Source organism: Catenulispora sp. GP43 (genome assembly GCF_041260665.1).
GTDB lineage: Bacteria > Actinomycetota > Actinomycetes > Streptomycetales > Catenulisporaceae > Catenulispora.
Genome location: NZ_JBGCCT010000006.1, coordinates 1 through 56,888, shown reverse-complemented (window position 1 = coordinate 56,888; position 56,888 = coordinate 1). Strand labels below are relative to the sequence as shown.

At 72.2% G+C, this 56,888-nt stretch carries 50 protein-coding genes; 28 read left to right on the top strand and 22 right to left on the bottom strand.

Translation table 11 applies throughout. The features are described 5' to 3' along the window. Window positions 1–104 precede the first annotated feature (104 nt). The 3 genes from ABH926_RS14355 to ABH926_RS14345 are packed head-to-tail and all read left to right on the top strand — an operon-like array spanning window position 105 to window position 3,354. Complete coding sequence (locus tag ABH926_RS14355) at window positions 105–548, top strand: helix-turn-helix transcriptional regulator (RefSeq protein WP_370366016.1); 444 nt, start codon at window positions 105–107, stop codon at window positions 546–548. A 10-nt stretch (window positions 549–558) separates the two neighbouring features. Next, on the top strand, window positions 559–969 hold the full coding sequence (locus tag ABH926_RS14350) for a VOC family protein (protein WP_370366015.1): 411 nt from the start codon (window positions 559–561) through the stop codon (window positions 967–969). A gap of 33 nt (window positions 970–1,002) precedes the next feature. Continuing rightward, on the top strand, window positions 1,003–3,354 hold the full coding sequence (locus tag ABH926_RS14345; protein ID WP_370366014.1) for an ATP-binding cassette domain-containing protein: 2,352 nt from the start codon (window positions 1,003–1,005) through the stop codon (window positions 3,352–3,354). A 104-nt stretch (window positions 3,355–3,458) separates the two neighbouring features. Here the strand turns inward: ABH926_RS14345 and ABH926_RS14340 are convergent, their stop codons facing one another. Further along, window positions 3,459–4,205: a hypothetical protein gene (locus ABH926_RS14340; RefSeq protein WP_370366013.1), complete on the bottom strand. Its 747-nt coding sequence runs from the start codon at window positions 4,203–4,205 to the stop codon at window positions 3,459–3,461. Window positions 4,206–4,744: 539 nt separating this feature from the next. Between ABH926_RS14340 and ABH926_RS14335 the strand changes: the two genes are divergently transcribed. The 3 genes from ABH926_RS14335 to ABH926_RS14325 all read left to right on the top strand — a co-directional run bounded on the left by ABH926_RS14335 (window position 4,745) and on the right by ABH926_RS14325 (window position 8,369). Continuing rightward, on the top strand, window positions 4,745–5,833 hold the full coding sequence (locus ABH926_RS14335) for an isopenicillin N synthase family dioxygenase (protein ID WP_370366012.1): 1,089 nt from the start codon (window positions 4,745–4,747) through the stop codon (window positions 5,831–5,833). 152 nt (window positions 5,834–5,985) lie between these two features. Beyond that, the gene (locus ABH926_RS14330; RefSeq protein ID WP_370366011.1) at window positions 5,986–6,987 is read left to right on the top strand and encodes an LLM class flavin-dependent oxidoreductase; all 1,002 of its coding nucleotides are present in this window, start codon (window positions 5,986–5,988) and stop codon (window positions 6,985–6,987) included. Between the two features lie 71 nt (window positions 6,988–7,058). Continuing rightward, window positions 7,059–8,369 carry a glycoside hydrolase family 3 N-terminal domain-containing protein gene (locus ABH926_RS14325; protein WP_370366010.1) on the top strand — a complete coding sequence of 437 codons (1,311 nt, stop codon included), beginning with the start codon at window positions 7,059–7,061 and terminating at the stop codon, window positions 8,367–8,369. A gap of 36 nt (window positions 8,370–8,405) precedes the next feature. Here ABH926_RS14325 and ABH926_RS14320 read toward each other — a convergent pair whose 3' ends face one another. Next, window positions 8,406–9,419: a sigma-70 family RNA polymerase sigma factor gene (locus ABH926_RS14320; protein WP_370366009.1), complete on the bottom strand. Its 1,014-nt coding sequence runs from the start codon at window positions 9,417–9,419 to the stop codon at window positions 8,406–8,408. 170 nt (window positions 9,420–9,589) lie between these two features. Here ABH926_RS14320 and ABH926_RS14315 point away from each other — a divergent pair, with 170 nt between their 5' ends. The 4 genes from ABH926_RS14315 to ABH926_RS14300 all read left to right on the top strand — a co-directional run bounded on the left by ABH926_RS14315 (window position 9,590) and on the right by ABH926_RS14300 (window position 13,572). Further along, on the top strand, window positions 9,590–10,168 hold the full coding sequence (locus ABH926_RS14315) for a dihydrofolate reductase family protein (protein ID WP_370366008.1): 579 nt from the start codon (window positions 9,590–9,592) through the stop codon (window positions 10,166–10,168). Window positions 10,169–10,513: 345 nt separating this feature from the next. Then, entirely contained in the window at window positions 10,514–11,803 is a 1,290-nt protein-coding gene (locus ABH926_RS14310) for an extracellular solute-binding protein (protein ID WP_370366007.1), read from the top strand. 9 nt (window positions 11,804–11,812) lie between these two features. Then, the gene (locus tag ABH926_RS14305; protein ID WP_370366006.1) at window positions 11,813–12,724 is read left to right on the top strand and encodes a carbohydrate ABC transporter permease; all 912 of its coding nucleotides are present in this window, start codon (window positions 11,813–11,815) and stop codon (window positions 12,722–12,724) included. Then, a complete protein-coding gene (locus ABH926_RS14300) occupies window positions 12,721–13,572 on the top strand; it encodes a carbohydrate ABC transporter permease (protein WP_370366005.1) in 852 nt (283 codons plus the stop codon). Before ABH926_RS14305 ends, ABH926_RS14300 begins: the two co-directional genes overlap by 4 nt. A 37-nt stretch (window positions 13,573–13,609) precedes the next feature. On the opposite strand, the gene ABH926_RS14295 is transcribed toward ABH926_RS14300, so the two are convergent. Further along, window positions 13,610–16,813 carry a LuxR C-terminal-related transcriptional regulator gene (locus ABH926_RS14295; RefSeq protein ID WP_370366004.1) on the bottom strand — a complete coding sequence of 1,068 codons (3,204 nt, stop codon included), beginning with the start codon at window positions 16,811–16,813 and terminating at the stop codon, window positions 13,610–13,612. Window positions 16,814–17,232: 419 nt separating this feature from the next. On the opposite strand from ABH926_RS14295, the gene ABH926_RS14290 reads away from it, so the two are divergent. The 3 genes from ABH926_RS14290 to ABH926_RS14280 are packed head-to-tail and all read left to right on the top strand — an operon-like array spanning window position 17,233 to window position 20,089. Then, complete coding sequence (locus tag ABH926_RS14290) at window positions 17,233–17,907, top strand: response regulator transcription factor (protein ID WP_194920442.1); 675 nt, start codon at window positions 17,233–17,235, stop codon at window positions 17,905–17,907. Further along, a complete protein-coding gene (locus ABH926_RS14285; protein WP_370366003.1) occupies window positions 17,901–19,166 on the top strand; it encodes a sensor histidine kinase in 1,266 nt (421 codons plus the stop codon). Before ABH926_RS14290 ends, ABH926_RS14285 begins: the two co-directional genes overlap by 7 nt. Before the next feature lie 44 nt (window positions 19,167–19,210). Continuing rightward, window positions 19,211–20,089, top strand: coding sequence for an acyl-CoA thioester hydrolase/BAAT C-terminal domain-containing protein (locus ABH926_RS14280; RefSeq protein WP_370366002.1), 879 nt, complete (start codon window positions 19,211–19,213; stop codon window positions 20,087–20,089). A 101-nt stretch (window positions 20,090–20,190) separates the two neighbouring features. Here the strand turns inward: ABH926_RS14280 and eccB are convergent, their stop codons facing one another. Continuing rightward, window positions 20,191–21,657: a type VII secretion protein EccB gene (gene eccB / locus ABH926_RS14275; RefSeq protein WP_370366001.1), complete on the bottom strand. Its 1,467-nt coding sequence runs from the start codon at window positions 21,655–21,657 to the stop codon at window positions 20,191–20,193. Between the two features lie 281 nt (window positions 21,658–21,938). Here eccB and ABH926_RS14270 point away from each other — a divergent pair, with 281 nt between their 5' ends. Beyond that, window positions 21,939–23,366, top strand: a complete 1,428-nt coding sequence (locus tag ABH926_RS14270; protein WP_370366000.1) for a type VII secretion protein EccE — start codon at window positions 21,939–21,941, stop codon at window positions 23,364–23,366. 116 nt (window positions 23,367–23,482) lie between these two features. Here the strand turns inward: ABH926_RS14270 and eccD are convergent, their stop codons facing one another. The 3 genes from eccD to ABH926_RS14255 are packed head-to-tail and all read right to left on the bottom strand — an operon-like array spanning window position 23,483 to window position 26,609. After that, window positions 23,483–24,931: a type VII secretion integral membrane protein EccD gene (eccD, locus tag ABH926_RS14265; RefSeq protein ID WP_370365999.1), complete on the bottom strand. Its 1,449-nt coding sequence runs from the start codon at window positions 24,929–24,931 to the stop codon at window positions 23,483–23,485. Window positions 24,932–24,933: 2 nt separating this feature from the next. Next, complete coding sequence (locus tag ABH926_RS14260; protein WP_370365997.1) at window positions 24,934–25,263, bottom strand: YbaB/EbfC family nucleoid-associated protein; 330 nt, start codon at window positions 25,261–25,263, stop codon at window positions 24,934–24,936. A 56-nt stretch (window positions 25,264–25,319) separates the two neighbouring features. Beyond that, window positions 25,320–26,609, bottom strand: coding sequence for a hypothetical protein (locus ABH926_RS14255; RefSeq protein ID WP_370365996.1), 1,290 nt, complete (start codon window positions 26,607–26,609; stop codon window positions 25,320–25,322). Between the two features lie 216 nt (window positions 26,610–26,825). On the opposite strand from ABH926_RS14255, the gene eccCa reads away from it, so the two are divergent. From eccCa to ABH926_RS14225, 6 genes are all read left to right on the top strand, one after another. Beyond that, a complete protein-coding gene (gene eccCa, locus ABH926_RS14250) occupies window positions 26,826–30,830 on the top strand; it encodes a type VII secretion protein EccCa (protein ID WP_370365995.1) in 4,005 nt (1,334 codons plus the stop codon). A 236-nt stretch (window positions 30,831–31,066) separates the two neighbouring features. After that, window positions 31,067–31,417: a WXG100 family type VII secretion target gene (locus tag ABH926_RS14245; protein ID WP_370365994.1), complete on the top strand. Its 351-nt coding sequence runs from the start codon at window positions 31,067–31,069 to the stop codon at window positions 31,415–31,417. Between the two features lie 41 nt (window positions 31,418–31,458). Next, window positions 31,459–31,761, top strand: a complete 303-nt coding sequence (locus ABH926_RS14240; protein ID WP_370365993.1) for a WXG100 family type VII secretion target — start codon at window positions 31,459–31,461, stop codon at window positions 31,759–31,761. A 143-nt stretch (window positions 31,762–31,904) separates the two neighbouring features. Further along, on the top strand, window positions 31,905–32,732 hold the full coding sequence (locus tag ABH926_RS14235) for a hypothetical protein (protein WP_370365992.1): 828 nt from the start codon (window positions 31,905–31,907) through the stop codon (window positions 32,730–32,732). Between the two features lie 2 nt (window positions 32,733–32,734). Next, the gene (locus ABH926_RS14230; RefSeq protein WP_370365991.1) at window positions 32,735–34,105 is read left to right on the top strand and encodes a WXG100 family type VII secretion target; all 1,371 of its coding nucleotides are present in this window, start codon (window positions 32,735–32,737) and stop codon (window positions 34,103–34,105) included. A 110-nt stretch (window positions 34,106–34,215) separates the two neighbouring features. Further along, window positions 34,216–35,247, top strand: a complete 1,032-nt coding sequence (locus ABH926_RS14225; RefSeq protein ID WP_370365990.1) for a hypothetical protein — start codon at window positions 34,216–34,218, stop codon at window positions 35,245–35,247. 243 nt (window positions 35,248–35,490) lie between these two features. Here ABH926_RS14225 and ABH926_RS14220 read toward each other — a convergent pair whose 3' ends face one another. Beyond that, complete coding sequence (locus tag ABH926_RS14220; protein ID WP_370365989.1) at window positions 35,491–36,903, bottom strand: MFS transporter; 1,413 nt, start codon at window positions 36,901–36,903, stop codon at window positions 35,491–35,493. Between the two features lie 160 nt (window positions 36,904–37,063). Between ABH926_RS14220 and ABH926_RS14215 the strand changes: the two genes are divergently transcribed. Both ABH926_RS14215 and ABH926_RS14210 read left to right on the top strand, forming a co-directional pair. Continuing rightward, window positions 37,064–38,134, top strand: coding sequence for a sigma-70 family RNA polymerase sigma factor (locus ABH926_RS14215; RefSeq protein WP_370365988.1), 1,071 nt, complete (start codon window positions 37,064–37,066; stop codon window positions 38,132–38,134). Next, window positions 38,134–38,766, top strand: coding sequence for a hypothetical protein (locus tag ABH926_RS14210; RefSeq protein WP_370365987.1), 633 nt, complete (start codon window positions 38,134–38,136; stop codon window positions 38,764–38,766). Before ABH926_RS14215 ends, ABH926_RS14210 begins: the two co-directional genes overlap by 1 nt. Before the next feature lie 207 nt (window positions 38,767–38,973). Here ABH926_RS14210 and ABH926_RS14205 read toward each other — a convergent pair whose 3' ends face one another. Together ABH926_RS14205 and ABH926_RS14200 are read right to left on the bottom strand one after the other, a co-directional pair. Continuing rightward, window positions 38,974–40,260, bottom strand: coding sequence for an RNA polymerase sigma factor (locus tag ABH926_RS14205; protein WP_370365986.1), 1,287 nt, complete (start codon window positions 40,258–40,260; stop codon window positions 38,974–38,976). Next, window positions 40,257–40,583, bottom strand: a complete 327-nt coding sequence (locus tag ABH926_RS14200; RefSeq protein WP_370365985.1) for a YciI family protein — start codon at window positions 40,581–40,583, stop codon at window positions 40,257–40,259. Before ABH926_RS14200 ends, ABH926_RS14205 begins: the two co-directional genes overlap by 4 nt. A 162-nt stretch (window positions 40,584–40,745) precedes the next feature. Between ABH926_RS14200 and ABH926_RS14195 the strand changes: the two genes are divergently transcribed. After that, complete coding sequence (locus ABH926_RS14195; RefSeq protein ID WP_370365984.1) at window positions 40,746–41,492, top strand: SDR family NAD(P)-dependent oxidoreductase; 747 nt, start codon at window positions 40,746–40,748, stop codon at window positions 41,490–41,492. Window positions 41,493–41,513: 21 nt separating this feature from the next. Next, window positions 41,514–42,023: a low molecular weight protein-tyrosine-phosphatase gene (locus tag ABH926_RS14190; RefSeq protein WP_370365983.1), complete on the top strand. Its 510-nt coding sequence runs from the start codon at window positions 41,514–41,516 to the stop codon at window positions 42,021–42,023. A gap of 6 nt (window positions 42,024–42,029) precedes the next feature. Here the strand turns inward: ABH926_RS14190 and ABH926_RS14185 are convergent, their stop codons facing one another. Next, the gene (locus tag ABH926_RS14185) at window positions 42,030–42,380 is read right to left on the bottom strand and encodes a VOC family protein (RefSeq protein WP_370365982.1); all 351 of its coding nucleotides are present in this window, start codon (window positions 42,378–42,380) and stop codon (window positions 42,030–42,032) included. Between the two features lie 50 nt (window positions 42,381–42,430). Here ABH926_RS14185 and ABH926_RS14180 point away from each other — a divergent pair, with 50 nt between their 5' ends. Then, the gene (locus ABH926_RS14180; RefSeq protein WP_370365981.1) at window positions 42,431–43,267 is read left to right on the top strand and encodes a class I SAM-dependent methyltransferase; all 837 of its coding nucleotides are present in this window, start codon (window positions 42,431–42,433) and stop codon (window positions 43,265–43,267) included. A gap of 5 nt (window positions 43,268–43,272) precedes the next feature. Here the strand turns inward: ABH926_RS14180 and ABH926_RS14175 are convergent, their stop codons facing one another. From ABH926_RS14175 to ABH926_RS14130, 10 genes are all read right to left on the bottom strand, one after another. Then, window positions 43,273–43,956, bottom strand: coding sequence for a vancomycin high temperature exclusion protein (locus ABH926_RS14175; protein ID WP_370365980.1), 684 nt, complete (start codon window positions 43,954–43,956; stop codon window positions 43,273–43,275). Window positions 43,957–44,033: 77 nt separating this feature from the next. Next, a complete protein-coding gene (locus ABH926_RS14170; RefSeq protein ID WP_370365979.1) occupies window positions 44,034–44,699 on the bottom strand; it encodes a MerR family transcriptional regulator in 666 nt (221 codons plus the stop codon). A gap of 371 nt (window positions 44,700–45,070) precedes the next feature. Beyond that, complete coding sequence (locus ABH926_RS14165) at window positions 45,071–45,541, bottom strand: bifunctional nuclease family protein (RefSeq protein WP_012787332.1); 471 nt, start codon at window positions 45,539–45,541, stop codon at window positions 45,071–45,073. 10 nt (window positions 45,542–45,551) lie between these two features. After that, the gene (locus ABH926_RS14160; RefSeq protein WP_370365978.1) at window positions 45,552–46,850 is read right to left on the bottom strand and encodes a MerR family transcriptional regulator; all 1,299 of its coding nucleotides are present in this window, start codon (window positions 46,848–46,850) and stop codon (window positions 45,552–45,554) included. A gap of 82 nt (window positions 46,851–46,932) precedes the next feature. Continuing rightward, a complete protein-coding gene (locus tag ABH926_RS14155; protein WP_370365977.1) occupies window positions 46,933–47,475 on the bottom strand; it encodes an FHA domain-containing protein in 543 nt (180 codons plus the stop codon). A 473-nt stretch (window positions 47,476–47,948) separates the two neighbouring features. Continuing rightward, complete coding sequence (gene gcvH, locus ABH926_RS14150) at window positions 47,949–48,329, bottom strand: glycine cleavage system protein GcvH (protein WP_370365976.1); 381 nt, start codon at window positions 48,327–48,329, stop codon at window positions 47,949–47,951. Window positions 48,330–48,456: 127 nt separating this feature from the next. Continuing rightward, entirely contained in the window at window positions 48,457–50,157 is a 1,701-nt protein-coding gene (locus tag ABH926_RS14145) for a DUF881 domain-containing protein (RefSeq protein WP_370365975.1), read from the bottom strand. 14 nt (window positions 50,158–50,171) lie between these two features. Further along, window positions 50,172–50,504 (bottom strand): small basic family protein, encoded by a 333-nt coding sequence (locus tag ABH926_RS14140; RefSeq protein ID WP_370365974.1) that lies wholly within the window; start codon window positions 50,502–50,504, stop codon window positions 50,172–50,174. A 181-nt stretch (window positions 50,505–50,685) separates the two neighbouring features. Further along, entirely contained in the window at window positions 50,686–51,555 is an 870-nt protein-coding gene (locus ABH926_RS14135; protein ID WP_370365973.1) for a DUF881 domain-containing protein, read from the bottom strand. Between the two features lie 50 nt (window positions 51,556–51,605). After that, on the bottom strand, window positions 51,606–52,187 hold the full coding sequence (locus ABH926_RS14130; protein WP_370366323.1) for a CDP-alcohol phosphatidyltransferase family protein: 582 nt from the start codon (window positions 52,185–52,187) through the stop codon (window positions 51,606–51,608). Window positions 52,188–53,217: 1,030 nt separating this feature from the next. Between ABH926_RS14130 and ABH926_RS14125 the strand changes: the two genes are divergently transcribed. The 3 genes from ABH926_RS14125 to ABH926_RS14115 all read left to right on the top strand — a co-directional run bounded on the left by ABH926_RS14125 (window position 53,218) and on the right by ABH926_RS14115 (window position 55,600). Beyond that, window positions 53,218–53,793: a MarR family winged helix-turn-helix transcriptional regulator gene (locus ABH926_RS14125; RefSeq protein WP_370340186.1), complete on the top strand. Its 576-nt coding sequence runs from the start codon at window positions 53,218–53,220 to the stop codon at window positions 53,791–53,793. A gap of 134 nt (window positions 53,794–53,927) precedes the next feature. After that, window positions 53,928–54,407 (top strand): Zn-ribbon domain-containing OB-fold protein, encoded by a 480-nt coding sequence (locus tag ABH926_RS14120; protein WP_370365972.1) that lies wholly within the window; start codon window positions 53,928–53,930, stop codon window positions 54,405–54,407. Next, complete coding sequence (locus ABH926_RS14115) at window positions 54,404–55,600, top strand: lipid-transfer protein (RefSeq protein WP_370365971.1); 1,197 nt, start codon at window positions 54,404–54,406, stop codon at window positions 55,598–55,600. Before ABH926_RS14120 ends, ABH926_RS14115 begins: the two co-directional genes overlap by 4 nt. Before the next feature lie 92 nt (window positions 55,601–55,692). Here the strand turns inward: ABH926_RS14115 and ABH926_RS14110 are convergent, their stop codons facing one another. After that, window positions 55,693–56,712, bottom strand: coding sequence for a ketopantoate reductase family protein (locus ABH926_RS14110; protein WP_370365970.1), 1,020 nt, complete (start codon window positions 56,710–56,712; stop codon window positions 55,693–55,695). Window positions 56,713–56,888 lie beyond the last annotated feature (176 nt).

The window sequence follows — 56,888 nt, the reverse complement described above, 5'->3', positions numbered from 1 at the left end:
GGTTCCGTTATCGGAAGCTACCCGGAGGGGCGGCGGCATGAGGGAAAAGCCGTCCGTCCAGGTGAAGCCGCATTTGTCGCCCCCCCTCCTCTACGATCAAACCCATGACCGCCCCGACCACCCCCGACCAGCGGCTCCAAGACCTCGCCCGCCTGCGCCGCGTCCGCGACCGCATCGACCGCGAGTACGCGCAGCCGCTGAACGTCGAGGCGCTGGCGCGCGGGGTGCACATGTCGGCGGGGCATCTGAGCCGGGAGTTCAAGGCCGCGTACGGGGAATCGCCGTACTCCTATCTCATGACGCGGCGGATCGAGCGGGCCATGGCGATGCTGCGGCGGGGCGATCTGACGGTCACCGAGGTGTGTTTCGCCGTCGGGTGCTCGTCGTTGGGGACCTTCAGTACGCGGTTCGCCGAGCTGGTCGGGATGCCGCCGAGCGAGTACAAGCGGGCGGCGGCGTTCGCGACCGCGGGGCTGCCGTCGTGCGTGGCCACGCGGGTGACGCGACCGGTCAGGATTCGAGAAGTCCGGGCTGGGGCGCTCACCTAGGGTGAAGGGCATGGACCTCACCATTCACGCGAGTTTTCTGCCGCATTCGGACCCCGATGAGTCGCTCGCCTTCTATCGGGACGTGCTTGGTTTCGAGGTGCGCAAGGACGTCGGGTTCAACGGGATGCGGTGGATCACCGTCGGGCCGGCCGGGCAGCCGGGGACCTCGGTCGTGCTGTACCCGCCGAGCGCCGATCCGGGCGTGACCGAGGCCGAGCGGCAGACCGTCGCCGAGATGATGGCCAAGGGCACGTACGCTGTGATCCTGCTGGCCACCAGCGATGTGGACGGGACGTTCGACCGGGTGCAGGCGCACGACGCGGAGGTCGTTCAGGAGCCGACGGACCAGCCGTACGGGGTGCGGGACTGCGCGTTCCGGGACCCGGCCGGGAACCTGATCCGGATCCAGCAGACGAAGTAGCGCCGACGCCCCGCCGAACCGAGGAGACGCAGCATGCACGCCGCCGACAGCCACGACCTCATCCGGGTCCACGGCGCCCGCGTGAACAACCTCAAAGACGTCAGCATCGAGCTGCCCAAGCGCCGGCTGACCGTCTTCACCGGCGTCTCCGGCTCCGGCAAGAGCTCGCTGGTGTTCGGCACCATCGCGGCGGAGTCGCAGCGGCTGATCAACGAGACCTACAGTGCGTTCGTGCAGGGCTTCATGCCCACGCAGTCGCGCCCCGAAGTGGACGTCCTGGACGGGCTGACCACCGCGATCATCGTGGACCAGCAGCGCATGGGCGGCGACCCGCGCTCGACTGTCGGGACCGCAACCGACGCCAACGCGATGCTGCGCATCCTGTTCAGCCGTCTGGGCACGCCGCACATCGGCTCGGCGAAGGCGTTCTCCTTCAACACCGCCTCGATCAGCGGTGCCGGCGCGGTCACCTTGGAGAAGGGCGGCCAGACCGTCAAGGAGCGCCGCAGCTTCAGCATCGTCGGCGGCATGTGCCCGCGCTGCGAGGGCCGGGGCACGGTCAGCGACATCGACCTGACCGAGCTCTACGACGAGACGAAGTCCGTCAACGACGGCGCGATCACCGTGCCCGGCTACTCCGGCGGCGGCTGGAACTCGCGGCTGTACGCCGAGTCGGGGTTCTTCGACCCGGACAAGCCGATCAAGAAGTTCACCAAGAAGGAGCTGCACGACTTCCTGCACCGGGAGCCGACGCGGATGAAGATCGCGGGCATCAACATGACCTACGAGGGTCTGATCCCGCGCATCCAGAAGTCGATGCTGTCCAAGGAGCGCGAATCGCTGCAGCCGCACATCCGGGCGTTCGTGGACCGCGCGGTCACGTTCACCACGTGCCCGGACTGTAACGGCACCCGGCTTTCGGCGGGCGCGCGGTCCTCCAAGATCAAGGGCATCAGCATCGCCGACGCCTGCGAGATGCAGATCAGCGACCTGGCCGAGTGGGTGCGGGGGCTGGCCGAGCCGTCGGTGGCGCCGCTGCTGGCCGCGCTGTCGCAGACCCTTGACTCGTTCGTCGAGATCGGCCTGGGCTACCTGTCGCTGTCCCGCTCCTCCGGGACGCTGTCCGGCGGCGAGGCGCAGCGGGTGAAGATGATCCGGCACCTGGGCTCCTCGCTGACCGACGTCACCTACGTCTTCGACGAGCCGACCGTGGGCCTGCACCCGCACGACATCCAGCGGATGAACGAGCTGCTGCTGCGCCTGCGCGACAAGGGCAACACGGTGCTGGTCGTCGAGCACAAGCCGGAGATGATCGCGATCGCGGACCACGTGGTCGACCTCGGGCCCGGGGCCGGGTCCGGCGGCGGCGCGGTGTGCTTCGAGGGCACGATCGACGGCCTGCGCGGCAGCGACACGGTCACCGGGCGGCACCTGGACGACCGCGCGGCGCTGAAGAAGCAGACGCGCGAAGCCAAGGGCGCACTGGAGATCCGCGGGGCGTCCGCCAACAACTTGCGCGACGTGGACGTCGACATCCCGCTCGGCGTGCTGGTGGTCGTCACCGGCGTCGCCGGCTCGGGCAAGAGCTCGCTGATCCACAGCTCGATGCCCAAGCGCGACGGCGTGGTGTCGATCGACCAGAGCCCGATCCGCGGTTCCCGGCGCAGCAATCCGGCCACGTACACCGGGCTGCTGGAGCCGATCCGCAAGGCGTTCGCGAAGGCCAACGGCGTGAAGCCGGCGCTGTTCAGCGCGAACTCCGAGGGCGCCTGCCCGACCTGCAACGGCGCCGGGGTGGTGTACACCGACCTGGCGATGATGGCCGGGGTCGCGACGGTCTGCGAGGAGTGCGAGGGCAAGCGGTACCAGGCGGAGGTGCTGGAGTACCGCTTCGGCGGACGAGACATCGCCGAGGTGCTGGCGATGCCGGTGGACGAGGCCGAGGCGTTCTTCGCCGACGGCGAGGCCAAGATCCCAGCCGCGCACCGGATCCTGGCCCGGCTCTCCGACGTGGGCCTGGGCTACCTGAGCCTGGGCCAGCCGCTGACCACGCTGTCCGGCGGCGAGCGCCAGCGGCTGAAGCTGGCCGTGGCGATGGCCGAGGACGGCGGCGTGTACGTGCTCGACGAGCCGACCACGGGGCTGCACCTGGCGGACGTCGAGCAGCTGCTGGGGCTGCTGGACCGGCTGGTCGAGGCCGGCAAGTCGGTGATCGTCATCGAGCACCACCAGGCGGTGATGGCGCACGCGGACTGGATCGTGGACCTGGGCCCGGGCGCCGGGCACGACGGCGGCCGCGTGGTGTTCGAGGGGACGCCGGCGGATCTGGTGAAGGGGCGGTCCACGCTGACCGGCCAGCACCTCGCGCAGTACGTGGGGGCGTGAAGGACGTCGGGGCTTGATCGGTCAGCACGCGCTGAATCACCCGGCACACAGTCGCCCCGACCGCCGAGTCCGGCCGGGGCGTCCGCGGTGCCGCGGCGCGGCTCTCAGCCGGCGAGGGTGCCCGCCGGTTCCTCGATGTCGGTGCCGGTGCTGGGCACCGTGACCCCCAACATCATTTCGTTGACGACAGCTTTGGGGTCCTGGTCGAGCTGCAGGATGTAGAAGGAACCCCCGTCGGCGGTCTTGAAGCCGAAGGCGAATTTGCCATGGCTGACGTAGTTGCCGAACTGGCTTGTGCCGTTCTGCGTGGCCGCCGCGAAGTGCCGCACGCTGTAGTTGTCGGACGCCAGCTTCGGCGTGCCCGTCATCGCCTGTGCGTGGGTGCCGAGGTTCCAGAACTGTATGTAGCGGTCGGCGATCTTGCCGCCGGCGTCGGGGTCGGCGGCGGTGACGTAGCCGTCGGCGGTCAGGGCCGGCTTCGGCTGGGTCTCGCCCGAGTGCAGCTGGGGGTCGTCGTACAGCAAGGCGGTGCCGTTCTCTTCGACAAACTCCCAGTAGCGCTGCACGCCGCTCTGGTCCGGGGCCTGCACGATGAACCAGCCGACCCCGGCCGGCTCGGTCTTCGGGACGTAGTAGGTCCGGTCCGCCGGCCAGTTCAGCGGCTTGCGCAGGCGGTCCTTCTTGTTCGCGGTGTTGTACTCGGCCTCGTCCAACGCCGCCTCGACGGCCGATCCACCAAGCATCACCTGGTTGATCTGGCCCTGGGTGGCCCACAAGTTCGGGTTCTTGACGGCGTCGTTGTACTGGGCCAGCCAGGCGTCGGTGAGCTTTGGCGCGTCGGCGAGGGTCATCGCGGTGTCGTGCGGTTGGGACGACGACGCCGGCCCGCCCGAGGAAGTGGCCGGCGCGCTGGCCGGGTCGGAAGGTGACGCCGATGTATTGGCTGTGAGGGGACTCGAATCCGTCGCAACGGACTGCCTGCCGGTGACGGTGCCGCTGGATCCGCAACCGCTCATGGCGATGGCGAGCGCTGAGACGGCCGCGAGAGTGAACATGTGCTTTTTCATAACGGACATCAACTGTACGATTCGCCGCGCACATAGGAGACGGAGTCCGGCCTCTGCTGGATGCCAGTCAAGAACGTCACGGGCGTTGTGCCGAGACCGACTGGTCCAGGGCCGGCGCGCCGGCGAACAGCGGTCCACGCTGACCGGGGAGCATCTCGCGGAGTACGTCGGGCGCTGAGGAATGAAGGCGGGGCCGCCCGGGTTGATGATCGGCGGTGGCGGCCACGTCACCTGACCAGCTGATTCGCCGAACGGCCCGCTCCGGCGGGGCGTATTACGGTGGAGAGGCAGGTGTCCCGTCCCGACCGACCCGCGGATGCACCATGACGCACCAGACCTCCGCCGACGCCGCCGACCTCGTCGGCCTCGGCCCCGCAAGCCCCGAAACCGCCGACACCGGCACCGACGTCGCCGGCCCGGCCCCCGGCCTGCCGGTGATCGACCTGTCGATGGCCGACGGGTCCGACCAGGATCGGGCCGAGCTGCGCGAGGCACTGCGGGCGGCGGCCACCGGCGTCGGCTTCTTCCAGCTGGTCGGGCACGGCGTCACCGAGACCGAGACCACCGCGCTCACCGACGCGATGCGTTCGTTCTTCGCGCTGCCGCGGGCCGACCGGCTGGCGGTCAGCAACCTCAACTCGCCGCATTTCCGCGGCTACACCAGCACCGGCGAGGAGCACACCGCCGGCGCGCGGGACTGGCGCGACCAGATGGACATCGGGCTGGAGCTGCCGCCGCACGTGCCGGGGGCCGGGGAGCCGGCGTACTGGTGGCTCCAGGGGCCCAACCAGTGGCCGGAGAACCTCCCGCAGCTGCGGGAGGCGACCCTGGCCTGGATCGACAAGCTCAGCGCCGTCTCGCAGCGGCTGCTGCACGAGCTGCTGGCCTCGATCGGGGCGCGCCCGGACTTCTACGACGACGCCTTCGCCGGGCATCCGCACCTGCGGCTGAAGCTGGTCCGGTATCCCGGTGCCGCCCCGGACGGCGCGGCGCAGGGCGTCGGGACGCACAAGGACTACGGCTTCATCACGCTGCTGCTGCAGGACTCGGTCGGCGGGCTGCAGGTGGCGCGGCCGGACGGGTCGTTCCTGGACGTGCCGCCGATGCCGGGGGCCTTCGTGGTGAACCTCGGCGAGCTGCTGGAGGTGGCCACCGACGGGTATCTGAAGGCGACGAGCCACCGGGTGGTCAGTCCGCAGCAGGAGCGGTTCTCGGTGCCGTTCTTCTACAACCCGCGGCTGGACGCGCACATCGAGCCGCTAAAGTTCCCGCACTCGCACCACGCGCCCGGCGCGGACAACGACCCCTCGAATCCGCTCTACGCGGAGTTCGGGCGGAACGAGCTGAAGGGGTATCTGCGGGCGCATCCGGAGGTCACGAAGAAGTTCCACGCGGATCTGGCCGCATCGTAAATCCTGCCGGCTTCGTCACAGACGCCCCTCGGGAATGCCCCTTGTCCCGTGCGCGTTGCCCCTCGTCGCACACCGCAGTTCGCACAGATCGCACAGTTCGCACGGGGCGGAGCACGCCAGCACGTGCCCGGCGCTCCGGGAGACGAGGACCGATGAAGTACTCCCTGCTCGACGTCGCCGCGGTCGCGCCCGGCGAGCATCCGGGCGAGGCGCTGCACGGGGCCGTGCCGCTGGCGCGGGCCGCCGAGCGCGGCGGCTACGAGCGCGTCTGGTACGCCGAGCACCACAACATGCCGGCGATCGCCTCGGCGGCCACGAGCGTGCTGATCGCGCACGTCGCGGCGAACACCGAGCGGATCCGGCTGGGAGCCGGCGGCGTCATGCTGCCGAACCACTCGCCGCTGGTCATCGCCGAGCAGTTCGGGACGCTCGCGGCGCTGCACCCGGACCGGATCGACCTGGGGCTGGGGCGCGCGCCGGGCTCGGACCAGGCGACGATGCGGGCGTTGCGGCGCGGCCCGGAGTCGGCGGACAGCTTCCCGCAGGACGTGCTGGAACTGCAGGGCTTCCTGTCCGGCCAGACCCGGATCCCGGGAGTGCGGGCCACCCCCGGCGACGGCTCGAACGTGCCGCTGTACATCCTGGGCTCCTCGCTGTTCGGCGCGCAGCTGGCCGCCGCGCTGGGGCTGCCGTACGCGTTCGCCTCGCATTTCGCCCCTGACGCGCTGGCCGCGGCCACCGAGCTGTACCGCGCGGAGTACCGGCCGAGCCCGGGGCACCCCGAGCCGTACCTGATCGTGGCGTCGAACCTGATAGCGGCCGGCACCGAGGAGGAGGCCGAGCTCCAGTACCAGGCCGCGCTGCGCTGGCGGGCGAAGCGGTTCCTGGTCCGGCGCGGCAGCGGGGACGCGGAGCTCAGCGACGATGAGCTGGACCAGGTGCTGGCGACCCCTGCCGGGGAGCACGTGAAGGGCATGATGCGGGTCACAGCCGCCGGGACGCCGAAGCAGGCCGCGGACTACATCGAGCGGCTGGCCGAACGCACGGTCGCCGACGAGGTGATCCTGGCCCCGGCCTCCCCGAACCGGGCCGAGCGGATCCGCGCGGTGGAGCTGATGCCGGCGCCGGTGGCGCAGGCTTTGCAGGCGTCCTAGCGCGGGCGCCGACGCACCAAGACGGCCTAGCCGGCTGGCATCTCGCGCCCGCTTTAGCCATGGTGGAGTCCATGGTTGATGCTGGGATGCGGAGCGGACGGCGCAAGAGAACCGGTGGCGCGGCGGCGGTGGCGCTGATCGCCGCGGTGGGGCTGCTGAGCGGCGCGTGCTCCAGCAGCGGGTCGAAGACGGCGGCGAACGGGAGTTCGACGTCGTCCACCACCACGACCACGACCCCGCCGACCACCACCTCCACGCCGCCGTCCACCACCAGCACGACGACGACGCCGAGCACCACGACCACCACCCCGCCGCCGACCACGACGACCCCCAAGCCCCCGGCGACGACCTCGACCACCCCGGCGGCCCCCGCAGGCCTGACCCTCCAGCAGGAGGCGGGCCAGCGGATCATCTACTCCTACCAGGGCCTGACCCCGCCGCAGCACCTGTTCGACCTGATCCGTCAGGGGGATGCGGCGGGCGTCATCTTCTTCGGCGGCAACATCTCCAGCGAGTCGCAGATCGCCGGCGTGATCACCCAGCTCCGCCAGGCCCAGGCCGCCAGCCCGGTCCACCTGCCCCTGCTGCTGATGACCGACCAGGAGGGCGGCATCGTCAAGCGCCTGCCCGGACCGCCCTTCGACTCGGCGAAGCAAGTCGGCGAGAGCGCGAACCCCGTCGCCGCGGCCACCGCCCAGGGCGCCGCGGCCGGCCAGAACATGTCGAGCGTCGGCATGAACCTGAACCTGGCACCGGTCCTGGACGTCTACCGCACCCCCGGCAACTTCCTCGACGCAGCCCAGCGCTCCTTCAGCCAGAACCCGCTCACGGTCTCCCAACTGGGCTCGGCCTTCATCGTGGCCCAGCAGAACACCGGCGTCGCCGCCACCGGCAAGCACTTCCCCGGCCTCGGCTCGGCCCCGAACGGCGCGAACACCGACGAGCGCCCGGTGACCCTGGACGTGTCACTGAACAACCTGCGCACCATCGACGAGCTGCCCTATGTGGCAGCGGTGCAGAACGGCGTGAAGCTGGTGATGATGTCCTGGGCGGTGTACCCGGCCCTCGACCCGAACCACCCCGCCGGCATGTCGTCGGCGGTGGTGCAGAACGAACTGCGCGGCCGCATCGGCTTCAAGGGCGTGACGATCACCGACGCGCTGGAGGCCGGTGCGCTGCAGTCGTTCGGGGGCGCGGGGAACCGAGCTCTGTCGGCGGCCGAGGCGGGGATGGACCTGCTGCTGTGCTCGTCGGGCGACCCGGCACAGGGTGACGCTGCCGCGTCGGCGATCGTCGCCGGGGTGAACAACGGGACGCTGAGCCGGGCCGGGTTCGATGCCGCGGTGGGGCGGGTTGACGCGCTGCGGGGCGGGTTGAAGTAGAAGGGGCCCACCCCCGCCTCGCGTCGACTACGCCCGCTACTCCCGCACCGCCGGAATCGACCGCGGCAGACCGAACCACGGCAACGCCCCACTCTCGAAGCGCGTCAGAGCGCTGATTCCGCCGTCCCTGACTTCGAGTACGAACAAGCCCACTCCGTGGCTGACCTCGCCGCTCCCGCGCAGATAGGCGCCGAACGCCGGCTGTCCGTTGGCGCGCGTGGGCACCAGCTGGTGGCGCCGTCCGGAGTCCAGGATGCTGCTGAGGAAGGCCACCGTGGCCGCGCGTCCCTGGTACTCGAAGGGCATCGGCGGCATTGATGTGAAGACGTCGTCGGTGAGGAGGGCGATCACCGCTTCGATGTCAGCGGCTTCATAAGCGGTGGCGAACTTGGCGGCGAGGGCGTTCTCCTCGGTGGACGCGCTGGTCGCGGTGGGGCGGCGGCGTTCCAGGCCGGCGCGGGCGCGCTTCAGGGCGCTGCTCACCGACTCCGTCGTGGTGTCCAGCATGTCCGCGACCTCAGCGGCGTGGTAGCCGAGGACGTCGCGGAGCAGCAGTACGGCCACCTGGCGGGGTGGCAGTACCTGGAGCGCCGTGACGAATGCCAGCGAGACGGCTTCGCTCTGCTCGTAGCGCGCCTCGGGTCCCGGCGGGGATGCGTCGAGGACTCCTTCGAGCAGGGCGTCGGGGAACGGCTCCAGCCAGAACACTTCTCCGAGCCTGGTCGGTGCCGGCGGCTCGACTCCGGGGACGTTCCACTCCTTGGCGCTGCGGCGGCTGGCTGAGCGGCGTGCGTTCAGGCAGCGGTTGGTGGCGATGCGGTAGAGCCACGTGCGGACCGACGAGCGGCCCTCGAAGCCGGCCAGACCCTGCCATGCGCTGAGCAGTGTGTCCTGGAGCGCGTCCTCGGCGTCCTGGAACGAGCCCAGCATCCGATAGCAGTGCACCTGGAGTTCGCGCCGGTACGGGGCGACCAGTTCGTCGAACGCCGCGCCGTCGCCGGATTCGGCCCGTCGCAGCAGCGCTGTCGGCTCGGTCGTCATCGCACTCATCTCGTCGCCTCCATGATTACGCAAACAGGTATATATCGCACTCGGCGCTTCTCTCGCACATGCAGACACCTGCCGGATCGCGAATTGGGCGCTGCGACGGCGCCCAATCCGCGCCGACCCGCGGTGTCTGCATCGCCGACAGCACAACGGCACCGAGGGAAGGAACCACCATGGGGAAGATCATCGTCAGCACCAACACCTCGCTCGACGGCGTCGTGCAGGACCCGGAGGGCAAGGAGGGCTTCGCACTCGGCGGCTGGTTCGAGCTGTCCGTGCATGACGACCGGGCCGCCTGGGCCGCGGAGTTCGAGAAGGAGGCAATGGCCGCCGAGGCGTTGCTACTGGGACGCACGAGCGACGAGTGGTTCGCTTCGCGCTGGCTCGGCCGCACCGGGACCTGGGCGGACAAGCTGAACACGATGCCCAAGTACGTCGTGTCCGGCACCCTGGAGCAGACCGCGTGGGCCAACGGCACCGTCATCACCGGCGACCTGACCGCCGAAGTCGCCGAGCTCAAGCACGAGATCGACGGCGAGATCCTGGTGTACGCCAGCTTCCAGCTGGTCCACGCACTCATGGAGCAGGGCCTCGTCGACGAGATCCGCTTGATGGTGATGCCGGTCGTGGTGGGCGAGGGCGTGCGCCTGTTCGGCCCGACCGGCGCGGTCCTGCCGCTGCGGCTCATCAGCACTCGAACCGTCGGACAGGGCATCGTCTTCGTCGACTACGAGGTGGTGCGCGAGGCGTAGGAACGCAGGGGACGAATAAAGGGAACGAATAAGGCGCCCGAGATCAAGTCGGCTGCGGAGACCCGGCCGAAGCCGGTCCCAATGCTCTGCCCATTGAGCTACCGCCGCCCGCGAGGGAGACGAGCCGGACTCGAACCGGCAACCCTTGGATCCAGAAGTAACCGCTGCCTGCGCACCGGGCGCCGAGAGCAACAGTAGCCGTACGTCGGCTGTGGCGGCGAACTGATTTCGCCGCCACAGCGAAACAGTACGCAAATCCCGACTGGACACGACTTCGAGCTTTGATTCCCTTGATCCTGGGAAGGGGTTTTGGAACCCCTTACGCCATATTCGGGAGGATCAGCCATGCCGAAGATGCGCACCATCACCGCCGCGGTCGCGGCGCTGGCCTGCACGGCCCTCACCCTGGCGGGGTGCGGCTCGGGGGGCTCCGGCGGCGGCAAGCCGACCAGCGGCCCGATCAAGATCTGGTACTCCAACAACGCCCAGGAAGTCTCCTGGGGCAAGGCGACCGTCGCGTCGTGGAACAAGGCGCATCCGGACCAGCAGGTCAGCGGGGAGGAGATCCCCGCCGGCAGCAGCTCCGAGGAGGTCATCACGGCCGCGATCGCCGCCGGGAACGCGCCGTGCCTGGTGTTCAACGGCTCGCCGTCGGCGATCTCGGGCTGGGTGAAGCAGGGCGGGCTGGTGCCGCTGAACGACTTCCCCGACGGCGTGTCCTACATCGAGGGCCGCAGCGGGGCGACCGTGGCCGCGGAGTACAAGAGCTCTGATGGCAAGTACTACCAGCTGCCGTGGAAGAGCAACCCGGTCATGATCTTCTACAACAAGGACATGTTCAAGGCCGCCGGGCTGGACCCGGACCATCCGGCGCTGGCCACCTACGCCGACTTCGAGGCGGCAGCGCAGAAGCTGGTGGGCTCGGGCGTCGCGCAGTACGCGATCGCACCGGCGCCGACCAACGAGTTCTTCCAGAACTGGTTCGACTACTACCCGCTCTACATCGCCGAGAGCGGCGGGCAGGCGCTGGTGACGAACGGCAAGGCCACCTTCGACGACGCCGCCGGGCAGGCCGTCGCCGACTTCTGGGCCGGCGTCTACGCCAAGAACCAGGCGCCGAAGGAGAAGTACAACGGCGACGCGTTCGCCGACAAGAAGTCCGCGATGGCGATCGTCGGTCCGTGGGCCATCGCGACCTACGCGGGGAAGGTCGACTGGGGCGTGGTGCCGGTGCCGACGTCGGCGGGCATGCCGGCCGACCAGATCCACACCTTCGCCGACTCCAAGACCGTGTCGGTGTTCACCGCCTGCAAGAACCGGCAGACCGCCTGGGACTTCCTGAAGTTCGCCACCGACCAGGACAACGACGGCACGCTGCTGAGCATGACCGGCCAGATGCCGTTGCGCACGGACCTGCCGAGCGTCTACGCGTCCTACTTCAGCGCGCACCCGGAGTACTCGCTGTTCGCGCAGCAGGCGAGCCGCACCGTCGAGGTGCCCAACGTGGCCAACGGCGTGACCATGTGGCAGGACTTCCGCAACAGCTACCTGAAGTCGGTGGTCTTCGGGCAGCAGGCGACCAGCCAGTGGCTGCACGACGCGGCCGGGACCGTCGCGTCCGACATCGGCAAGTAGGCGGGCGCCGTGTCCCGCGCGAAGCCAGGGGGGCCGCGTTCGAAGACCCTCATCGGCCTGTGGCTGGCCGCGCCCTACGCGGTGTACCTGGTGATCGTCTACGCGGTCCCGATCATCCAGGGCATCCGGATCTCAGTGCTCGACTACGTGTACGCCGCGCCCGGCGCGTCGGTGCCGCAGCCGTTCGTGGGCCTGAAGAACTACCGCGAGGCGTGGTCGGACCCGCTGCTGCGCCGCTCGTTCCTGAACATCTTGGAGTTCCTCGTCATCAACGTGCCGCTCACCGTGGTCCTGGGGATGACGCTGGCGGCGGTGCTGGCGAAGCTGACGCGGATGAAGGCGTTCTTCCGCTCGGCGTTCTTCGTGCCCTACGTCACGGCCAGCATCGCCGTCGTCGGGGTCTGGTACTTCCTGTTCAGCCAGAGCGGGCTCGTCAATCACGTGCTCGGCAGTAACGCCCCGAACCCGTCGTGGCTGGTCAACTCGCATCTGGCGATGGTCGTGATCGCACTGGAGGTGACGTGGAAACAGCTCGGCTTCTACGTCCTGCTCTACCTGGCCGGGGTGTTGTTGATCCCTGATTCGCTCTACGAGGCGGCGAGCATCGACGGCGCCGGCGTGGTGCGGCAGTTCCGGGCGATCACGGTCCCGGCGCTGCGCAACATCACCATCCTGGTGACCACGCTGGCGCTGATCGTCGGCGCCAACCTGTTCACCGAGCCCTATCTGCTCACCGGGGGCGGCGGTCCGAACGGCGCGACCATGTCGCCGGCGCTGCTGATCTACCAGGACGGCGTCGAACAGGGAAAGCCTGGCGTCGGTGCGGCCATCGGCATCCTGCTGACGTTGTTCGTGCTGCTGGTGGCCGGGCTCGGTGCCGGCGCGCGCCGGCTGGCCCAGGCTCGGGAGGAGCGGGCATGAGGAACGGTTCGACGGGCAGGGTCCTGCGACGGCTGGCCACCTACGGCTTCGTCACGCTCGGGGCGCTGGCGAGCATCTTCCCGCTGTACTACATGGTGGTCGGGTCGTTGCAGCTTCGGGCCGACGGCGCTTTCAGTGGGCTGATACCCAAGGCTGGGAACATCGGCCTGCAGAACTACCGGGACGTGAACCGGGCGATCTCGCTGCTGCCGTCGCTGGCGAACTCGGCGGTCTTCACCCTCGGCACGGTGGTCCTGACCATCGTGATCGGGCTGCCCGCCGGCTACGCGCTGGCCCGGCTGCGCTTCCCGGGCAAGCCGGCGGTGGCCGGGATGCTGATCCTGGTGCTGGTGCTGCCGTTCCAGGTGATGATGATCCCGCTGTACATCCTCGTGGTGCGCGACTACGGCCTGGCGGACAACTACCTCGGGATGATCCTGCCGTTCGCGGTCAACGCGACCGCGGTGCTGATCTTCCGGCAGTTCTTCGTCTCGCTGCCGGACGAGCTGTTCGACGCCGCGCACATCGACGGCGCCGGCGAGGTGCGGACGCTGCTGTTGGTCGCGGCGCCGCTGACGAAGCCGGCCATCCTCACCGCGTCGGTGATCACGTTCATCGGGCCGTGGAACGAGTTCCTGTGGCCGTTCCTGATCACCAAGAAGCACGCGATGCAGCCGTTGGCGGTGTCGCTCGGCGAGTACGTGTCGACGAACGCGGCCACGGCGGCCAATCCGTACGGCGTGATCCTGGCCGGGGCCTGCGTGCTCGCGGTGCCGGTGATCGCGCTGTTCCTGGTGGCGCAGCGGCACTTCACGTCGGCGGCGTTGGGAAGCGGGGTGAAGGAGTAGCGCGCCGGAGCGGGCCGGGCGGTCCCGACCTGGCGGTTCAGCCCGAGCCGGCGCTGTCAGAGCCCTGAAGCAGGTGGGCCAGCGCGGTGCGCGACGAAACGTTCAACTTGCGGTAGATCCTCGCCAGGTGGGTCTCCACGGTGCGGTGGCTCAGGAACAGCTCGTCGGCGATCGCGCGGCTGCGGCGGCCGGTCGCCACGAGCGCGGCGATCTCCTGTTCGCGGGCCGTCAGCCGGGCCCGGACGTCCGACTGGAGCGGCACCGGTGCCGCCACGGCCGCCGGGGCGGCGGCGACATCGCCCGCACCAGCGGCGACAGGGCCCTGTTTCACACCGGTAATGACGGAGGCTCCGGCGTCCATCTCAGCTGCCGTCTCCGCGGGGGCCGAAGGGCGCGCGGAGCCGGCGGCGAGGAGCCGCTCGCGGACGTCCCCGGCGTCCTGCTCGATGCGCACCGCGCCGTGGACGCGCGCCACTTCCTCGGCGGAATCCAGCCACGCGCCGGCCGCCGCCGGGCCGAGGGCGAGCGCCGCGGAGGCGCTGCCGGCGATCAGGGTCCAGGCGTGCTGCACCGGGCGGTTGGCGCGACGGAAGCCCAGGGCCGCCTGCTCGAACAGCTTCGCGGCGGTGGCGTGGTCGCCAACGGCTGCTTGCAGGGCGGCGCGGGCTCGGACCACGTACCAGCGCTGCACCGACAGGCCCGAGGCCTCGGCGGCCTCCTCGGCGTCGCGCGCCGCCTGGCGGGCCAGCTCGGGGCGGCCGCAGCGCAGGGCGGCCGAGGACAGCATCGACAGCAGCATCGGGCGGTAGGCCGGCTGCAGCTTGCGCAGGTCGGGGCCGCCGCCGCCCTCCAGCAGCGCGTCCACGCAGCCGGCGGCGTCGCCGGTGACGATGCGGACCAGGGCCAGCTGCATCGCCGCCGAGCCGGACCACCAGCCGTTGCCGGGGCGGGCGATGCGGACCGCGTGCTCGGCGGCGGCCACGACAGCCGCCGACTCCTCGCGCGGGCGGGTCCAGATCATGGCGCCCACGCGCAGCGCCTCGGCCATGCTGACGCCGTCGCCGGCGCCGGTGGCCCGGGCCACCTGGCCGGCCTCCTCGGCGCGCTGCTCGGAGCGCCGCAGGTTGCCGGTCTGCTGGTCGATGAAGGCCAGGCCGAGCAGGACGTTGAGTTTCATCTGCTGCGGGCCGCCCTTGCGGGCGATGGTCAGGCAGCGGCGCAGGTGGCGGGCGGCGGCGGTGTAGCCCTCCATGAACATCTCGCCGCAGCCGAGCATGGCCAGCAGTTCGGGGTTGCGCGCGGCGGTGGCGTCGGGCAGGCCGTCGACCAGGCGGGCGCTCTCCACCAGGGCCGGGATCGCGTCGGCGGTCTGGCCGAGGAAGGCGTCGCCGAAGGCGGCCAGGACCCGGACCGCCGCCGCGGCGCGGGCTTCGGGGGCCGAGGGTATATCGATCAAATAGGTGTCAACATCGTGTGACGCACCGAGCTGTCCGGAGGCCGCCGGCACGCTCGCGGCAGCCGTCCGAGCCTGTTCGCGCGCCGCGGCGGCGTCCACGGCGGCACCGGCCGCCGCCTCCGAGGCCGCCTTCACCGCCGCGGCGACCTCCTGCACGACCGGGCGGGCCAGCGCGTAGGTCCCCCGGTACAGGTGCAGCGCGCCGTATTCGAAGGCGAGCTCGGCGGCGCCGGCGGACAGCGGCCGGGGCAGCGCCTCGATCGCGGCGCTGGCCACGGCCGCGGCCTCGTCGTAGCGGCCGAGCTGGCGCTCGGCGGCGATCCGCATCGCGTAGGCGCGCTGGCGCAGCGGGCCGGTGAGCCAGGTGTCGTCGCGCAGCACGTCGTGGGCCAGCGCGCGGGCCTCCTCGAAGCGGCCGGCGGCGGACAGCGCGCGGCAGCACTCCAGCATCAGCGCGTCCCGCTCGGCGCTGGGCCGCTCCCCCACCGGGGTCTGCAGCGCCAGGCGCAGCCAGCGCACTGCGGTCTCCGGCGCGTCGGGCAGGATCTCGCCGGCGCCGCGAGCCAGCAGCGGGGCGGCGGCCGCGGCGTCGGTGCCGACCAGGTGCTCGGCGTGCCGGGCCAGGTCCACCGCACCCGCGCCGCGGGCCTTGAGCAGATCCAGCGCGCGCTGGTGGGCGGCCAGCAGGGTGGGCAGCGAGGCACGCTCGTGGGCGACGTGGCCCAGCAGCGGGTGCCGGAAGGCGAAGCGGGCGCCGGGGGCGACGTGCCGCACCACGTCGGCGCGCACCAGGTCGTCCAGGGCGTCCAGGATGCCGGCCAGGCCGAAGCCGCCGGGCTCTGAGGCATCGGGGGAAGCGGAAGCACCGGGGGGCATGGAAGCACTGGAAGGCATGGAAGCGGGGGGCATGGAAGCACAGATGGCCGCGACGTCCTCGGGCCGGAACGGGCCGCCCAGCACCGCGGCCGCGCCGACCACCGCGGTCTCGGCCGGGGACAGCGCGTCGAGCTCGGCGGCCATCGAGGCGCCCTCGCGCAGCAGCGCGCCGGTGTCCTCGCCGGGACTGTCCGGCCACAGCTCCGGACGCCAGCCGGCGGCGGTCAGCACCCGCAGATATCGGGGGTTGCCGTCGGCGGCGGCGCGGATCTGCTCCAGATAGGCCGGGTCCGGATCGGTGCCGCCGGACCAGGCGGACACCAGCTGCTGCACGGCGGCCAGGTCCAGGGCGTCGAGCTCGACCCGGACCACGGTGCCGGTGCGGGAGCCGTCGTCGAGGGCTTCCAGCAGCACCGAGCCGGTGCGGCGGGGGCAGTGGCCGATGGCCATCAGCAGCGGGCCGGGCACCGGGGTGCGGATCAGCCGGGCCAGCAGCCGGGTGGAGGCCTCGTCGGCGAGGTGGACGTCGTCGAAGACCACGGCGCCGCCGACGCCCACCGGGTCGGCGGCCCATTCGGACAGGCCGGCGCGGATGCGGCGGAAGGCCTCGTCGTCGTCGTGGTCGGCGTCCCGCGGGGCCGGCACGTCGGCCCAGGCGTCCCGGAACAGCTGGCGGGGGATGGTGTTCCCGCGCAGCGCGGTGGACCGCGCGACCCGGGCGCCGTGCCCGGAGGCCAGCTGCGCGAGCCGGCCCAGCAGCCGGGTCTTGCCCATCCCCGGGTCCCCGGCGATCTCCAAGACCGCGCCCCGGCCCGAAGCCAGCGCGGCGACCGCCTCGGTCATGCGCTCGGCTTGGGCTTCCCGCCCGACCAGAGCCTGCCAGGCTTGTGGCGAACCGATGGCAAGCACGCTTACCTCCCCCAAGGTGGTCGACCCCTGACGCTCCGAGGGAACAACAGAGCAGTTTTTACTTCTTACAGGTATTGCGTTGACTGTACCCAGCCCCGGTGACCGAGACCTTTCATTCTGTTTATTTGTCGCTGACGACGCCAGTGGTTGCCCGTTGCAGGTCGGCCGCGCCCTCGCAGGTCGGCCCCGTAGGTAGTGCGTTCGAACCGGGGTAGGTAGCGCCGCGGATGTAAGAGGTAGTAGCGGGTTACGTAGTTTTACCGACGACGCGTCGGACTCAGGGTGATGACACTAGGTCCTGCGCCGGCGTCGGCGTGGTCCTCACAGCGGGCCGACGCCGGCGACGACCCCCCACCGCCTGCGCTTGTGGTCCACACCGCCAGAAGCGAACCGCCCCCGAGCCCCATGAGAGGCGTGCCATGGAAGCCACCCGCGTCCGCCCCGAGCAGGAGTCTTCCCGTATCCCCGTCAGCGTCGTGGAGGATCACCCCCTGTACCGCGACGCGCTCACCCGGCTGTTCGAGGAGGCCGGGGACATGGACGTGGACGTGGTCGCCGGAAGCGTCGGCAAGTTCGTCGCCTGCCGCCCGCGCCGCGACGGCATCGTGGTGCTGGACCTGACGCTGCCCGGCGTCAAGGGCTCGGCGGCGGTGCTGCAGATCAACGGCATGGGCAACCGGGTGCTGGTGGTCTCCGGCGAGGCGGCCAAGTCCGACGTGCTCGGCGCGATCTCGGCCGGCGCCCGCGGGTTCCTGTCCAAGGAGTCCGAGGGCACCGAGATCCTGCGCGCGGTCCGCGAGATAGCCGCCGGCAACAGCTACGTCTCCCCGACGCTGGCCTCGATCGTGCTGACCACCGAGCAGAACCGGCAGGCCGGTCCGCGCCTGGAGCTGTCCGGCCAGGAGAAGCAGGTGCTGCGGCTGGTCGCGGCCGGCGAGCGGGACCGGGACATCGCGATGGCGATGGGGATCAGCGTGCGGACCGTGCGCTCGTACCTGGACCGGATCCGGGACAAGATCGGCGCGCGCCGCCGGGCCGACATGACGCGGGCCGCGATCGAGCTCGGCGTGCTCGCCGAGTCGGCGGCGTGCTGAGGGTCGCGCAGGCGGCGGGGAGGTTTGCGGGACGTGCGGGGGTCGGCGCGGCGCGGGCCCCGGGCGCGGCGCGGGGAAGCGACGCGGATCCTCCGGCGGAGCGCGCACGGATCTGGGATCTGGCGGCGCGCGGCTGGACGGACGCCGACGGCGTCGAGTATGTAGTCGCCCTCCCGCTCGCGTTCCAGATCGGGGTGCTGCCCGCCGCCGCGCTGGTGTACCTGGCCGGCGCCGGGGCCTCGGGCAGCGGGCCGGTGCTGGCGCTGTGCGCGGTCCTGGCCGCCGCGACGGCCGCGCTCGGGTTCGGCGCGGCGCGGGCGGTCCCGACCCGGACGCTGCTCGTGGCGGACACGGTGTTGGCGGTCGCCGGGAATCTGGCGATGAGCACCGTCTCGGAACCCTCGGCGCGTGCGGTCGAGGTGTCGTGGCAGTACTTCGCGGGATGCGTCGCCTTGTGGACGCTGGTGCGGGGCGTCGTGGCCGGACTGGGCGCGGCGGTACTCGGGGTCGCGGTGCGGCTGGCGATGATCCTCGGCGCGGACGCGGTGCGGACGCACGGCCTGGTCGCGGTGACCGCGGTCTTCCTGGGCGACGTCACGGTCCTGCTGCTGGCGGTGTTGATGGCGGCCGGGGTCCTGGCGGTGCTGCACCGGGACGCGGAGCGGCTGCGGACCGGGGTGCGGCGGTCGCTGCACGACACGGTGCTGCAGACCCTCGAGGCGATCGCGCTGACGCTGCCGGGCGACGCGGACAACGCGGCCCGGCGGCTGCGGGAGGTGCGCGCGGTCGCGCACGCCGAGGCGGTCGCGCTGCGGCGGGAGCTGTCGCGGCGCTCGGCGGCGCGGGCGATGCCGGGCGTGGTCGAGGGACTGGTCGGGCTCGGGGCCGAGCTGGCGCGCGACGGGCTGCGGATGCGCCTGGACGCGGCCGAGGGCGTGGACGGCGACGACGGGCTGACGCCGCAGCGGCGGGCCGCGCTGCTGGCGGCGGCGCGGGAGGCGCTACGCAATGTGCTGAAGCACTCGGGAGTCAGCGAGGCGCTGGTGCGGGTGTGGGACGAGCCGGACGGGCTGACGCTGGTGGTGCGCGACTTCGGGAACGGGTTCGATCCGGCGGCGCACCGGCCGGGGTTCGGGCTGAGCGAGTCGATCGCCGCTCGGATGGCCGAGGTCGGCGGGCATGCGGGGGTGGGGTCTCGGGTGGGGAACGGGACGTCGGTGACGTTGTGGGTGCCGGTCGAGGGTGACGAGGTGGCCTGAGGGCTGTCCCGGCGGCTGTCCGGGCGGCTCGGTAGGGTTCGATCATGGTGACTTTCGGGGTGAACGTCGTCAACGTCGTCGAGCGAGAGTTGTCGGAGCCCTGGGAAGGCGTGCTCTGCGAACCGGAGGGCGGGAGCGAAGCCGGGGTCGTGGTCGTGTCCGGCTCCAGTGGCCGGGTGCTGCGCGAGCGGGCCCGAATCCTCGCCGAGCAGGGGCTGACGGCGCTGGCGATCAGGTGGTTCGGCGGTCCGGGGCAGCGCTCGGGAATCTGGGAGCTGCCGTTGGAGACGTTCACGGAGGCGGTCGACTTCCTGTCCGCACGCGGAGCAGCCCGCAGGATCGGCATCGTCGGAACGTCCAAGGGCGCGGAGGCCGCGATGCTGACGGCGATCCGCGACCCGCGGGTCGACGCGGTGGTCGCGATCTCACCGACCGCGCAGGTGTGGGGGAACGTCGGACCCGGTCCGGACGGGGAGCGCACGCCGTACCACTCGTCGTGGACGTGGGGCGGCGAGCCGCTGCCCTTCGTGCCCTACGACGACGCCTGGTGGGACACGGCACCGCCGAGGCCCCGGGCCGTCCGCGGACTCTACGAGCTGAGCGAGAAGACCTTCGCCGACCAGATCGCGCCGGCCGCGATCCCGGTCGAGCAGGCACGCGCGGAGCTGCTGCTGGTGGCCGGTGGCGAGGACCGGATGTGGCCGTCGATGACGTACGCGCTGCGCCTGGCCGAACGGCGGCGGGCGGCAGGCCGCACGGTGCGGCTGATCAGCCACGGCGATGCCGGGCACCGGGTGCTGTTCCCGGGCGAGGCGGGGCATGCGGCCTCGGAGGAGTTCGACTACGGCGGCAGCGAGGAGGCCGACCGGCGGCTCGGTGCGCAGGCATGGCCTTTGGTGGTGGGGGCGCTGCGGGGGGATTGAGGGTTCGCGCGGTCGGTGATCGGGGATCGGGGATCGGGGATCGGGTGATCAGGCTTCTGGCAGCGGCCGGGGCCTGGGCCTGACTGTCGCGCCCCTCACCCTCAGTTCCCCACCACCACCGCCTTCTGCGCGTCCGCCTCGTCCAGCCCCGGCCCGGTCGGCAGCATCGCCAGCGCCGTCGTCGGCAGCGTCGTGGGCCCGTTGTTCCCGTAGCCGAGGGCGGCGCGGGCCTGGCCGTCGGTGAGCGGGTACTTCGTGCCGGCGTCGGTGATGAGGTAGACCGGCGCGTTCTGCTGGGTGCCGTCGGGCTGGGTGGTGGTGTCGGTGTGGATCGTCGCCAGCGCGGCGGTGCCCGGGGGCAGGTAGATCTCGTCGGCGACGGCGCCGCCCTGGGGCGCGCCGGTGGGCACCGTGCGGGCTCCTTGGGGCAGCGGGAAGGCGAGGCTCACCGCTATCTGCGCCGGGGCGGTGCCGTCGCCGGTGGCGCAGACCACCGTGCTGCCGCCGAGGCCGGCGACCGGGGTGGGGACGCCTGCCGGGTAGCCCTTCGTGTCGTCGCCGGCCGGGGTGGAGGGGACGGCGGTGGCGTCGGACACCGAGACCGCGCGGGGCTGCTGCGGTCCGTCGGTGTAGGCGGCGGCATTGGCGTTGTCGGCCACGATCAGGGCCGCCTCGATCTGCGGGATCGGTTCCAGGCCGCCCGCCTGGACCAGGTAGTACAGCGTCTTGTCGGTCACCGTGTTGTTGACCGTCAGGACCTCGCCGACCTTGCGCTTCGTGCCGCCCACGCGCGGGCCGGCGCTGCCCACGCCCGGCACCGTCACCAGGGCCAGGTCGCGGCCGGAGGGCAGGGTGTTGAGCCAGCTCGCCGCGGCCGGGAGGATCGTCGCGGTCTGGTAGCCCAGGGCGGTCATCACCGAGTCGTCGGCGAGCTTGTACTTCAGGCCGCCGGTGATCAGGTAGCGCTCGCCCTTCGGGGTCTGGACCAGCAGGGCCCTGCCGTCGGGCAGCGGCACCATGCCGGTCAGGGCCGAGGTGGCGCCGCCGGCGTTCGCCAGCAGGAGCGCGCCGACCGGGCCGGTCACCTTCGGGATGTCCGAGGTGGCGCGGGAACAGGCCACGGGGTCCGGGGCGGGGATGACGTTCGCCGCGTCCGGGAGCATGTCGGGGGCGTTGGCTATGCCCAGCGTCGCGCCGCGCGGGGCGTCGCGCAGCAGGGCGGTGGTGACGGTGACGGTCTTGGTGCCGTTGGCCAGCAGGCGGGCCGAGGCCAGGTTCGTCACCGGGTGCAGGACGCCGCTGTTGTCCAGGACGTAGCGGCCGCCGCCGTCGGAGTCCACGATCACCAGCCCGGTGTGCTGCCAGTCCGGGGGCGGGCTCGGGGCCATCATGCCGCTGATGCCGAAGCCGGCGGCGGTCAGCATCGTGGCCACCGTGCCCAGGACCGTGCCCATCACCAGCCGGCGGTGCGGCGAGGTCGGGTGGTTGGGGTCGGAGGTGACCAGGGCGGACACCAGCCGCCGTCGGAGGAACTGGTACGCCTGGATCTGGTCCCGCTCAGTCCACACTTCGCGCGCCCCGGTATTTCTCGTGATCGGCAATCGGCCGGCCCGCGGCGGCGATTTCCGCCTTTTCCGAGGGCGGGAGCGCTGTACGAACCGGAGCCAGTATACGTATGATAAGCGGGCGCCAAAAGGATATGCGGGGGCCGGTTCGCGTCGATTTCCCGACGGCGGTGACGGTAGGCGCGGCGGCGCATTGTCGTCGTTCCCGACGCTCATTGGGCCGGGTCGCGAAGCGACTCCTTAACGGGTGGTGGTGGGAGACGGGTGGGAATATGGTGTCCGCGATGAGCAGTCACGCCGCGCCGGCGGCCGAGATGCTGGCTCCCCCTGCCCCGACGCCGATCGAGCGGACGGCGGCCCCCGACACGGCGGCCGCGGTGCCGCGCGGCTCGGCGGCCCTGGACTGGATCGCCCCGGTGCGCGGCTGGCAGACGGTGGCCTGGGAAGCGGCCGCGCTGGCCGCCGTCGCCGGCTACGGCCACTCCGCGACCACCGAGGGCATCGCCTACGCCGGCGCGGGCGCGCTGGTCGGCATGACCTCGGTGCGCTTCCGCGGCCGGCACCTGGCGCAGTGGGCCGACACCCAGGGCCGCTACCGCTACCGCCGGATGAGCACGCGCCGCAAGGGCAACGGCTCCGGCGGCGTCGCCGAGCCGCTCGCCGCCCTGCTGCCGGACCTGGGCCTGGGCGAGTATGTCGACCGGGCCGGCAACCGGGTCGGCCTGGCCGCCGACGACGGCGGCTGGGTCGCGGCGGTGCGGCTGCGCACGACTGCCGAACCGCAGATCGGCGCCCTGATGGAGGTGCTGCGCGAGGCTTATGCGGGCACGACGATCCCGCTGGCCAGCGCGCAGCTCGTGGTCTGGACGGCGGCGCCGCCGGAGGCCCCGCCCCAGCAGCAGAGCCCTGACCCTCACCAGGGCCGGCAGCTCTATCTGGCCTCGCAGGACCTGTCGGAGACCGGGAGTCTGCGGACGATGCCCTCGCCGGACCTGTCCGAGACCCAGAGCCTGCGCACCATGCCCTCCCCCGACCTGTCCGAGACCGTGACCATGCAGGCGATCACCGACTACCCGAGGCCGGGACAGGCACAAGGACAGGGACAGGGACAGGGGCCGGTGCCAGGGCAAGGTCAGCCAGGCTCCCCCTCGGCACCCCAATCCCAGCCCCAGCCACAGCACCTCGCCCCCATGCGCGTGACCTGGCTCGCCCTGCGCTACCGCCCCCGTCAGGCCCCGTACGCGGCCCTGGCCCGCGGCGGCGGCGAACTCGGCTCGGCGCGTGCCGTGGCCAGCGCGGCCCTGGGCCTGGTGTCCCGCCTGGACGAGGCCGGCTACGGCGCCGACGCGCTGGACCAGGCCGAGCTCGGCCAGGAGCTGATGGTCGCGATGCACGGCGCCGATCCGGCCCCGCCGGCCCTGCAGGAGACCTGGCGCGACTGGTCGGCGGGCGCCCTGCGGCAGATCTGCTACGAGCCGCACCGCGCGCTGGACCCGGCCGTGCTGCTCGGCCGCTGGACCCCGGGCGCGGCGTTCACCTGCGCGTCCTACACCCTGAGCCGCACCGCGCGGGGCCGGATCCGCGGGGAGGCCGCGCTGCGCATCGCCGGCGTCGACGCCGAGAGCCTGCGGCCGCCGTTCCCGGCGATCCGCGCCAACGGCCGCCAGCAGGAGTTCGTGCTGCGGACGATGCCGCTGGCGGTCCACCGCTGAGGCAGAAGCATCGGGCCCTGACCAGGATGGTGTCGTCCTGGTCAGGGCCCGAATCGGCGGCCGGTCCGCCCGAATGGCCCGGCCGCCGACCCCGTCGATCAGGCTTATGCGATCGATCAGTGCTTGATGTGCCCCAGGTGCTGGTACACCCCGAGGGCGACCCCGGCGATCGGCAGCAGCGCCACCACGCTGAGGAACTCCGCGACGTCCATGAACCGGGTCCAGTACGGCGAGTGCCGTCCCTGCCCGGCGTGCCGGGCGTAGACGAAGCAGCCGAGGCCGGCCAGCGCCAGCACCGACACCCCGGCCAGCAGCAGCGCCTGTTCGTGCCGGACCACCAGGGATCCGCCGAGCCAGGCCAGCGAGACCAGGCCGCTGCCGACCAGCAGGACGCGCTGCACGGTGTCGGTGTAGGCGCGCGAGCGCAGCATCCACACCACGCTCAGCAGGCTGACGAACACCACCGGCCAGGTCCCCGGGGCCTTCAGCGCCGCGATGGCGCCGGCCACCGCCGACAGGCCGAGCGCGGCCAGCAGGCCGGTGAGCATCCGCTGCGCGGTCGTGGTCTGGTCGAGCACGTCGGGTCCGAGCGTCGGCTCCTCGTTCTCCCGGAACGCCGTGATGTCCGAGGGCACCCGGGGCAGCGGCAGCCGCCCCAGGCGCATCGACAGGATCGGCGCGCCGGCGGCCAGCGCGGTGGCGAACACGGCCAGCACCACGCCGGCGTGCGCGGCGGTGGCGTGGGCCATCCCGACCACCGCGGCCGTGCCGCCGCCCAGGACGGCGGCCCCGGCCAGGGCGCCGAACCAGGCCGAGTAGTGCTTGACGGTCACGATCGCCGCGATGCCGTACGCGGCCAGCACGGCCAGGCCCAACGCCGCCGAGCCGCCGTGCAGCGGCAGCAGCTTGTGCGGCGGCGCGGCCGACAGACCGGCCATGACCGCTGCCGGCAGCCCGGCCGCCACGCACGCGATCGCGGCCCGCCGGTCGTGGGCCACCCGGGCCAGCACGCCCCCGGCGACCAGCAGCGCGACCAGCGCGCCGCCGACCGCGGCGGGCGCGGCGACCTTGCCGGACAGCAGCGCGAACAGCAGCATCGTGGCGCCGGCCAGCGCCACGGCGCCGCCGGCCACGCCGACCCGGTGCGCGGTGCTCGGCCGCCAGGCGCCGTCGGAGCGTTCCGAGGCGCTGGCGATCGCGTCCACGACGTCGTCGAACAGCAGCGGCGCGCCCTGACGCTCGCGCGGGACCAGGTAGAGCACGTCGCCGTCGCGCAGCCCGGAGGCGGCGACGGTGAGCTCGGCCGGCAGCGGCGCGCCGCCGAGCCGGGTCAGCACCCAGCCGGTGTGGCCGGGGCCGGTGTGCCGCTGCGCGTCGGACAGCCGCACCAGCTCCGGGACCAGCTCGGCGAAGGTGCTCTGGACCGGCAGCGCCACGTCGACCCGGGCCCGGGGGCTCACCACGGTGGCCCGGCGGGCCCAGGTCATGCGGCTCGGGGCCTCGGCGGGGGCGGACACCGAGGCCATGGTCAGCGCTCCGCCGCCGCCGGCGTGACTTCCCGGCACGCTCAGCTCCCCGGCTCGGACTGGGCGGCGTCGATCATCGGCTTGAACTTGGCGCTGCCGGCCTCGGCCACCCGGCGCAGGCCGTCGTTGACGGCCTCCTTGACCAGCTGGCCGAGCTCGTACGCGTCGTTCTCGCGCACCGCGGAGTCGTCGATGTCGACCGCGACCACCTGGCCGTTGCCGCGGACCGTGACCCGGACCTCGTCGTCCCGGCTGGCCCCGACGACCTCCATCACCTCCAGCTCGCGCTGGATGCGCTCGATATCCGCCTGCTGGTTGTGGATGCGCTCCATGAGCGCATTCACATTCGTCGAGAAGTCGATGCTTTCCATTGACTATCTACTCCGCCTTAGCCTGAGCCGCGATCACGTATTCCGATCGAGAATTCCTAGGAAACGCCGGCCGAGATGTGCTCGTGGACCTGGCTGCCATTCGTCGGGTCGACGAGGGTGACATCCGTCTGCGTTCCGACCGGCATTGTCACGGTGGTCGAGACGCCGTCGTAGGTGGTGGTGACGGTGATGTCGCCGGCCGGGGTGGCGGGCTGCGCCGGGGTGGCCGGGGCCGGCGCGGTCGGGGTGACCGGCTGGGCCGGCGTCGGCGTGACCGGGTGCGCCACGACCGGGGTGTCGGAGTTGGCCGGCGGGTTGACCGCGGTCCAGCCGCTGTTGTTCTGGGCGCCCACGTTCGTGGCCGGCGGGTACTGGTACTGGCCGTTGGCCGGGATCTGGGTGTTGGGGATCGTCAGGTTCGGGATCTGCGTGTTCGGGATCTGGGTGGTCGGGAACTGGCCCTGCTGGCCGTTCGCGGTCGTCTGGCCCGGGATCGTCGCCCCGTTGCCGACCGTCATCCCCGGCGGGGTGTAGGGCACGCCGCCGCCGGTCGGCATGGTGGTGCCGGTCGTCACACCGTTGGCACCGTTGGCACCGTTCGCGCCGTTCTGGAACTGCGTCCCGATCCCGCTGTTCATCTTCTGCTGGTACTGGCTCAGCGTCTGGGCCGCCGTCGGGTCCTGCCCGCTGCCGGCCACCTGCTGGCCGGTCGTGCTGGCGATCTGCGGCGGCGCCTTGAGCTGGTTGTTCGTGCCCGTGGTGGACGGGGAGTTGAACGCCCCCGAGGGCGGCACCTGGCTGCCGTGCGAGCCGGAGCCGATCAGCTTCTCGATGTCACCGATGATCTTGATGACCGCGGTGACCTCCTGCATCAGCTGGCCGCCGCCCAGGGCCGAGAGCATCGCCTCGATGCCGTTGATGAACGCCCGCAGCGTGGCGCTGACCGAGGTGGACAGCGAGACCGCGGCCCAGTAGGTCCACCAGTTCGAGGCCAGGGACTGGACCGTCGGGTTCACCGCGTTGACCACGCTGGTGTAGCCGGTCTGCGCGGCCTTGATCAGGGTGCTGGAGGTGGTCAGCAGGTCCGAGGAGACCTGGATGACCTTGACGATCTGCTCGAAGGAGTTCAGCGTGTCCGTGAACTTCTTCACCGCCGTCTCCGACGCCTGGCCGCCCCAGGCCTTCTCCAGGTTCTGAGTCGCGGTCCGAGCCTGGTTGATCAGCGCCAGGAACTGCTCGGCCTGCTTGAGCCGCTGGGCGACGAGCTTCTCGATGCTCTCCGGGGAGCCGGTGGCGATCTGGGCCACGAAGGTGCCGGGGCCGCCGCCCATCGCGGTAGCGTCCATAGCGCTGGAGTTCGGTATCGTAAATACCATGTCGCACCGCCTGCCTGGTGTCGGGGGTGGAAGTCACAAGGGTCGTCGATGATCGGCCTTCAGGCTAGAGCGGCCACCCGGACCTGGTGGACGGCAAAAGTACCCACCTGTCCTCAGCCTCCGGCGCCGTAAATTAAGCCCGCATCTCAAAGGCGAAACAAGGATTGCGGGAGTGACCAAGCGGTGATGCCGACCACCCTGACCCCGCCCAGAGCGACCGACCGCCAACGGGGTGGCGGGTCGCCGAACGGGGAGATCCAGCTGCAGGCGCCGCCGGTCCTGGCCAAGGGCTCGGGCGCGGGGCTCAACCAGCTGATGTTCATGCTGCCGATGATGCTCGGCATGGGCGCCATGTCCTTCTACTCGATGGGCAGCAAGGGCGGCGCGATGACGTACGTCTTCGGCGCCCTGTACGGCAGCACCATGATCGGCATGATCCTGATGTCGCTCACCCGGGGCAGTGCCCAGAAGAAGGCACAGATCAACAACGAGCGCCGGGACTACCACCGCTACCTGGCGGCGCTGCGCGGGCAGGTGCGGGACGTGGCGGCGGCGCAGCGCGCGACCCTGGCGATCACCCGCCCGGAGCCGGCCGATCTGTGGCTGCGGGTGGCGCAGGGCCGGGCCTGGGAGCGGCGCCGCACCGACGACGACTTCGGGCACGCCCGGGTCGGCCGCGGCCCGCAGCGGCTGGCCACCCCGCTGCGCGCGCCGCAGACCGCCCCCCTGGAGGACCTGGACCCGGTGTCCTCGGCCTCGCTGCGGCAGTTCATCCGCACCTACATGACGGTCCCGGACCTGCCGGTGGCGCTGTCGCTGAAGGCGTTCGCCTCGGTCTCGGTCAGCGGCGAGCGGGAGCTGACCGTGCCGCTGGTCCGGGCCCTGATAGCGCAGCTGACCACGTTCCACGCCCCGGAGGACCTGAAGGTCGCCTTCTGCCTGGCCGACAACCAGCGCCCGACCTGGGACTGGGCCAAGTGGCTGCCGCACGCCCAGGCGCAGCCGGCCAACTCCGACGCGGTGGGCCCGGCCCGGCTGGCCGCCGGCGACCTGGGCACGCTGTCCGAGCTGCTGGGCAACGACCTGGGCACCCGGCCGGCCTTCGGCGCCGGGCGCTCGGCCGGCACCGACAACCCGCACCTGCTGGTGATCGTGGACGGCGGCCGGACCTACGGCGACACCACGCTGGCGCCGCTGTCCGGCCTGCACGGCGTCACGATCATCGACCTGGTCGGCCCCGAGCCGTCCCCGATCGCCCGGCCGCACCAGGGCCGGCTGCACGTCACCGGCGACCGGATGGGCATGGTCGCCGGCGAGGGCAAGGACCGGCACCTGGAGTTCCTGGGCCACCCGGACATGGTGGACACCGCCACCGCCGAGGCCCTGGCCCGGCGGCTGGCCGGGGCGTACCAGGGCGCGCCGACGGCCGCGGCCTCCCCGATGTCGGCGAACTTCGGCCTGCCGGAACTCCTGGGCATCGGCGACCCGGAGGAACTGGACGTGGCCCGCACCTGGCTGCCGCGCTCGGCGCGGGACCGGCTGCGGATCCCTATCGGCCTGGACCCGCAGGGCCGGCCGCTGGAGATGGACCTGAAGGAGGCGGCCGAGGACGGGATGGGGCCGCACGGCCTGGTGATCGGCGCGACCGGCTCGGGCAAGAGCGAGCTGCTGCGCACCCTGGTGGCCGGCCTGGTGGCCACCCACTCCTCCGAGACGCTGAACCTGGCGCTGGTGGACTTCAAGGGCGGCGCGACCTTCGCCGGCATGGCCGGGCTGCCGCACGTCTGCGCGGTCATCACCAACCTGTCCGAGGAACTGACGCTGGTGGACCGGATGGCCGACGCGATCCAGGGCGAGGTCACGCGGCGTCAGGAACTGCTGCGCGCGGCGGGCAACTACGCCTCGGTCCGCGACTACGAGCGGGCCCGCGACCGCGGCGCCGACCTGGAGCCGCTGCCGGCGCTGCTGGTCATCATCGACGAGTTCAGCGAGCTGCTGTCCAACCGGCCCGAGCTCATCGACCTGTTCGTGATGATCGGCCGGCTGGGCCGGTCCCTGGCGATCCACCTGCTGCTGGCATCGCAGCGTCTTGAGGAGGGGCGGCTGCGTGGACTGGACGCGCACTTGTCGTACCGGGTCGGTCTGCGCACGTTCTCGGCGGCCGAGAGCCGCGCGGTGCTGGGCGTGCCCGACGCCTACCACCTGCCGTCGGTCCCGGGGTCGGCGTATCTGAAGACGGACACCGAGACGCTGCTGCGGTTCAAGGCGGCCTACGTCTCCGGGCCGATGCCGGCGCGCAGGCAACGCTCCGCCGGCAGCGGGCATCACCGGATCCTGCCGTTCACCCTGGACCGGGTGGTCGACACCTCGGCGCCGCCGCCCACCGCGGAACCTGACCCCGCCGAGCTGACCACCCCGGCGGCCGGCACCGGCCCGAGCATCATGGACGCGATGGTGGCCCGGCTGATCGGCCAGGGCCCGGCGGCGCACCAGATCTGGCTGCCGCCGCTGGACGAGCCGGTGTCCCTGGACGCGATCCTGACCAACCTGGCCCCGGACCCGCTGCGCGGGCTGTGCCCGGTCGGCTGGGCGGGGCTGGGCCGGCTGACGGTGCCGCTGGCGCTCGTCGACAAGCCCTTCGAGCAGCGCCGGGACCTGCTGTGGGTGGACCTGTCGGGATCGGCGGGCCACGTGATGGTGATCGGCGGGCCGCAGAGCGGCAAGAGCACCATGGTCCGGACCCTGATCAGCTCGCTGGCGCTGACCCACACCCCGGAGGAGGTCCAGTTCTTCCTGCTGGACACCGGGGGCGGCGCGCTGGCCTCGGTCAGCGGGCTGCCGCACGTCGGCGGGTACGCGACCCGGCGCGACGGGGAGCGCGTGCGCCGCATCGTCGGCGAGCTGACCGCGCTGCTGGCCGAACGCGAGCAGCTGTTCGCGCAGTACGCCGTGGACTCCGCGGCGGCGTTCCGCGGCCGGCGCGCGGAGCTGGGCGCGTTCGCCAAGGACGGCCGGGCCTTCGGCGACGTGTTCCTGGTCGTGGACGACTGGACCACGCTGCGCGCGGACTACGAGGCGCTGGAGGAGCCGATCACCGCGCTGGCCCAGCGCGGCCTGGGCTTCGGCATCCACGTCGTGATCACCAACAACCGCGCGATGACGGTGCGCCCGGCGATGCGCGACATCATCGGCACCCGGCTGGAGCTGCGCCTGGGCGACCCGGGCGAATCGCTGGTGGACCGCCGGGCGGCGGCCAACGTCCCGGCCGGCCGGCCCGGGCGCGGCCTGACCCCGGACAAGCTGCACTTCCTGGCCGCGCTCCCCCGCATCGACGGCGGCACCTCGGCCGAGACGGTCGGCACCGGCACCGCGGACCTGGTGGCCCGGATCAGCGCGGCCTGGACCGGGGCGCCCTCGCCGCAGGTCCGGATGCTCCCGGCGGAGGTCTCGCCGGAGCAGGTGCGGGCCCTGCTGCCCACGCCGCGCCCGAACCCCCGCGCGGTGCCGTTCGGCCTGTCCGAGGCCGACCTGCAGCCGGTGTACGCGGACTTCGACGCCGACCCGCACTTCATCGCCTTCGGCGACGTGGAGAGCGGCAAGAGCGGCCTGCTGCGCACCATCGCCGCGGGCATCATGGCCGACTACACCCCCGAGCAGGCCGCGATCGCGGTCATCGACTACCGGCGCGGGATGCTGGACGCGGTCACCGGCGACCACCTGCTCGGCTACGCCGCCGCGGAGCCGGCCACCGTGGAGCTGATCAACGACTGCGCCGAGGCGATGCGCCGCCGGCTGCCGGGCCCGGAGGTCACCCCCGAGCAGCTGCGCGAGCGCTCCTGGTGGAAGGGCCCGCACTTGTTCGTACTCGTCGACGACTACGAGATGGTCGCCATCCCGGGCCGCAACCCGCTGCTGCCGCTGCTGGAATACCTGGCGCAGGCTCGTGACATCGGGCTGCACCTGGTGGTCGCGCGCGGCGCCGGCGGGGCCGGACGCGGGCTGTTCGAGCCGGTACTGCAGCGCCTGCGCGAACTCGGCTCGCCGGGCCTGGTGATGTCCGGGAGCAAGGACGAGGGGCCGCTGCTGGGCAACGTGAAGGCCGGCCCGCAGCCTCCCGGCCGCGGGATCCTCGTGCACCGGCGGACGGCTCCCGGACAGGCACAGGTGGCTTGGACGCCGCCGGCCAACTGACCGACGAACCGATCCGAACCGACTGAACAGAAGGCGAATGAGCGGCGTGATTCCGGCAGCGCATAAGAGCACTGACGGTGTACGGACCATCACGTGGGTACTTGTGCCGTCGCCTCAACCGGCAGTTGTGCCGTGTGGTGGTAGTGCACAGATTCCCTAGCGTATCGGTTATCGGCCGGAGGTCCTGCTCCGGCCACCCCCAACCACGGGTTCCCAGACAGAAGGAGGTGGCCCTCGTGGCCGGTCCCGGTTTCTTGAGCGACGCCGCTGCGATGACGCAGGCGATCCAGGGCTTCACGGAGTGCGCCGCTAACGCGAAGAAGACCATGTCCGACCTGGAGAACGACCTGACCTCGACGCTGGCCCAGTACCAGGGCAGCCAGGCCATCGCCTTCTGGAACCTGCACACCGAGCTGCAGGAGCAGATGACGGTCGCCTCGCGCGAGATCGACGTCATGTCGGACCTGGTGAACAAGAGCTTCCAGAACTACGGCGCGGGCGACTCCCAGGTGTCGGACACCCTGCGTTCGCTGGCCGGCAGCGCCGGCAACAGCAGCGCCACGCTGTCCCGCCTCGGCGGCATCTGATCCACCAGCACCGACACCGACTTCCAGAAGGGATCTAGGCAATGACCGCCGACCAGATCAGCGTCAACTTCGGCGCGCTGCAGGCCAGCGCGGGCTCGCTGTCCGCCAAGGCCGCCGCGCTCACCTCGTACCTGGAGGAGCTGCTGCGCACGCTCCAGCCGATGAAGCAGACGTGGGTGGAGTCCGGCTCCTCCGCCGGTGTCCAGGCCGACGCGGCCGAGACCAAGCTGCGGGCCGCGACCTCCGACATCATCGCGACCATCAACCAGTTCTCGGCCAAGGTCAACGAGGCCCACGACCTGCAGTACGCGCTCGAGCAGCAGAACACGAGCTACTTCGCCTGACCGGACCGCCGTCGGGCACGGCGACCCCCCAACCCGGCGGGACCCCCCTCCCGCCGCCGTGCCCACGGCCCCGGTCGTGTCCCATCCGGCCCCTGCTGCGGCCACCCCAGCCCCGACCATAAATCCACCAGGAGCTGTGAGCGATGTCCGAGCCCTCGCCCGAACAGTCCTTCTCCATCCACCTGAAGTCGCTGACCGATTTCGCCGACGAGTTCACGACGCAGATCCAGAGCCTTCAGGCCCCGATGGACCATCTCGCCACCATGGGCGGGACCGCGCCGCAGTACGGCGCCTTCCATGAGGCCTGGGCGCTGGGCGCCGGCGAACAGGCCGCCGTCGAGGAGATGTTCAACCTGCTCGGGCAGGTCAAGACGGCGATCGCGTTCGCCGGGGACGTCACCGGGACGGTGGCCGACGGCTACCGCAACGCCGACGAGGGCGTCGCCTGGGGCCTGGGCGGTCCGCCCGGAACGGTCTACGGCGGCGGCTCCGGCGACAACTCCTGGCAGAACGACAACCAGTACGGGAACCCGGGCCAGCAGCACCAGGGCGACCCGAACTGGCCGGGCGGCCAGAACGGCCAGGGGAACCAGCCCGGCCCGTACAACGGTCCCGGTCCCGGGGTCCCGAACCAGAACACGAGCGGCCCCTTCGCCTCGCCGGTCAGCGCGGTGACGGCGGTGCCGCTCGCCGGCGCGCTGCTGGGCGGTGCGCTGCTGGGCGGCGCGGCCAAGTCCAGGTCGAACCAGCCGCCGGCCGGCCAGGGCAACGGCTCCAACGGCTCCTCGACGAACGTCAGCGTCGAGGTGAGCTTCGACAGCACGTCGAACGCTTCGGGCGGCGCGCTGCCGCTGTGGACGCCGCCGCCGGACCCGGGCTCGGCCGCGATGCCGTCCGCCCCCGCGCCGGCCCCCGTCTTCCCCGGCCAGGACGCCCCCTGGACCGCCACCAATCCGCAGGGAGGTTCGTGACCGTGACCGCGCCGTCAGAGAAAGTCACCGACTTCTCGCAGTACAGCCTGGCCCAACTGACCGCGATGCTCTACGCCAGCGACCCGGCCACCGGCACCACCACCGCCCAGACCTGGGACGCCACCGGCAAGATGCTGCACGAGCAGGCCTCGAACCTGGAGGGCCGGCTGCGCTCGTTCGACGGCGAGTGGCAGGGCACGGCCTCCGACGAGTACAAGCGGATGGTCACCGACCTGATCGGCGGCCTGCGCAAGGTCGCCGAGACCTCGCTGCAGATGCGCGACCTGACCTACGACGCCGTGGACTCGCTGGTCGCGGCGCGGGCCGCGATGCCGGCCGCGGTGGACGTCCCGGTCGTGCCGCCGACCACCCTGGCCCTGGCCACCACCCCGCTGTCGATCGACGCCACCACCTCGCCGGCCGCGGCCGCGCAGATGCAGTCCGACCAGGCCAAGGCGGTCGCGGCGGTGCAGGCGCAGCAGTCCGCGATCAGCGCCTCCAACGCCGCGCACGCGCAGGCCGTGGCCGTGATGAACACGCTGGCCGACAGCTACGTGGTCGCCCAGGACCGCTTCCCCCCGACGCCGGGCGGGGCCACCCCGACGGTGAACGGCACGGGCCCGGGCAACGGTCTGAGCACCGACGCCACACCGGTCGTGCTGGACGCCAACGGCGTCCCGGTACTGCTGCAGAACGCCACCCAGAACCAGACGCCCGGCGGGCCGAACACGCCCGGGCAGCCGGACCAGGCCTCGCAGTCCCTGTTCGGCGACATGTTCACGGTCGGCCTGGCGGCGGCCGCGGCGGCCGCCGGCGGGAAGTTCGCCACCACCACCGGCCTGGTCGGCGGCACCACCGGCGCCGCCGGGATGCCGATCGGCAACACCACCGGCTCCGGTCAGCAGAACACGCCGATCACCGGGCGTCTGACCCCCGTCGCGAACCCCAACAGCACCAAGAACGACGCGAACAAGGGCGCCGCGGCGGACGCCGCCGGCGTGCTCGGCTCGCGCTACCTGGCGAGCAAGCTCGGCGGGAAGTTCGGCGGCGGGGGCGGCGGCTCGATCGGCGGGATCGGCGGCGCCGACCCGTCGGCGGCCAAGGCCGCGGCGGACGCCGCGAAGAACTTCACCGCCGCGGAGACCGGCGCGGTGGCCAACGACTTCGCCGGCGGCGCGCTGGGCGCCGGCGGCGCGGCGGCGGCCGCGGCGAGCCGGGGCGGGATGATGCCGATGATGCCGATGAGCGGCATGGCCGGGGCCGGCATGGGGGGCGACGCCAACCGGCGGATCCCGGCGTGGCTGGTCGAGACCGAGGACGTGTGGGGCGCCAGCGCCCCGGTGTCCCCCGGCGTCATCGGCGGCGACCTGTAGGAGGGCGCGCGGGCGCGGCGAAGGCCGCGCCCGACCCCGCGCCGCACGAAGTCCGGCCCTCGCCTCATGCCCGTACCACCGTCCTTGACAGGCCTTGACAGGGAGCGATCATGTCGACCCAGATCGGGAGCAGCACGCTCCCGCCGTACACCGTCTCCTCCCCCGGAGTCCAGACGGCGCTGGCCCAGTTCCAGTCCATGACCGGCAGCTCGCACTCGACCCTGGGCGAGGTCGAGACGCTGGTGCTGGACATCATGAGCTTCGCCGGCATCGGCTCGGCCGTCGGCAGCGCCAACAACAGCCTGCACAGCCAGCTGGTCGGCAGCCTGGGCAAGGTGGTCAGCTTCGTCGAGACCCTCACCGGCGCGATCACGACGGTGTTGAAGGACTATGAGTCGCTGGACCAGAAGACCGCCGACAGCTACAAGAGCCTGTCCCTGAACGGGCAGACCACCACCGCGCAGAACGGCGCCCAGCACCCGGCGACCACCACCCCGGCCGCGACCCCGACCCCGGCGGCCCACGCCGCGGCCACCACCGCGGCGGCGGCGACGAACACCCACCGCCTGCCCGACAGCTTCGTCAGGAACCTGATGCGCTCCGAGGGCGCGAGCGGCAACCAGGGCGGCGTCCCCGAGGTCTACGGCTTCCGCCAGAGCAGCCACAACGGCTACGACCAGATCATGGCCGCCCGCAACCAGTACGGCCAGGGCAGCCCCCAGGAACAGGCCGTCGTCGCGGACCTGCTCAACCAGCACGCGGACCAGGCCGGCGCCCAGGACTTCTCCGACCCCGGCATCCGCGCCGCCATCGCCTCCAGCGCCCACATGCGCGGCATCGGCGGCACCCGCGCGATCCTGAACTCGATGGCCACCGGCGACGACCCGACCCGCACAGCGAACTCGGTCCCGGCGGACAACATGGCCACCCTGCAGGGCATGACCCCGGACCAGTTCCAGCAGTCGTTCCACGACGCCCGCATCGACTACGACCAGACCATCTACGGCAACACCCACACGACGGTGAACGGCCAGCGGGAGACCTTCTGGCAGGCGTACGGCCACGGACTGACCACGCGCTACGACCGCGAGATGAACCAGTTCGAGGGATATTCGCAGGCTGCGCAGGGCGGCGGGCAGTAAGGGGGCTTCGCCCTCGCCTCTGTGCGGGCGGGCCGCGCGGGTATCGCGGTTTCGCCCACGGTTGTGGCCGGTCCGGGGGTTCGGGCCGGCCATGACCGTTTTCTTGGTGCACTACGGTCGGAATGCGGGTTAAAGGCGTTTTCTGACGGCTTCGCGCGGGTTGAAGACGGATCCGCTGGTGGCGCGGTTCGGTTGAGCGACTCGTTTCGCGTTGGCGGCTGGCGGTGCACAACCCACCGCACCTCAACCCGCCGCGACAACCTCCCGCTCCGCCGAAGCAGCAGCCTCAGCCCCCACCCGCCGCAGCCGCGGCAGCATCAACCCCGCCACCGCCCCGATCGCCGCCAGCCCGGCGCCGATCCCGATCGCCGCGCTGAACCCGTCCGTGAACTTCTGCGGGCTCGCGTAGCTCCCGGAGGCCGCGAAGACCGCCACCGCCACAGCGGTGCCGAACAGCGCCCCGAACTGTCGCAGCATGCTGAACACCCCCGACGCCTGCCCGATCTGCTGCGGCTGCACCGCGCTCACCACCGCCTTCTGCGTCGGCGGAATCGCCGTCGACACCCCGACCCCGCTCACTACCAGCGCCGGTATCAGCGCCGGGTAGGAGACGTGCCGTCCCGCGAGCAGCGCGATGCCGGCCAGGCCGAGCGCCTGCACCGCGAGCCCGCCGGACACCAGGCGGCGCTCCCCCAGCCGGTCCGCCAGGCGGCCGGACAGCGGGCCGAAGACCAGCAGCGTCGCCGTGAACGGCATCATCCGGACCCCCGCGCCGAACGGGCCGTAGTGCAGGACGGTCTGGTAGTACTGCGACAGGAAGTACAGCTGCCCGTACATGGCGCCGGTCATGGTGAAGCTCGCGACGTTGCCCGCCGAGAAGGCGCGGTGCGTGAAGAAGCGCAGCGGCACCATCGGGGCCGGGGCGCGCAGTTCCCAGAACACGAAGGCGACCGTCAGCACCGTGCCGACAGCCAGTGCGCCCAGCGTCTCCGCGGACACCCATCCGGCGTCGTTCCCCCGCACCAGCGCCCACACCAGGCCCAGCACCCCGCCGGTGGTGAGCACGACGCCGACCAGGTCCAGCCGGGCCTGCGGCCCGCGGGTCTCGCCCATCTTCAGCAGCACCCCGGCGGTCACCAGCACCCCCACCGGGACGTTGACCCAGAACAGCCACTGCCAGGCCAGGCCCTGGGCCACCACGCCGCCGACGAACGGCCCGCCGGCCGTGGCCAGGCCGATGATGCCGGCCGAGACGCCCATGGCCCGGCCGCGCTCGCGCGGCGGGAACGCGGCGCCGAGCTGAGCGATCGCGAGCGGCATGACCACCGCCGCGCCGGCGCCCTGCACGGCGCGCGCCGCGATCAGCTCCCCGACGCTCGAGGACAGGCCGCAGGCCGCGGAGGACACCGTGAACAGCGCCAGCCCGGCCACGAAGACCCGGCGGCGGCCGAAGCGGTCGCCGAGGGCCGAGCCGGTGAGCATCAGCACGGCGAAGGTGAGGATATAGGCGCTGACTGTCCACTCCAGTGTCTCCACGGAGGTGTTCAGCGATTTGCGGATGGTGGTCAGGGCCGTGGTGACGATGGTGCCGTCCAGGGCGATCATGAACGCGGCCAGCGAGGTGAGGGTCAGGACCCACCGCTGCGAAGCCGTCATCGGAGGCTGTCGTTCCGTATCTGCTGCGGTACTCATGCCTGTTCTGACCCATCGCACGGCGCGAACTGGTCGCCCCCGCGGCGCCCACTTTCCGGGTCGGGCCAAGTCGGTACCACCGAGGGCACGAACGTGCCAATCTTGAGGCGCCGGGAGAGTGCGGATGACCATCGTGACGAACCAACCGACGGCGGGGAGCGAGATGCGGGTCGAGGACGATTTCGTCCGGCTGGCCGACCCCTTCCGGCCGGAGATCCTGGCGCACTGCTATCGCATGCTCGGCTCCATCCATGACGCCGAGGACCTGGTCCAGGAGACGTACCTGCGGGCCTGGCGCTCCTACGAGGGCTTCGAGGGCCGCGCCTCGCTGCGCACGTGGCTGTACCGCATCGCCACCAACGCCTGCCTGACCGCGCTGGAGCACCGCGCCCGCCGCCCCCTGCCGGCCGGCATCGGAGCCCCGCACACCGACCCCGAGGGCGACCTGAGCGCCATCCCGCCGGAGATCACCTGGCTCCAGCCGTTCCCGGACGCCCTGCTCGCGACCGAGCCCGCCGGGGTGGCCGGCGCGGTCGGCGCGGACCCGGCCTCGGTCGTCGCCGCCCGCTCCGGCCTGCGCCTGGCCCTGGTCGCGGCCCTCCAGTACCTGCCGCCCCGCCAGCGCGCTGTGCTGATCCTGCGCGACGTGCTCGGCTGGCGCGCCGCGGAGGTCGCCGCGCTGCTGGACCTGACGGCCACCGCGGTCAACAGCCTGCTGAAGCGGGCCCGCACGCGCCTGGCAGCGGTCGCCCCGGACGCCGAGCAGGTCGCGGAGCCGACGCAGGCCCCCCAGCGCGAGATCCTGGACCGCTGGGCGAAGGCGTTCGTGGAGGCCGACGTCGACACCCTGATGCAGCTGCTGACCGAGGACGCGGTCTACGAGATGCCGCCGCAGCCGATGTGGTTCCGGGGCGCGCCGCTGCTCCGGCGGCTGCTCGCCTTCCGTCTCGGCATGCACGGCAAGCACCGCAAGATGATCCCCATGATCGCGAACGGCCAGCCCGCCTTCGCCGTCTACTCCGGCGACGACGACCGCCTGCTGGCCGCCGAATCGGTGCAGGTGCTGACCCTGCGCGGCGACCGGATCGCGCGGGTGACGACGTTCCGGACGCCGGGGCTCGTCGCGGTGGCGGGATTCCCGATGGAGATGGAGATGGAGCCGGAGACAGAAGTGGAACCGGAGCTCGAAGCCTGATGCTGCTCAAACTGACCGGCTCCAGCGGCGCCGGCAAGACCACGCTCTCCTTCGCGGTGGCCGGCCGCCTGCCGGGGACGGTGGTCCACGAGTTCGACGAGGTCGGCGTCCCGGACCCGCCGATCCCGCCGCACTGGCGCAACGAGATGACCGAGCACTGGGTCCGGCGCGCGCTGGAGTACCAGGACCGGGGCGTGGACCTGCTGCTGTCGGGGAACTCGCCGCTCGGCGAGATCCTGGCGGCCCCGTCGGCACCGCTCCTGGACGGCATCGCGGTCTGCCTGATCGACGTCGCCGACGACGACCGCCGCACCCGCCTCGCCGCCCGCGACCCCGGCCGCTGGGACGAGGTCGCGCTGGACGCCTTCTGCGGCTGGGCGGCCTGGCACCGGGAGCACGCGCGCGACCCCCGCTACCGGCCGGACGTGATCGTGGACGGCGGCTGGCCGGCCATGGCCTGGCACCGGTGGACCGGCTGGGCCTCGGACGACCCGCGGTGGCAGAGCCCGGTGATCGACACGACCGGGCGGAGTTCGCAGGCATGCGCGGAGGAGGTCGCGGCGTGGGCGGCCGCGCAGCGGGAGGCGCTGCGGGATGGGCGGCTTGCGCTGGGGCGCGGGTGGGCTGAATAAGGGGCGGCCGATTCTGGCAGCAATCCCGGCGATCGCTTGCCCAGCGGCTGGCGGCTGGCGGCTGGCGGCTGGCGGCTGGCGGCTGGCGGCTGGCGGCTGGCGGCTGGCGGGCAGCTTAGGCGATCTCGCTTGTCCTGCGGTCGCAGCGAGCCGCTGGCGGCCAGTAGGTCCCAGCGGGCCGCCCCGCCGCATCTCCGCTCACCGGCCTCACTCCCCAACCGACCCCAACTGATCCCGCCGCCGCACCAGATGCGCCCGCTCCCCCGAGTTCCCCGCCAGCTCGATCGCCCGGTCGTACGCCGCCCGCGACTCCCCGCTCCGCCCCACCCTGCGCAGCAGGTCGGCGCGCGCCGCGTGGAACGCGTGGTAGCCGTCCAGCCGGTCCGTGAGGCGGTCGACCTCCGCCAGCGCCACCTGCGCCCCGTCCAGTTCCGCCACCGCGATGGCGCGGTTCAGGGCGACGATCGGTGAGGGATCGATGCGGACCAGTTGGTCGTACAGGGCCACCACCTGCGACCAGTCCGTGTCGCGGGCGTCGCGGGCGGAGGTGTGGACCGCGTTGATGGCCGCGAGGATCTGGTAGCGGCCCGGGGGGACGCCGGTGGCCAGGCGTTCGCGGACCAGGCCGTGGCCCTCGGCGATCAGGGTCCTGTCCCAGGATCCGCGGTCCTGTTCGTCCAGGGTGATCAGTTCGCCGGTGGCGGAGACGCGGGCCGGGCGGCGGGCCTCGATGAGCAGCATCAGGGCCAGCAGGCCTGTGGTCTCGCCGTCGGCGGGCAGCAGGGTGTGGATCAGGCGGGTCAGGCGGATCGCCTCGGCGGTCAGGTCCTGGCGGATCGGGTCGGTGTCGGGGCCGGTGGCCAGGTAGCCCTCGTTGAAGACCAGGAACAGGACCGTCAGCACGCCGGCCACGCGGGCCGGCAGGTCCTGCGCCGACGGGACGCGGTAGGGGATGCGGGTCGCCTTGATCTTGGCCTTCGCGCGGGTGATGCGCTGCCCCACCGCGGCCTGCTGGGCCAGGAAGGCGCGGGCGATCTCGGGGACGGTCAGGCCGCCGAGCATGCGCAGCGTCAGGGCCACCCGGCTCTCCATCGCCAGCGCCGGGTGGCAGCAGGTGAAGACCAGCCGGAGCCGCTCGTCCTCGATGGCGCCGACCGGCTCGGGCGGGTCGTCGTGGTGGAGCACCTGAGCCTCCTTGTGCTTGTCCTCGCGTTTGGCCTCGCGCCGGATCCGGTCGATGGCCTTGCGGTGCGCGGTCGTGGTCAGCCAGCCGCCGGGATTGGGCGGGACGCCCTGGGCCGGCCAGTGCTCGACGGCCGCGGCGAACGCCTCCGCGGCCGCCTCCTCGGCGATGTCGAGGTCGCCGAAGCGCCTGGTCAGGGTGGCGACCACGCGCGCCCACTCCTCGCGGTGGGCACGGGTGACCGCCGCCGCGACCTCGGCCTCGCCCTCGACCTCGGACTCGGACTCGGACCCGGCCTCACTGCCCTTCACAGGAACGGCCGCACCTCGACCCGGCGGTTGCACGCGTGCGACCCCTCGGCGGCCAGCTTGAGCGCCACGTCCAGATCGGCGGCCTCGATCACCCAGAACCCGACCAGGTACTCCTTCGACTCCACATAGGGCCCGTCCGTGAAGATCGGCTCCCCGGCGCCCCGGTTGTCGATCACCGTGGCGTTGACCGGCTCCCCCAGGCCCCCGGCGAAGACCCAGTGCCCGTCGGCGATGAGCTTGTCGTTGAACACGTCGATCGCCGCCTGCTCCTCCTCCGAGGCCATGGCGGGGCCTTCGCAGAGCACGGAAACCAGATACTGCATCTCAGACCATCTCCTGTACGTCGCCTCATCGCCGGCGCCCCTGGCGGGCTGCCGCTCACCCTTACCACGAACACCGCCGGCCGGATCCGACACCGGCCCGGACTTCTTTTCACGGCGCACCGCCGGAAGCTGGCAGACTGAGCGACCGTGAAACCGGGTGCGATGACGGAAGGCGCCGTGCTCCTGCTCGGCGGGCGCAGCGAGATCGGGCTGAAGGTCGCCGAGCGGCTGGCCGCCGGGCGGACCGTGGTCCTGGCCGCGCGGCGCAGCGATGACCTGGCGGCCGAGGCGGCGCGGGTGAAGGCGGCTGGGGCGGCGGACGTGCGCTGCGTCGAGTTCGACGCCGACGAGGTCGCCGCGCACCCGGAGCTGATGGGCAAGCTCTTCGCCGACGCCGGCCCGGCCGGGGTCGCCGTGGTGGTCGTCGCCTTCGGCATCCTCGGCGACCAGGAACTCGCCGAGCGGGACCCGGCGCACGCCGTGCAGGTCGTGCACACCGACTACGTGGCGCAGATCAGCGTCCTGACCGTCCTGGCCCCGCTGCTGGAGGCCCAGGGCCGCGGCGACCTGGTGGTCTTCTCCTCGGTCGCGGGCCTGCGGGTGCGCCGCGCCAACTACGTCTACGGCTCGGCCAAGGCCGGCCTGGACGGCTTCGCCAGCGGCCTCGGCGACCGGCTCCACGGCACCGGCGTCCACCTGCTGCTGGTCCGCTCGGGCTTCGTCATCGGCCGGATGACCGAGGGCATGAGCCCGGCGCCGCTGTCCAGCACCCCGGACCAGGTCGCCGACGCGGTGGTCAAGGCGCTGCGCAAGCGCCGGATCCGGGTCTGGGTGCCCTGGGCGCTGCGGCCGGCCTACTTCGTGGCCCGGCTGGTGCCGCAGGCGCTGTGGCGGCGGATGCCGCGCTAGGAATCGGGGACAATCGATCACATGTCCAACGCCTCCGCCCGCGCCCCGTACCGCGTGACCTTCGTCTGCACCGGCAACATCTGCCGCTCCCCGATGGCCGAGCACGTGCTCCGCAAGCACGTCGATGACGAGGGCCTGGCCGACGCCGTCGTCGTGGACAGCTCCGGCACCGGGGGCTGGCACGTCGGCGACCCGGCCGACCGCCGCACGGTCCGCACCCTCCAGCGCCACGGCTTCACCTCCGACCACAGCGCCCGCAAGTTCCAGCGCGACTGGTTCGAGGACTACGACCTCGTCATCGCCCTGGACGCCGGGCACCTGCGGGAGCTGCGCGCCCTGGCCCGTGACGACCGGGACCGCGACAAGCTCAGGCTGCTGCGCTCCTTCGACCCCTCGGCCGGCCCGGACCTGGACGTGCCAGACCCGTACTACGACGGCGACGAAGCCTTCGAGCATGTCCTGGACCTGATCGAGCGCGCGGTCCCGGGGATCCTGGACGAGATCCGCCGCGGGCTGAAGGCCAAGGACTGACAAAGCTCATAAATCCCGCGCGACCGGATGCCGCGGCTCGTACAACCCGAGCGTGCCGCCGCTCGGCAGCGGGATCCAGGCCCGCACACCCCAGCGCGCCTCCGACCGCTCCCCCACCGTGTGCACGCCCCTGGCGGCCAGCACCGCCAGCGTCGCGTCCAGGTCGTCGCACATCAGATACACCTCCCCGGCCGGCGCGCCCTCGGCCGGGTGCACGCCGAGCTCGGCCGGCGGCAGCTGGAAGATGAGCCATCCGCCGCCCGCGTCGACGTGCGGGAACTCGAGCACATCCCGGAAGAAGGCCCGATCGGCCTCCGCGTCGGCGCTGTACAGGATCGCGTGTGTGCCGGTGATCATCCCTCGACGCTAATCCGCCCTTCGCGCTCCGGCATCCCTAGGCTGCCGCCATGACGACAACCGCAGCCCAAGAGGCGTTCCTGCAAGCCTTCCACGCCGAACACCCCGCGGTGACCTCGGAGATGCTGGGCCGCGGCCACGCCCCGGACGGCCGCTCCAGCTACGAGATGCTGCGCGACCGGGTCGCCGGCCGCAGGCGCGTGCTGGACCTGGGCTGCGGCGACGGCCTGCTGCTGGAGCTGCTGGCCGAGGAGGACGGCAGGCAGCTCGCCGGCGTGGACCTGTCCGCGCGGTCGCTGGAGCTGGCGCGGCGCCGGCCGGCGCTGTCCGGACCCGATGTCAGGCTGGAAGTCGCACGGGCCCAGCAGCTCCCCTTCGCCGACGACAACTTCGACGCGTGCGTCTGTCACATGGCGCTGATGCTGATGGCGGACATCGAGCAGGTCGCCGCCGAACTGGCCCGGGTCCTGACGCCCGGCGGGGTTCTGGCGTGCGTGGTGGGCGGTGGAGTCGTCGGCGGCGCGGCTTACGACCGATTCCGCGCCGTGTTCCAGGAGGCGCTCGACGACCTGCCCGCGGCACAGCTCGTCCCGGCGTTGGGCGACAGCAGGACCCGCGGCCGTGAAGGGTTCGACGAGATCCTCGCCCCGACCGGCTTCGCGCCGGCCGACTGGGAGACCGTCGTCATCGACCTGAGCGGTCCGGTGGACGAGGTCTGGACCGGCCTGACCGGTCTCTACACCTTCGATCCGCTCGATGAGGAGGCCATGGAGCGGCTGCGCGAAGCCTTCCTCGCCGAGACCCGCGAAACGGCCGCGCCGGACGGAACCGTCCCGTTCGCCTTCCGGATCCACATCGCGACAGCGCGGCTGCGCGAGGAGATCTAGGGGGTCTAGGAAATCCTGGCCGCCGCGAGCGCCGTGGCCACGCTAGTCTCCCTCTTCCCCAGCACCGGATCCGGCTGGAACGCCGCCTGCCCCCAGGCCTTGATCCCGGCCAGCACCTCGCGCGCGGAGTCGTGGACCATCTCGCTCTCCCCGGCCACCGACTCCCCGGTGTCGGCGACGCCGTACCCGTCGATGCCCGCGGCGCGGCACAGCAGCAGCGCGCGCGGCAGGTGGAAGTCCTGGGTGACCAGGGTGGCGTGGTCGACCCCGAAGATCTTCTTGGCCCGCGCGCACGAGGCCCAGGTGTCGAAGCCCGCGAAGTCCCGGACGATGCGCGCCGCCGGCACGCCGTGGTTCACCAGGTACTGGCGCATGACGGTCGGCTCGTCGTAGTCCGGGCGGGAATTGTCGCCGGTCACCAGGATGACCGTGACCTTGCCGCGGCGGTACAGGTCCAGGGCGACGTCCAGGCGCCGTGACAGGTACGGCGAGGGCTTGCCGCCGGGCGCCCCCGCGCCGAAGACGATCGCGACCGGCTCGTACGGCACCGAGGCCGCGCTGCGCTGATAGGAGGACGCGTACGCCCGGACGGCGGTCACCGGCGCGAACATCAGGACCACCGCGAGCACGGCGGCCTGGTACAGCCGGCGCTGGCTCGTGCGGGCCCGCGGCAGCGGGATTCGGGTCACGTCGGGTAGACGCGGAGCAGCCGATCGCGGTTGCACCAGACGGATGACTGGACGGCCCGGACGGACCGGCCGCGGTCTCAGACCGCCCTTATCCGCCGCCGGCGCGCCAGCTCGTCCACGGCTCCGCCGGCCTGCGGCTCCTCGCCGGAACCGTTGCCGGTGCTGCTTCCGGCGCCCGGGCCCACCGCGCCCGAGCCCACCGCGGCCGAGCCGCCGGGGGCGTCGCCGCCCTCGCCGGCACCGGGGAATTGCTTCAGCGTGCCCTCGACCTCGCGGCACACCGCGTCCACGGCGATCCCGAACACCCCCTGGCCGCCCTGCACCAGGTCGAACACCTCGTCCGGGGACGTGCACTCGTAGACGCTGGCCCCGTCGCTCATCAGGGTGACGCCGGCCAGGTCGGCCTCGCCGCGGGCGCGCAGGTAGCCGACCGCGATCCGGATGTTCTGCAGCGAGACGCCGGTGTCCAGCAGCCGCTTGACGATCTTCAGCGCGATGATGTCGCGGAAGCTGTACAGCCGCTGCGACCCGGAGCCCGAGGCGGACCGGATCGAGGGCTCGACCAGGCCGGTCCGGGCCCAGTAGTCCAGCTGGCGGTAGGTGATCCCGGCCGCCGCGCAGGCCGTCGGCCCGCGGTAGCCGGCCTGCGGCCGCGCCGCGGAGGCGGGGGCGGCCGGCAGGTCGCCCGGTCCGACCGCGCGCGGGAACCCGCTCCCGCCCAAAGCGCCCGTCGTCCCGGTCATGTGCTTGGCCTTCCGCTTGAACAGCCCCAGTGAGGGAACCCACGCCGATCCGTCTTGTCGGGAAAGATCCCTCGCCCGGATTCCTTGACGTCGATCAGTCTCCGCAAACCCCGGCGGGGTCGGCGATCGGCCCCGGCGGCCTCGACGGCCGGCGTAGGCCGTCCGGGCCACGGTCTCGGCTCACCCCTCCAGTCACGTCTTGCCGCTAGCTGTCTTCGACCGTATGCGCGGCACCCGGCACCGGTCAACGACATCGCCTGGGAGGCATCGGGCGTGTCTTCGTGAATCGGACTATCCGACCTTCACGGCCACCCCGCGACGGCATGGCACACCCGGGCAGCAGACCCGCGCAAGACCCCCGCACGGCCCGCTCAGGCGCCGAAGTCCTCCGGCGAGACCTGGTCCAGGAACTCTCTGAACCGCTCGACCTCGACCTCGTCCTCCTGCTCGTCGGGAATCAGGATGCTGCTCTCGGCGAGCACTTCCTCGGCCCCGTAGATGGTCGCGCCGGTGCGCAGCGCGAGCGCGATCGCGTCCGAGGGGCGCGCGCTCACCTGCAGGCCGCCGTCGAAGACCAGTTCGGCGTAGAAGACCATGTCGCGCATCGCGGTGATGCGGACCTCCAGCAGCTGCCTGCCGAAGGCGGCCAGCACGTCCCGGAACAGGTCGTGGGTCAGCGGGCGCGGCGGCGTGACGCCCTGCTGGGCCAGCGCGATGGCCGAGGCCTCGTTGGCCCCGATCCAGATCGGCAGATACCGCTCGCCGCTCACCTCGCGCAGCAGGACGATCGTCTGGTTGGACGGCATCTCGACGCGGACGCCGACGACGTCGAGTTCGTTCACGGTGTCCACCCTATCGCGCTGCGGGCCCGCCGGGCATGCCGGGGTTCCGGGAAGATTCCCGGGATGCCGGTGCGGATGGGGCCGGTGAGGTCTCGGCGGCGGGCGGCGGGCTGCCGATCGCCGTGGTCGTGGCGTGCGCGGCGGCCGTGGTCGCGGTGTGCGCAGTCGTCGTGGTCGCGGGGTGGCCGGCCGTCGTGGTCGCGGCGTGCGGGGCCGTGACAGTCGTGGCGGTCGCAGCCGACGGACCGGACGCGGCGGCGGCGTCCTCAGCACCGACCGGGGCACTGTGCGGGCCCTGCGGGGCCTGTGCCGCCGGGACCGCGCCGCCGGCCAGCTCGGCCCGCAGCAGCGCCGCGTAGAGCTTCACAGCCGCCACTGAGGCCTCCGCGGTGCGCGAGGCCGCCCGGGAGGCCGCGGCCTGGCGCCCGGAGCCGGTGACCCCGTCGTGGCGCCGGGTCGGCAGCAGGGTGCCGAGCAGCCCCGCGGTGTTGCGCGCGCCGGTCAGCAGCGGACGCAGATGCCGGGGTTCGAGCCCGTATTCGGTCAGCGCCGAGGCCGCGCGGGCGATGAACACCGCGTCGCCGCCGTAGTCCTCGGCGTTCGGCAGCAGGCCGTAGGCGATCAGGTCGGCGACGAAGGACCCGGACACACCGGCGGTGCGGGCCAGGCCGTCGCGGCCCAGGTGCAGCTCGCCGACGTCGGACCGGGCGGCCGCGTAGAACGCCGGATCGGCGACGGTGGCCGCGCGGTTCAGCGGCTGCGGGAGCGGCGGCAACGGCGGGGTCAGGGTGGAGGGGGGAGGCAGCGGCGGACGGGACCGGCCGGCGGCGCTCGGTGCGGTTCCGCCGGACGGGGCCGCAGCGTCGACTGTGCCGGCCGCGCCAGCCGCGCCGGCCGTGTCAGCCGTGCCGGCCATGCCCGCCGAGGACGAGGCCCGTGCCCGGACCCCGGCGGCCCCGGGCCGGTGCGCCCCGGCCTCGAAGTCCGGATCCGTCCCGGCCGCCGGGTCGGCCCCCGAGGTCAGCGCGGTCACTATGGCGTCGGCGTCCCCGGCCGTCACCCGCGGCCCGTCGGCCGCCAGGTGCTGCCTGATCACCTTCAGCGGCAGGTACTGGTCACGCTGGGCGGCCAGCACCCAGCGCAGCTTCTCGACGTCCTCCTCGGAGAAGCGCCGGTAGCCCGCCGGGGTCCGGCCGGGGCTGATCAGCCCGCCGCTCTCCAGATAGCGGATCTTGGACACGGTCAAGTCCGGGAAGTCCGCGGCCAGCCGGCCGATGACTTCGCCGATGGTGAGCGCCTCGCCGGACACGCCGCTCTCCTGCCTTTCCTGCCGGGCCCCCCTCGCTTGACGCCGGCCCGCCGCCAGGCCGCGGGGCGCGGCCGGCACCGGGTCAGCCCGCGTGGAACACCAGGCGGTACTTGCCGACCTGCACCTCGTCGCCGTCGCGCAGCAGCGCCTCCTGGATCAGGTTGCGGTCGACGTAGGTGCCGTTGAGGCTCCCGACGTCGCGCACCAGGAAACCCTGCGCGCTGCGTACGAACTCGGCGTGGCGGCGCGAGACGGTGACGTCGTCGAGGAAGATGTCGCTGTCCGGGCTGCGGCCGACCGTGGTGACGTCGGCGTCCAGCAGGAACCGGCTGCCGGCGTTCGGCCCGCGCCGCACCACCAGCAGGGCCGAACCGGCCGGAAGCGCGGCCAGCGCCTCCCGGTCGGCCGGGCCCAGGCCCACCCGCTCGGTGTCCTCCGTGCCGCCGACCTCCGCCTCGGCGGCCGTCTCGACGCCGACGAGGGACATCGTCGAGGTCCGCTCCGCAGCACCCTCGGGCACCAAGGGGTCGCCCGGGAGCGGGGACTCGGCCAAGGCGGTGCCGCAGTGCGAGCAGAAGCGGCTCCCCGCTTGGTTGGCGTTCCCGCACCTGGTGCAGAACGGCATGTCGTGGGCCTCCCGGAGTATTCCTGTGGCGGTAGTGGCTGCCGCCTGCGTTGGTCGCAACTTATGGGGCGGCTCTCGTCGAGGTCAACCGGAACGCGCCGAGACCCCTCCACTTTCGCCCACCCGTCACCCACCGCCACCCGTTACGGAGACGCTTGCGCGTCGCAGTGTTCGATGACTGACATCCCAGTTTCCTTCCCAGATTACGACGTCTCAGGCCTCGAATCAGCTATGACCGGTCGGCGCGGCGCCGGAAAGTGGAAAAGCGGAGGGGGGGGGGCCGGGGGGGCCCCCCCCCCCCCCCCCCCCCCCCCCCCCCGCCCCCCCCCCGCGCCCCCGCCCCCCGCCGCCCCCCCCCCCCCCCCCCCCCCCCCCCCCCCCCGCGGGGCGGCGGGGGGGGGGGGGGGCGGGGGGCCGCCGGGGGGGGGGGGGGGCCGGGCCCCCCCCCCCCCCCCCCCCCCCGCCCACGCGGTTCACCCCGCGATGGAGGCCTCGTAGCCCTTGGCATCCAGCAGGGCCTCGACCTCGGAGGCGTCGTCGGGCTCGACGTCGAAGATCCAGCCCTCGCCGTACGGGTCGGAGTTCACCAGCTCCGGCGAGGCGTCCAGCTCGGCGTTCACGGCCGTGACGGTGCCGGTCAGCGGGGCGAACAGGTCGCTGACGCTCTTGGTGGACTCCAGCTCGCCGCACGGCTCACCGGCGGTGATCTTCGAGCCGACCTCGGGCAGCTGCACGAAGACGATGTCGCCCAACTGCTCCTGGGCGTAGTCGGTGATCCCGACGCGGACGCTGTCGGCGTCGCCGGAGCGGACCCACTCGTGCTCGGCGGTGTACTTCAGCTCTTCGGGGGTCATCGGCTTCTTTGCCGCCCTTTCCTCACACGGTTTCGACGGCGCGGCGGCCGCCGCGGGCTGCTGGGCCCGCGGTCATATTCTGGACCATGCACGGGCCCGCGGCGCACCGGGCCTGAGGGGCCCGTGCTCACCCGGCCTTGGCGTAGTCCGGATTCGGCGCCGGCGCCACCGCGTCCACCAGCACCTGCCCGGGCGTGATCGTCACGTTGGCCCCCTGGGTCTTCACGGTCGCCACCACCCCGCCGGGGATCTGCATGGCCGGCCCGAGCGTGTTCGGGTCGCCGATCACCTTGTAGACGTAGGGCTTGGCCAGCTCGTGCCCGTCCAGCGCGATCCCGCCGTCGGGGGCGTCGACGAAGGACGAGGAGACGACCACGCGCACGTCGTCCACCTGCACCACCTCGGCCCCGGCGGCCCGCAGCTCCTCCAGCGCGTTGAGCAACGTCGCGGACTTCAGCTGCCCCTGCGGATCGGTGATGGTCATGGTGATGCCGGACCCCTTGGCCTTGACCGTCCCGGCGAGGATCTGCAGATCCTTGGCCTTCTGCTGGGCCTGCGCCAAAGCGGCCTGCGCCTTGTCGGCGCTGTCCTGGATCGCCGCGTTCTGCGTCTCCAGGTTGCGCAGCTCGGCATCCAGACTCTGGCCCCGCGAGGTCACCTCGTCGAGGATGTTCACCAGATCGTCGGCCCGCGCACCCCGCAGAATCTCGTCGGAGGTGTTGGTGGCCCGCACCTGGATCGCCAAAGCCGCGCCCAAAGCAGCCAGCAGCACACCGACCACCGCCTGGTTGCGCGACAGCCGCGGCGGCCACAGCGCGGCGAACAGCCGCCGACGCCCCAGCGAGACCGACGGCGCGGCCGGCTTGCCGGGCACACCGGACCCGGAACCGGACGCGACCGAGGCGGCCACGGCGGCAGCGGCCGGGCTGGCGGGACTGGCAGGACTGGCCGGCCCGACCGGACGGACCCCGGGACGCGGCCCGGGAGCCGGTCGGCGGCGCGGACCCTGCTCCCCCGACTGCGGATGCCCCGCGGCACGCCGCGGATCCTGCCCCGGCGCGGGACGGCGCGGAGGCTGCCCGCCGGGACCGGGGGCGGGACGCCGGCGGGGCGGCTCGCCGGGCGTACGACGGCGGAGCGGGGACTCGCCTTCGGTGCCCTTGGCGGAGTCCTCCGGAAGCATGTCCCGGAGATTCACGGTCTCGGCGGACTCCGGACGCGGGCGAGCGGATTCGGCGCCGGTGTCGGCAGTGGGCTCTTCGGGAAGCACGTCGCGGAGGTTCACGGTCGCGGCGAGATCCACCGGCTCGGCGGGCTTCTCGGGCTCGGCGGGCTTCTCGGGCTGAGCAGACTCACTCTCGCCACCGGCCTCTACGGCCTTCTCCGCCTGCGCCGGCTCACCTTCGGCAGGCTTGTCCGAGCGAGCAGGCTGGCTCTCCTCGGCGGCTTCGACAGGCTCCTCCGGCTGGGGCTCGGTCGGCTTGTCGCTCTCGCCGCCCACCTCGGCAGCCTTCTCCGCCTGACCGGACTCGCTCTCACCCCCGGCCTCGTCACCGCTCTCGGCAGCCGACTCCTGAGCCTTCAACGTCTCAGGGGACATCTGCCCGCGATGCTTATGCCGCTCGGCCTTGGCCTTGGCCTCGGCCTTCTCCGCCTCCAGACTCCGGAGATCCATGGTCTCGGCCAGATTCGCCTCGGCCCCGGTCTCGCCCTCGCCCTCACCCTCCTCAGGCCGCACCTTCGGCGTGAACGGATCGCGCTCCTCGTCCCCGTTCCCCGCCCCCGACTCCGGATCCCGGTCCGGCTCGTTCCCCGGCCGCGTCTGCACCCAGCGCTCCGTTCTCAGGCGTGGAAGATGTGGCGGCGGATGGCCGCGGCGTTGGAGAAGATGCGGATGCCCAGCACCACCACGACGCCGGTGGTCAGCTGGGAGCCGACGCCGAGCTGGTCGCCGAGGTACACGATGAGCGCGGCCACCAGCACGTTGGAGACGAAGGAGACCACGAACACCTTGTCGTCGAAGATCCCGTCCAGCAGGGCGCGCAGGCCGCCGAACACCGCGTCCAGCGCCGCCACCACGGCGATCGGCAGGTAGGGCGCCAGCCCCCCGGGCACGGTGGGGTGGAAGACCACCCCCGCGATCACGCCGATCACCAATCCGATCGCCGCGATCACGGCGCCCTCCAAGTCATCTCGGTCATCTCGGCCATTTCGGTCTCGGTCACAGTCACTGTCGATCCCGGCCCGGGCCAGGGATGGTCCGTCTCGGGCGCCGACGGCCTCGGGGCCTGATTCGGTGACCGCCCGGTTCGGGGAAACTGCTGGGGCCACCGTACCGAACCCCCGGCACCGTTCCTCACGGCACCGGCACCGCGTCGCTCAGTGTCAGCTGCGTGGCCGCCGGCAGGTTCAGCTTGTCCTTGGTGTTCGTGGTGAAGCCGATGCCGTACTGCGACTTCAGCGCGAACAGGTAGCGGCCGTCGGCACCGTCGGCGAACTTGGCCGCCATCGACTTCGGGTCGCCGATCGCCTGGATCGTGTACGGCGGCGACAGCGGGCGGAAGTCCACCATGATCGCCGAGCCCGCGGTGCGGATCGCCGACAGCGCGGTGAGCCGCTGGCCGTTGATGGCGATCGCCTCCGCGCCGGCCGCCCACAGGCCGTTCGCCGTGTGCTGCAGGTCCACGTCCAGGACCCGGCTCGCGCTGTTGCTGGTCTGCCGCGGGTCGCTGCTGGCCGAGGAGTCGGCCCCGGCGGCGTCGTTGAGCACCACCTCCAGCCCCGGCCCGGTCACCGGGGAGGCGCCGGTGGCCACCGCCATCGCGGTGAACGCCTTGCCCTGCTCCGGGCCCAGCGCCTCGGCCTGCGCGGCCTGCAGCTGCCCGCGCAGCGCGGAGATCATGGATTCGTCGGCCGAGTTCTTGCGCTCGCCCTCCTGCACCCGCGAGATCAGCTGCTGCCGCTCCCGCTCCACCGCCGGGGCCTCGCGGTGAGTCTGGATCGCCGCGATCACCAGCACCAGCGCGACGGCCGCCACCCCGAACAGCACGGTCGGCGACATGCGCTTGGTCCAGTGGCTTGTGCCGGCATCGGGTTCGCCGGCGGCCTTGCGCCGCGCCGCGGTCTCGGCGTACCCGGGGTCCAGGGTGTCGTTGAGCAGGTTGGTGAGCAACGACATCGAGGCGTCGCGGCGCGGGGTGCTCCGGACGTCGGGCGGCGTGGGCATGGAGGCCATCTTGACATGCTCCCCGCACGCCGCGCGCGACGGCGTGCGCCTCAGCGCCCGGTGCCGCGGGTGAGCTGCCGGGCCTGCACGAAGTACATGCCGCCGGCCAACAGGTACAGCGCGGTCCCCCACCCGACGAACGCCCACCCGAAGATGTTGGCGATGTCGGTCAGGTGGTTGGGCTTCTCGCTGATCTGCCCGAGCAGCAGCAGCGGGAAGGCGTAGAGCAGGTTGAACGTCGCCGCCTTGCCCAGGAAGTGCACCGGCAAGGCCACCCCGTATCCGGCCTTGCGCAGCTTCGGCGAGATCAGCACCAGCATCGCCACGTCCCGGCCGACCAGCACGATCGGCAGCCACAACGGGATGATCTGCCGCACCGTCAGCCCGACCAGCGTGGCCAGGATGTACAGCCGGTCGGCCAGCGGGTCGATCATCGCGCCGAACTTGGTCATCTGGTTCCAGCGCCGGGCCAGCTTGCCGTCCAGCCAGTCGGAGAAACCGGACAGCGCCAGGATGACCAGCGCCCAGACGTCGTACTTCGGGCCGCCGTAGTACGGCGACAGGATCAGGCCCAGGAACAGCGGGACGCCGGCCAGCCGGGCCAGGCTGATCAGGTTCGGGATGGTGAAGATGCGGTTGGAGACCTCGAGGTCGTCCTCGCCGTCGCCGTAGTCGTCGCCGTGGCCGCCCTGGCCGCCCTGGCCGCCGTGGTCGTCGTGGCCGCCGTGGTCGTCGTGGCCGTCGTGGCCGTCGTGGCCGTCGTGGCCGTCGTACGCGCCGCCGTGGCCGTGGCCCTGGCCGCCGTCGTCGTACCCGTCCTCGTCATAGCCGTCGTCGCCGTACCCGTCGCCCTGGTACCCCTCTTCGTGGTACCCGCCGTCGTGGTAGCCGCCGTTCTCGTAGGAACCGTCGTCGTAGTCGCCCTGGTAATCGTTGACGTTGACGGTGGCGTCGTCGTCCGGGGAACCGTAGCCGGCCTGGTATGGGTCGTGCTCGTAGCCGTACCCGTCGTCGTAGTCGCCCGCCCTGCCTCGATTCACAGGGAGAACTTTAGGCGATCAGCGGCTGGGCCTGGGCCATCGGTACACGTCCGCCGGGGGTTGTGCCAAGAAACGGCAAAGTCTGGTTCAAGAAGTACGCCATGATCATCAACTCAGCGTGTCCAAGCGGTAGCCTTCGTGATGCAGGACCGGCCGACCCACCGCACCAGCCCGCACGGTGTCGCCGAGTACGAAACCGCTCCACCCGCGCCCTGTCTCCCTCTCCCCCCAGGTGATCCGGCAGCGCGGGTGGAGCGCTCAGTATCAGGCCTGCAGACAACCGAACACACCCCCCTTCACGGGCTCCACTCCCCCCGCACAGGAGCCCGGCCCCGGTCCTTGCGCACCTCAGGGCCCTGTTTCGCGCTGCGCCGCGGCCGGCTACCCGCCGGTAACGGCGTCTTCGGCGTGCCTGCGTGTATAGCCTCAATCGGCTGAACTCAACATCCGTAAATCTGCGTACACAGATCTACAGCGCAGACCCGCTGTCGGAGTGCCCTTTCCGTGAATATGATGGGCTTGAACAAGTCCATTCCACTCGACACGCAACATGAGCGCTGTCACCGCGTTGGCGGGAACGCGGCAGTGGGTGGCACCAACACGCAAGGGGGGAAGACCCGCTGTGTCAGAACACACATCTGTACACACCGCCGAGCACGAGGACGAGGACGAGCAGGAACTGGTCCCGGCCACCGGCGGATCGCTCGCCGGCCGAGGCCATCGCCCGGTCCGTTACCGGCCCTCCACGGGCTATCTGCCGTGGCTGCTCACCATGTGCGACCGTGAGCTCGCCCGGCACATGACACGCCTGCTCGCCGAACTCGACCTCACCGAGGCCCAGTACGGCGTCCTGCAGGCACTGGTCCACCTGCGCCGCGCCTCCTCGGCGACGCTGGCCCGCTCGGTCTCGGTGACGCCGCAGGCCATGGTCGGGCTGGTGGCCGCGCTGGAGCGCAAGGGCTACATCACCCGCGAGTTCGGCCGTGGGGCCGGCCGCGTCATCGACGCGGAGGTCACCGCACGCGGCAAGGAGGCCTATGAGGCCGCCAAGCGCCGGGTGCGGGCCCTGGACCGCTCGCTGCGCCGCTCGTACACCGACGAGGAGTTCGACCAGCTCGTCGGCCTGCTGGAGCGTCTGCCGGGCGTGCTCGGCCGGCTCGACGACCAGCGCGGAAGCCGCCGTCGCGCCGACGACTGAGGCACGCGAGAACGCCACCTTCTCTTCACCGGCCCCGTCCACTGTCTCTTTCCCAGTGGAAGACGCCGGGTACTGAACGGAACCACCGCGGGCTGACGTTCCCGGAGCGACCAATCTGATATACCGTCAGATCCATGACTGACGGCATACCGGCCGCTCCGGGAACCGAAGGATGGTTCCGCGAGAGTCCGGACGGCTTCGTCCTGCTGGCCGGCCGCTGCACCGCGTGCGGCGCCCTGAGCTTCCCTCCCCGGACCGTCCCCGGCTGCCCCGACCCCGGCTGCGAGGGTCTGGACCAGAGCCCGGAACCGCTGTCCACCACCGGGACCCTGTGGTCGTACACCGACGCCCGGTACGCTCCCCCGCCGCCCTATCCGCGGCCCCCGGATACCGAGTTCTCCCCCTATGCGCTGGCCGCCGTCGAGCTGGCCGCCGAGCGGATGATCGTGCTCGGCCAGGTCGCCCCGGACATCCCGGCCGAGGCGCTCCGGGTCGGAATGACCATGGAATTGGCCCCCGGAACCCTCCTTTCCTCTACGGGCGTTGAGGAAAGGGTCTGGAATTGGCGCCCCGTTGCTGGATATGACGCATACACCGGGGAGGCGCACGCATGAGCGGCATGGACTCCGTCGCCGTGGCCGGCGTCGGCATGCACCCCTGGGGCGCGTGGGGAAAACCCTTCGCCGAATACGGCTCGGTCGCGGCCCGCGCCGCGCTGGCCGACGCGGGCCTGGGCTGGCGTGACGTCCAGCTGGTGGTCGGCGGCGAGACGATCCGCAACGGCTACCCGGGCTTCGTCGCGGGCTCGGCCCTGTCCCAGGCCCTGGGCTGGCACGGCGCGCCGGTGGCCAGCTGCTACGCGGCGTGCGCCACCGGGGCGCAGGCGCTGTCCACCGCGCGCGCCCACATCCTGGCCGGCCTGGCCGACGTGGTCCTGGTGGTCGGCGCGGACACCACCCCTAAGGGCTTCTTCGCCCCGGTCGGGGGCGACCGCCCCGACGACCCGGACTGGCTCCGCTTCCGCCTGCTCGGCGCGACGAACCCGGCGTACTTCGGCCTGTACGCCCGCCGCCGCATGGCGCTGTGCGGCTCGACCGAGGCCGACTTCGCCGCGGTGAAGGTGAAGAACGCCCGCGCCGGCGCCCTGAACCCGTACGCGCGCTTCCGGGCGGAGGTCGACGCCGAGACGGTCCTGAACTCCCCGATGGTGAGCGACCCGCTGCGCCTGCTGCAGATCTGCGCCACCAGCGACGGCGCCGCAGCGGTCGTCCTGACGTCGGAGGACTACGCGCGCCGGCTGAACAAGGACGCGGTGCGCATCCGCGCCATCTCAGCGCCCACGCCGACGTACCCGAGAACGGTCCCGGACTTCCCGTATCTGGCTTCTGACTCCATGGCCACGGCCGCGCCGGCGGCACGCACCTTCCGCGAGTCGCTGGCGCACGCGGCGTACGAGGCCGCGGGCATCGGCCCGGAGGACGTGGACCTCGCAGAGGTCTACGACCTGACGACCGCGATGGAGCTGGACTGGTACGAGGAGATCGGCCTGTGCGCCCCCGGCGACGCGGAGAAACTGCTGCACGAGGGCGCGACCGCGCTCGGCGGCCGGGTGCCGGTCAACGCCAGCGGCGGTCTGAGCTCCTTCGGCGAGGCGATCCCGGCGCAGGCCATCGCGCAGGTCTGCGAGCTGACCCGGCAGCTGCGCGGGGATGCCGGGGACCGGCAGGTGGCGGGGGCCCGGGTCGGGGTCGCGGTGAATCAGGGCTTGTTCGGGCACGGTTCGGCCATCGTGGTAGGGCGGGCTTAGGCCTCGACCACAAGCACATGCACGTTCACCGCCGCCTCACGCTTGCGAGCGTGAGGCGGCGGTGAACGTGTTTCAGCGCTCAGCTTCCTGTTTCAGCGCTCAGTTTCCTGTGCCCGCGCCACCAGCTCCGCCAACTCCGCGATCGGCAGGCTCCCCGGAGCCCGCCCCTCGGCGACGAACTGCGCGCTCAGCCGCTGCATCAGAGCGTTGACCGGCGTGGGGACGCCGTGGGTGCGGCCGATGAGCGAGATCTCGCCGGACAGGTAGTCCGTCTCGATCGAGCCGGCGCCGCGGGCCAGGCTCTGCCAGCTGGAGCCGCCGCCGCGCGGGGTGCCGGGGATCTGGGCGAAGTTCATGCGCTCGCCCTGGACCGCCAGGCGCTCGGCCGTGTTGACGAAGGGGATGCCGGCGGCGTTCAGGGCTCGGATGCCCTCCTCGCGCGCGGTCTCGAACAGGCGCTCGGCCAGGGGCTCGTCCACACTCAGGTCGCTGACCGCCTCGACGGCGTTGCCCAGGTTGTTCAGCAGCTTGCCGTACTTCCACCGCATCACGTCGTCGACCACCGGCGCGTCGAAGCGGCTCTCGCTCAGGTCGTGGCCGATCTGCTTGATGACGTCGTCGACCCCGTCGGGGTAGCGGCCGACGGTGAGGATGCCGGACTGCGGCGTGCAGTTGGCCGCGACCACGCCCGGCTCCATGTGCAGCGAGGGCAGCCAGACGCAGAGCCCGTACACGTTCTGGAACAGGCGCAGCGCCGTACGCTCGTTCTCCACGCCGTTCTGCGCGCAGACCACGGGCAGCAGCTCGGCGGCCGTGCCGCCGCCGGCAACCGGGGCCGGCGCCCACTGGTTCAGTACGCTCGCGGTGTCCTGCGCCTTCACGCACAGCACGAGCACGTCGTCCCGCCGCAGCTCGCCGAGCTCGGCCGGGCCTGAGACGGCCGGGATCGGAAGCCGCAGGTCGGCGTCCGGGGTGATCAGGCGCAGCCCGTCCCTCTGCAACGCTTCAAGGTGCGCACCGCGCGCGACCAGGACCACGTCCCGCCCGGACTCGGCCAGCCGGCCGCCTATGGTCCCGCCGACCGCGCCGGCGCCGATGATGATGTAGCGCATCCTTCGGACTGTAGCGCTCGTGACCCCCCAATGAAGAGTCGAAAGAAAGTTCGTGAACAAGTGATTTTGCGATCTTGTGTCCTAGATGATTGAGTCCGAAGGCTGGGCTGGTCGTGGGCCTGCGTGACGGCATGGCGAAGGGTGTCGTTGTCTGTGTGTGAATACCGACCTCGACA

Coding starts and splice junctions, on each gene's coding strand:
- ABH926_RS14315 (WP_370366008.1), top strand. CDS start 9,590: ATGGGGAAGATCATCGTCAGCACCAACACCTCGCTCGACGGCGTCGTG.
- ABH926_RS14340 (WP_370366013.1), bottom strand. CDS start 4,205: ATGACCCTCGCCGACGCGCCAAAGCTCACCGACGCCTGGCTGGCCCAG.
- ABH926_RS14155 (WP_370365977.1), bottom strand. CDS start 47,475: ATGCCGTTCTGCACCAGGTGCGGGAACGCCAACCAAGCGGGGAGCCGC.
- ABH926_RS14330 (WP_370366011.1), top strand. CDS start 5,986: ATGAAGTACTCCCTGCTCGACGTCGCCGCGGTCGCGCCCGGCGAGCAT.
- ABH926_RS14355 (WP_370366016.1), top strand. CDS start 105: ATGACCGCCCCGACCACCCCCGACCAGCGGCTCCAAGACCTCGCCCGC.
- ABH926_RS14180 (WP_370365981.1), top strand. CDS start 42,431: ATGACGACAACCGCAGCCCAAGAGGCGTTCCTGCAAGCCTTCCACGCC.
- ABH926_RS14260 (WP_370365997.1), bottom strand. CDS start 25,263: ATGGAAAGCATCGACTTCTCGACGAATGTGAATGCGCTCATGGAGCGC.
- ABH926_RS14195 (WP_370365984.1), top strand. CDS start 40,746: ATGACGGAAGGCGCCGTGCTCCTGCTCGGCGGGCGCAGCGAGATCGGG.
- ABH926_RS14215 (WP_370365988.1), top strand. CDS start 37,064: ATGACCATCGTGACGAACCAACCGACGGCGGGGAGCGAGATGCGGGTC.
- ABH926_RS14185 (WP_370365982.1), bottom strand. CDS start 42,380: ATGATCACCGGCACACACGCGATCCTGTACAGCGCCGACGCGGAGGCC.
- ABH926_RS14120 (WP_370365972.1), top strand. CDS start 53,928: ATGACTGACGGCATACCGGCCGCTCCGGGAACCGAAGGATGGTTCCGC.
- ABH926_RS14190 (WP_370365983.1), top strand. CDS start 41,514: ATGTCCAACGCCTCCGCCCGCGCCCCGTACCGCGTGACCTTCGTCTGC.
- ABH926_RS14220 (WP_370365989.1), bottom strand. CDS start 36,903: ATGACGGCTTCGCAGCGGTGGGTCCTGACCCTCACCTCGCTGGCCGCG.
- eccCa (WP_370365995.1), top strand. CDS start 26,826: ATGCCGACCACCCTGACCCCGCCCAGAGCGACCGACCGCCAACGGGGT.
- ABH926_RS14135 (WP_370365973.1), bottom strand. CDS start 51,555: ATGCCCACGCCGCCCGACGTCCGGAGCACCCCGCGCCGCGACGCCTCG.
- ABH926_RS14335 (WP_370366012.1), top strand. CDS start 4,745: ATGACGCACCAGACCTCCGCCGACGCCGCCGACCTCGTCGGCCTCGGC.
- gcvH (WP_370365976.1), bottom strand. CDS start 48,329: ATGACCCCCGAAGAGCTGAAGTACACCGCCGAGCACGAGTGGGTCCGC.
- ABH926_RS14225 (WP_370365990.1), top strand. CDS start 34,216: ATGTCGACCCAGATCGGGAGCAGCACGCTCCCGCCGTACACCGTCTCC.
- ABH926_RS14255 (WP_370365996.1), bottom strand. CDS start 26,609: ATGGACGCTACCGCGATGGGCGGCGGCCCCGGCACCTTCGTGGCCCAG.
- ABH926_RS14325 (WP_370366010.1), top strand. CDS start 7,059: ATGGTTGATGCTGGGATGCGGAGCGGACGGCGCAAGAGAACCGGTGGC.
- ABH926_RS14320 (WP_370366009.1), bottom strand. CDS start 9,419: ATGAGTGCGATGACGACCGAGCCGACAGCGCTGCTGCGACGGGCCGAA.
- ABH926_RS14350 (WP_370366015.1), top strand. CDS start 559: ATGGACCTCACCATTCACGCGAGTTTTCTGCCGCATTCGGACCCCGAT.
- ABH926_RS14270 (WP_370366000.1), top strand. CDS start 21,939: ATGAGCAGTCACGCCGCGCCGGCGGCCGAGATGCTGGCTCCCCCTGCC.
- ABH926_RS14115 (WP_370365971.1), top strand. CDS start 54,404: ATGAGCGGCATGGACTCCGTCGCCGTGGCCGGCGTCGGCATGCACCCC.
- ABH926_RS14200 (WP_370365985.1), bottom strand. CDS start 40,583: ATGCAGTATCTGGTTTCCGTGCTCTGCGAAGGCCCCGCCATGGCCTCG.
- ABH926_RS14210 (WP_370365987.1), top strand. CDS start 38,134: ATGCTGCTCAAACTGACCGGCTCCAGCGGCGCCGGCAAGACCACGCTC.
- ABH926_RS14310 (WP_370366007.1), top strand. CDS start 10,514: ATGCCGAAGATGCGCACCATCACCGCCGCGGTCGCGGCGCTGGCCTGC.
- ABH926_RS14300 (WP_370366005.1), top strand. CDS start 12,721: ATGAGGAACGGTTCGACGGGCAGGGTCCTGCGACGGCTGGCCACCTAC.
- ABH926_RS14170 (WP_370365979.1), bottom strand. CDS start 44,699: ATGACCGGGACGACGGGCGCTTTGGGCGGGAGCGGGTTCCCGCGCGCG.
- ABH926_RS14235 (WP_370365992.1), top strand. CDS start 31,905: ATGTCCGAGCCCTCGCCCGAACAGTCCTTCTCCATCCACCTGAAGTCG.
- ABH926_RS14280 (WP_370366002.1), top strand. CDS start 19,211: ATGGTGACTTTCGGGGTGAACGTCGTCAACGTCGTCGAGCGAGAGTTG.
- ABH926_RS14110 (WP_370365970.1), bottom strand. CDS start 56,712: ATGCGCTACATCATCATCGGCGCCGGCGCGGTCGGCGGGACCATAGGC.
- ABH926_RS14240 (WP_370365993.1), top strand. CDS start 31,459: ATGACCGCCGACCAGATCAGCGTCAACTTCGGCGCGCTGCAGGCCAGC.
- ABH926_RS14290 (WP_194920442.1), top strand. CDS start 17,233: ATGGAAGCCACCCGCGTCCGCCCCGAGCAGGAGTCTTCCCGTATCCCC.
- ABH926_RS14345 (WP_370366014.1), top strand. CDS start 1,003: ATGCACGCCGCCGACAGCCACGACCTCATCCGGGTCCACGGCGCCCGC.